Source organism: Desulfosporosinus cupriresistens (assembly GCF_001707885.1).
Lineage (GTDB): Bacteria > Bacillota > Desulfitobacteriia > Desulfitobacteriales > Desulfitobacteriaceae > Desulfosporosinus.
On sequence record NZ_MASS01000032.1, the window covers coordinates 1 to 51,447 of the forward strand.

At 43.7% G+C, this 51,447-nt stretch carries 59 protein-coding genes, 1 tRNA gene and 1 pseudogene; 10 read left to right on the forward strand and 51 right to left on the reverse strand.

The window, feature by feature from the left end; translation table 11 throughout:
• The 7 genes from DSBG_RS13105 to DSBG_RS13135 all read right to left on the reverse strand — a co-directional run.
• Positions 1 to 285, reverse strand: a 285-nt coding sequence (locus DSBG_RS13105; protein ID WP_141694312.1) for a hypothetical protein, incomplete at its 3' end; no start/stop codon positions are given.
• Positions 286 to 867: 582 nt separating this feature from the next.
• Positions 868 to 1,086, reverse strand: a complete 219-nt coding sequence (locus DSBG_RS22510; RefSeq protein WP_141694313.1) for a hypothetical protein — start codon at positions 1,084 to 1,086, stop codon at positions 868 to 870.
• Between the two features lie 11 nt (positions 1,087 to 1,097).
• On the reverse strand, positions 1,098 to 1,322 hold the full coding sequence (locus DSBG_RS13115; RefSeq protein ID WP_068964772.1) for a hypothetical protein: 225 nt from the start codon (positions 1,320 to 1,322) through the stop codon (positions 1,098 to 1,100).
• Between the two features lie 101 nt (positions 1,323 to 1,423).
• Complete coding sequence (locus tag DSBG_RS13120) at positions 1,424 to 1,699, reverse strand: hypothetical protein (RefSeq protein WP_068964773.1); 276 nt, start codon at positions 1,697 to 1,699, stop codon at positions 1,424 to 1,426.
• Positions 1,700 to 1,833: 134 nt separating this feature from the next.
• A complete protein-coding gene (locus tag DSBG_RS13125) occupies positions 1,834 to 2,079 on the reverse strand; it encodes a helix-turn-helix domain-containing protein (RefSeq protein ID WP_068964774.1) in 246 nt (81 codons plus the stop codon).
• Entirely contained in the window at positions 2,067 to 2,390 is a 324-nt protein-coding gene (locus DSBG_RS13130) for a hypothetical protein (RefSeq protein ID WP_068964775.1), read from the reverse strand. Before DSBG_RS13130 ends, DSBG_RS13125 begins: the two co-directional genes overlap by 13 nt.
• A 185-nt stretch (positions 2,391 to 2,575) precedes the next feature.
• Positions 2,576 to 2,782, reverse strand: a complete 207-nt coding sequence (locus tag DSBG_RS13135; protein WP_068964776.1) for a helix-turn-helix transcriptional regulator — start codon at positions 2,780 to 2,782, stop codon at positions 2,576 to 2,578.
• A gap of 71 nt (positions 2,783 to 2,853) precedes the next feature.
• On the opposite strand from DSBG_RS13135, the gene DSBG_RS13140 reads away from it, so the two are divergent.
• The 3 genes from DSBG_RS13140 to DSBG_RS13150 are packed head-to-tail and all read left to right on the forward strand — an operon-like array spanning position 2,854 to position 4,952.
• Positions 2,854 to 3,261 (forward strand): helix-turn-helix domain-containing protein, encoded by a 408-nt coding sequence (locus DSBG_RS13140; protein ID WP_068964777.1) that lies wholly within the window; start codon positions 2,854 to 2,856, stop codon positions 3,259 to 3,261.
• 42 nt (positions 3,262 to 3,303) lie between these two features.
• A complete protein-coding gene (locus DSBG_RS13145; protein WP_068964778.1) occupies positions 3,304 to 3,714 on the forward strand; it encodes an ImmA/IrrE family metallo-endopeptidase in 411 nt (136 codons plus the stop codon).
• A gap of 11 nt (positions 3,715 to 3,725) precedes the next feature.
• Positions 3,726 to 4,952, forward strand: a complete 1,227-nt coding sequence (locus DSBG_RS13150) for a tyrosine-type recombinase/integrase (protein WP_068964779.1) — start codon at positions 3,726 to 3,728, stop codon at positions 4,950 to 4,952.
• A gap of 107 nt (positions 4,953 to 5,059) precedes the next feature.
• On the opposite strand, the gene DSBG_RS13155 is transcribed toward DSBG_RS13150, so the two are convergent.
• The 13 genes from DSBG_RS13155 to DSBG_RS13215 form a co-directional block, all read right to left on the reverse strand.
• Positions 5,060 to 5,136, reverse strand: a tRNA-Pro gene (locus tag DSBG_RS13155).
• A 61-nt stretch (positions 5,137 to 5,197) separates the two neighbouring features.
• Positions 5,198 to 5,674: an ACT domain-containing protein gene (locus DSBG_RS13160; RefSeq protein ID WP_068964780.1), complete on the reverse strand. Its 477-nt coding sequence runs from the start codon at positions 5,672 to 5,674 to the stop codon at positions 5,198 to 5,200.
• A 544-nt stretch (positions 5,675 to 6,218) separates the two neighbouring features.
• Entirely contained in the window at positions 6,219 to 7,703 is a 1,485-nt protein-coding gene (gene spoIVA / locus DSBG_RS13165) for a stage IV sporulation protein A (protein ID WP_068964781.1), read from the reverse strand.
• Between the two features lie 231 nt (positions 7,704 to 7,934).
• The gene (locus tag DSBG_RS13170) at positions 7,935 to 8,948 is read right to left on the reverse strand and encodes an NAD(P)H-dependent glycerol-3-phosphate dehydrogenase (RefSeq protein ID WP_068964782.1); all 1,014 of its coding nucleotides are present in this window, start codon (positions 8,946 to 8,948) and stop codon (positions 7,935 to 7,937) included.
• Positions 8,949 to 9,036: 88 nt separating this feature from the next.
• Positions 9,037 to 9,627: a glycerol-3-phosphate 1-O-acyltransferase PlsY gene (plsY, locus tag DSBG_RS13175; protein WP_068964783.1), complete on the reverse strand. Its 591-nt coding sequence runs from the start codon at positions 9,625 to 9,627 to the stop codon at positions 9,037 to 9,039.
• A 3-nt stretch (positions 9,628 to 9,630) separates the two neighbouring features.
• Positions 9,631 to 10,962: a ribosome biogenesis GTPase Der gene (gene der / locus DSBG_RS13180; protein ID WP_009615354.1), complete on the reverse strand. Its 1,332-nt coding sequence runs from the start codon at positions 10,960 to 10,962 to the stop codon at positions 9,631 to 9,633.
• Positions 10,955 to 12,286 carry a DUF512 domain-containing protein gene (locus tag DSBG_RS13185; protein WP_068964784.1) on the reverse strand — a complete coding sequence of 444 codons (1,332 nt, stop codon included), beginning with the start codon at positions 12,284 to 12,286 and terminating at the stop codon, positions 10,955 to 10,957. The genes der and DSBG_RS13185 overlap by 8 nt, the downstream gene beginning before the upstream one ends.
• Positions 12,287 to 12,373: 87 nt before the next feature.
• Positions 12,374 to 13,003 carry a hypothetical protein gene (locus DSBG_RS13190; RefSeq protein WP_242877615.1) on the reverse strand — a complete coding sequence of 210 codons (630 nt, stop codon included), beginning with the start codon at positions 13,001 to 13,003 and terminating at the stop codon, positions 12,374 to 12,376.
• 56 nt (positions 13,004 to 13,059) lie between these two features.
• Entirely contained in the window at positions 13,060 to 14,214 is a 1,155-nt protein-coding gene (gene ftsW, locus DSBG_RS13195) for a putative lipid II flippase FtsW (RefSeq protein ID WP_068964786.1), read from the reverse strand.
• A gap of 216 nt (positions 14,215 to 14,430) precedes the next feature.
• A complete protein-coding gene (locus DSBG_RS13200; protein ID WP_068964787.1) occupies positions 14,431 to 16,422 on the reverse strand; it encodes a bifunctional 4-hydroxy-3-methylbut-2-enyl diphosphate reductase/30S ribosomal protein S1 in 1,992 nt (663 codons plus the stop codon).
• An 89-nt stretch (positions 16,423 to 16,511) separates the two neighbouring features.
• On the reverse strand, positions 16,512 to 17,108 hold the full coding sequence (locus tag DSBG_RS13205; RefSeq protein WP_068964788.1) for a lysophospholipid acyltransferase family protein: 597 nt from the start codon (positions 17,106 to 17,108) through the stop codon (positions 16,512 to 16,514).
• Positions 17,105 to 17,785, reverse strand: coding sequence for a (d)CMP kinase (gene cmk / locus DSBG_RS13210; RefSeq protein ID WP_068964789.1), 681 nt, complete (start codon positions 17,783 to 17,785; stop codon positions 17,105 to 17,107). Before cmk ends, DSBG_RS13205 begins: the two co-directional genes overlap by 4 nt.
• 16 nt (positions 17,786 to 17,801) lie before the next feature.
• Complete coding sequence (locus DSBG_RS13215; RefSeq protein WP_068964790.1) at positions 17,802 to 18,527, reverse strand: CPBP family intramembrane glutamic endopeptidase; 726 nt, start codon at positions 18,525 to 18,527, stop codon at positions 17,802 to 17,804.
• Positions 18,528 to 18,609: 82 nt separating this feature from the next.
• Between DSBG_RS13215 and DSBG_RS13220 the strand changes: the two genes are divergently transcribed.
• A complete protein-coding gene (locus DSBG_RS13220) occupies positions 18,610 to 18,930 on the forward strand; it encodes a hypothetical protein (protein ID WP_242877616.1) in 321 nt (106 codons plus the stop codon).
• A gap of 94 nt (positions 18,931 to 19,024) precedes the next feature.
• Here the strand turns inward: DSBG_RS13220 and DSBG_RS13225 are convergent, their stop codons facing one another.
• Positions 19,025 to 19,687 (reverse strand): HAD hydrolase-like protein, encoded by a 663-nt coding sequence (locus DSBG_RS13225; RefSeq protein WP_083236858.1) that lies wholly within the window; start codon positions 19,685 to 19,687, stop codon positions 19,025 to 19,027.
• Positions 19,688 to 19,774: 87 nt separating this feature from the next.
• On the opposite strand from DSBG_RS13225, the gene DSBG_RS13230 reads away from it, so the two are divergent.
• A complete protein-coding gene (locus DSBG_RS13230; protein WP_068964792.1) occupies positions 19,775 to 19,984 on the forward strand; it encodes a hypothetical protein in 210 nt (69 codons plus the stop codon).
• Positions 19,985 to 20,166: 182 nt separating this feature from the next.
• Here DSBG_RS13230 and DSBG_RS13235 read toward each other — a convergent pair whose 3' ends face one another.
• Positions 20,167 to 21,144, reverse strand: a complete 978-nt coding sequence (locus DSBG_RS13235; RefSeq protein ID WP_068964793.1) for a zinc dependent phospholipase C family protein — start codon at positions 21,142 to 21,144, stop codon at positions 20,167 to 20,169.
• A 565-nt stretch (positions 21,145 to 21,709) separates the two neighbouring features.
• On the opposite strand from DSBG_RS13235, the gene DSBG_RS13240 reads away from it, so the two are divergent.
• Positions 21,710 to 23,908: an RCC1 domain-containing protein gene (locus DSBG_RS13240; protein ID WP_083236859.1), complete on the forward strand. Its 2,199-nt coding sequence runs from the start codon at positions 21,710 to 21,712 to the stop codon at positions 23,906 to 23,908.
• Between the two features lie 91 nt (positions 23,909 to 23,999).
• On the opposite strand, the gene DSBG_RS13245 is transcribed toward DSBG_RS13240, so the two are convergent.
• From DSBG_RS13245 to DSBG_RS13295, 11 genes are all read right to left on the reverse strand, one after another.
• Entirely contained in the window at positions 24,000 to 24,575 is a 576-nt protein-coding gene (locus DSBG_RS13245) for an HD domain-containing protein (RefSeq protein WP_141694315.1), read from the reverse strand.
• Positions 24,576 to 24,719: 144 nt separating this feature from the next.
• Positions 24,720 to 25,040 (reverse strand): AzlD domain-containing protein, encoded by a 321-nt coding sequence (locus tag DSBG_RS13250; RefSeq protein ID WP_068964795.1) that lies wholly within the window; start codon positions 25,038 to 25,040, stop codon positions 24,720 to 24,722.
• Between the two features lie 13 nt (positions 25,041 to 25,053).
• Positions 25,054 to 25,803 (reverse strand): AzlC family ABC transporter permease, encoded by a 750-nt coding sequence (locus tag DSBG_RS13255; protein ID WP_068964796.1) that lies wholly within the window; start codon positions 25,801 to 25,803, stop codon positions 25,054 to 25,056.
• Complete coding sequence (aroA, locus tag DSBG_RS13260) at positions 25,800 to 27,086, reverse strand: 3-phosphoshikimate 1-carboxyvinyltransferase (protein WP_068964797.1); 1,287 nt, start codon at positions 27,084 to 27,086, stop codon at positions 25,800 to 25,802. The genes DSBG_RS13255 and aroA overlap by 4 nt, the downstream gene beginning before the upstream one ends.
• A 65-nt stretch (positions 27,087 to 27,151) precedes the next feature.
• The gene (locus tag DSBG_RS13265; protein WP_068964798.1) at positions 27,152 to 28,054 is read right to left on the reverse strand and encodes a prephenate dehydrogenase; all 903 of its coding nucleotides are present in this window, start codon (positions 28,052 to 28,054) and stop codon (positions 27,152 to 27,154) included.
• Positions 28,048 to 29,079, reverse strand: coding sequence for a 3-deoxy-7-phosphoheptulonate synthase (aroF, locus tag DSBG_RS13270; protein ID WP_068964799.1), 1,032 nt, complete (start codon positions 29,077 to 29,079; stop codon positions 28,048 to 28,050). Before aroF ends, DSBG_RS13265 begins: the two co-directional genes overlap by 7 nt.
• 495 nt (positions 29,080 to 29,574) lie before the next feature.
• A complete protein-coding gene (gene aroH, locus DSBG_RS13275; RefSeq protein WP_068964800.1) occupies positions 29,575 to 29,943 on the reverse strand; it encodes a chorismate mutase in 369 nt (122 codons plus the stop codon).
• 12 nt (positions 29,944 to 29,955) lie between these two features.
• Positions 29,956 to 30,375, reverse strand: coding sequence for a HutP family protein (locus tag DSBG_RS13280; RefSeq protein ID WP_009615376.1), 420 nt, complete (start codon positions 30,373 to 30,375; stop codon positions 29,956 to 29,958).
• Between the two features lie 393 nt (positions 30,376 to 30,768).
• The gene (locus DSBG_RS13285) at positions 30,769 to 31,233 is read right to left on the reverse strand and encodes a hypothetical protein (RefSeq protein WP_068964801.1); all 465 of its coding nucleotides are present in this window, start codon (positions 31,231 to 31,233) and stop codon (positions 30,769 to 30,771) included.
• 37 nt (positions 31,234 to 31,270) lie between these two features.
• Positions 31,271 to 32,536: a BaiN/RdsA family NAD(P)/FAD-dependent oxidoreductase gene (locus DSBG_RS13290; protein WP_068964802.1), complete on the reverse strand. Its 1,266-nt coding sequence runs from the start codon at positions 32,534 to 32,536 to the stop codon at positions 31,271 to 31,273.
• Positions 32,537 to 32,659: 123 nt separating this feature from the next.
• On the reverse strand, positions 32,660 to 33,016 hold the full coding sequence (locus tag DSBG_RS13295; RefSeq protein ID WP_083236860.1) for a hypothetical protein: 357 nt from the start codon (positions 33,014 to 33,016) through the stop codon (positions 32,660 to 32,662).
• A 162-nt stretch (positions 33,017 to 33,178) separates the two neighbouring features.
• Between DSBG_RS13295 and DSBG_RS22515 the strand changes: the two genes are divergently transcribed.
• From DSBG_RS22515 to DSBG_RS13305, 3 genes are all read left to right on the forward strand, one after another.
• Positions 33,179 to 33,385 (forward strand): hypothetical protein, encoded by a 207-nt coding sequence (locus tag DSBG_RS22515; protein WP_141694314.1) that lies wholly within the window; start codon positions 33,179 to 33,181, stop codon positions 33,383 to 33,385.
• 123 nt (positions 33,386 to 33,508) lie between these two features.
• Positions 33,509 to 33,778: a hypothetical protein gene (locus tag DSBG_RS13300; protein ID WP_068964803.1), complete on the forward strand. Its 270-nt coding sequence runs from the start codon at positions 33,509 to 33,511 to the stop codon at positions 33,776 to 33,778.
• 16 nt (positions 33,779 to 33,794) lie between these two features.
• A complete protein-coding gene (locus DSBG_RS13305; protein ID WP_068964804.1) occupies positions 33,795 to 34,700 on the forward strand; it encodes a phosphatase PAP2 family protein in 906 nt (301 codons plus the stop codon).
• On the opposite strand, the gene DSBG_RS13310 is transcribed toward DSBG_RS13305, so the two are convergent.
• From DSBG_RS13310 to DSBG_RS13335, 6 genes are all read right to left on the reverse strand, one after another.
• Positions 34,644 to 35,699 (reverse strand): 4Fe-4S binding protein, encoded by a 1,056-nt coding sequence (locus DSBG_RS13310; RefSeq protein ID WP_068964805.1) that lies wholly within the window; start codon positions 35,697 to 35,699, stop codon positions 34,644 to 34,646. The two genes, DSBG_RS13305 and DSBG_RS13310, sit on opposite strands and share 57 nt — an antisense overlap.
• Before the next feature lie 118 nt (positions 35,700 to 35,817).
• The gene (locus DSBG_RS13315) at positions 35,818 to 36,537 is read right to left on the reverse strand and encodes a FadR/GntR family transcriptional regulator (RefSeq protein ID WP_068964806.1); all 720 of its coding nucleotides are present in this window, start codon (positions 36,535 to 36,537) and stop codon (positions 35,818 to 35,820) included.
• 206 nt (positions 36,538 to 36,743) lie between these two features.
• Positions 36,744 to 38,030, reverse strand: coding sequence for a (Fe-S)-binding protein (locus DSBG_RS13320; RefSeq protein WP_068964807.1), 1,287 nt, complete (start codon positions 38,028 to 38,030; stop codon positions 36,744 to 36,746).
• Between the two features lie 2 nt (positions 38,031 to 38,032).
• On the reverse strand, positions 38,033 to 39,421 hold the full coding sequence (locus DSBG_RS13325) for an FAD-binding oxidoreductase (RefSeq protein ID WP_068964808.1): 1,389 nt from the start codon (positions 39,419 to 39,421) through the stop codon (positions 38,033 to 38,035).
• A 196-nt stretch (positions 39,422 to 39,617) separates the two neighbouring features.
• Positions 39,618 to 41,300, reverse strand: coding sequence for an L-lactate permease (locus DSBG_RS13330; protein ID WP_068964809.1), 1,683 nt, complete (start codon positions 41,298 to 41,300; stop codon positions 39,618 to 39,620).
• A 348-nt stretch (positions 41,301 to 41,648) separates the two neighbouring features.
• Positions 41,649 to 42,113 carry a hypothetical protein gene (locus DSBG_RS13335; protein WP_068964810.1) on the reverse strand — a complete coding sequence of 155 codons (465 nt, stop codon included), beginning with the start codon at positions 42,111 to 42,113 and terminating at the stop codon, positions 41,649 to 41,651.
• Between the two features lie 179 nt (positions 42,114 to 42,292).
• Between DSBG_RS13335 and DSBG_RS13340 the strand changes: the two genes are divergently transcribed.
• Positions 42,293 to 42,805 carry a hypothetical protein gene (locus DSBG_RS13340; protein ID WP_068964811.1) on the forward strand — a complete coding sequence of 171 codons (513 nt, stop codon included), beginning with the start codon at positions 42,293 to 42,295 and terminating at the stop codon, positions 42,803 to 42,805.
• A gap of 13 nt (positions 42,806 to 42,818) precedes the next feature.
• Here DSBG_RS13340 and DSBG_RS13345 read toward each other — a convergent pair whose 3' ends face one another.
• The 12 genes and pseudogenes from DSBG_RS13345 to DSBG_RS23415 form a co-directional block, all read right to left on the reverse strand.
• Positions 42,819 to 43,604, reverse strand: a complete 786-nt coding sequence (locus DSBG_RS13345) for a pseudouridine synthase (RefSeq protein ID WP_068964812.1) — start codon at positions 43,602 to 43,604, stop codon at positions 42,819 to 42,821.
• A 20-nt stretch (positions 43,605 to 43,624) separates the two neighbouring features.
• On the reverse strand, positions 43,625 to 45,031 hold the full coding sequence (locus tag DSBG_RS13350) for a glycosyltransferase family 39 protein (protein WP_068964813.1): 1,407 nt from the start codon (positions 45,029 to 45,031) through the stop codon (positions 43,625 to 43,627).
• Positions 45,016 to 45,819, reverse strand: a complete 804-nt coding sequence (locus tag DSBG_RS13355; RefSeq protein ID WP_068964814.1) for a glycosyltransferase family 2 protein — start codon at positions 45,817 to 45,819, stop codon at positions 45,016 to 45,018. Before DSBG_RS13355 ends, DSBG_RS13350 begins: the two co-directional genes overlap by 16 nt.
• A gap of 50 nt (positions 45,820 to 45,869) precedes the next feature.
• Positions 45,870 to 46,409, reverse strand: a complete 540-nt coding sequence (locus tag DSBG_RS13360) for a spore maturation protein (protein ID WP_068964815.1) — start codon at positions 46,407 to 46,409, stop codon at positions 45,870 to 45,872.
• Complete coding sequence (locus DSBG_RS13365) at positions 46,406 to 46,987, reverse strand: nucleoside recognition domain-containing protein (RefSeq protein ID WP_068964816.1); 582 nt, start codon at positions 46,985 to 46,987, stop codon at positions 46,406 to 46,408. The genes DSBG_RS13360 and DSBG_RS13365 overlap by 4 nt, the downstream gene beginning before the upstream one ends.
• Before the next feature lie 119 nt (positions 46,988 to 47,106).
• Positions 47,107 to 47,550, reverse strand: a complete 444-nt coding sequence (gene ytfJ / locus DSBG_RS13370) for a GerW family sporulation protein (protein WP_068964817.1) — start codon at positions 47,548 to 47,550, stop codon at positions 47,107 to 47,109.
• Positions 47,551 to 47,554: 4 nt separating this feature from the next.
• Positions 47,555 to 48,199 carry a DUF2953 domain-containing protein gene (locus DSBG_RS13375; protein ID WP_083236861.1) on the reverse strand — a complete coding sequence of 215 codons (645 nt, stop codon included), beginning with the start codon at positions 48,197 to 48,199 and terminating at the stop codon, positions 47,555 to 47,557.
• A 183-nt stretch (positions 48,200 to 48,382) separates the two neighbouring features.
• The gene (locus tag DSBG_RS13380) at positions 48,383 to 48,628 is read right to left on the reverse strand and encodes a hypothetical protein (protein WP_068964819.1); all 246 of its coding nucleotides are present in this window, start codon (positions 48,626 to 48,628) and stop codon (positions 48,383 to 48,385) included.
• Positions 48,629 to 48,936: 308 nt separating this feature from the next.
• Positions 48,937 to 49,467, reverse strand: coding sequence for an SMC-Scp complex subunit ScpB (gene scpB, locus DSBG_RS13385; RefSeq protein WP_068964820.1), 531 nt, complete (start codon positions 49,465 to 49,467; stop codon positions 48,937 to 48,939).
• A gap of 5 nt (positions 49,468 to 49,472) precedes the next feature.
• Entirely contained in the window at positions 49,473 to 50,240 is a 768-nt protein-coding gene (locus DSBG_RS13390) for a segregation and condensation protein A (RefSeq protein WP_068964821.1), read from the reverse strand.
• Positions 50,241 to 51,215 (reverse strand): tryptophan--tRNA ligase, encoded by a 975-nt coding sequence (gene trpS, locus DSBG_RS13395; protein WP_068964822.1) that lies wholly within the window; start codon positions 51,213 to 51,215, stop codon positions 50,241 to 50,243.
• Between the two features lie 49 nt (positions 51,216 to 51,264).
• Positions 51,265 to 51,447, reverse strand: a pseudogene (locus DSBG_RS23415) (site-2 protease family protein); the annotation flags it as partial.

Here is a 51,447-nt window from a genome sequence, read left to right on the forward strand (position 1 = left end):
ATTTCCACTGAGTTCGCAGTGGACTCCCATGTCTTCTCGTTCGGATTCATAGACTTTCATTTGTCCGTGCATATACATGCGGTCATATCCCATGGCTTTGGTTTCGATGGGCACCCATTCTTTGCCGGGGATATTTAGGACGTCGAAGATTTTGGAGCCGTGGGGGAGTGTGAAGGCGAACCAGTCGATGAGTATGCGCTGACCCGTAGATTGTGCCCCCGTGTTACTTGCCGGGGGCACTAGCTCTTGGGTTGGATTTAGTTCGAAGGAGATTTGCTTTTGCATGGGCTTTACCTCCTGTTTTTTGGGGTTGGGTTTGGGTTTAACTTTGGGTCATGGCAACGTTTTGTTGGGTGAGTATGTAGAAACCCTTCCAGGCTCGCCTATTCGGCTCGGTCCTATCGGACTTTCTCCCTGCGGTCGAAACCCTCCAGGCTTTACCCCTAGGTCTTCTGTAAGTGAAATTTGGGGTCTAAGAGGACGTTGCTCGCCGCAAGGGCAGAAGGAAGTCTTTTTTCTGAATTATTCTGATTGAGTTTTAGGGGAAAGACTCCCTTCGGGCTTCAGCATTTGGGTACGTACAGTTTGTCAAGGCATAAAAAATGAAATTACGATGCATGTGTTTTATACTTGACAAACACATACGATCTTTTAGATATCCAGGGGGTTTGTGGCGCGACATTGTTTGTTTGGGCGTAGGAAGGGAACGGCCCAAGGTTCTTTTAGTGCGGTTGACATCTGACATGCAGTCACGGCATTTGCACAGCTTTGAGAAGCCGTCATAGACGACCCAGTCTTCTTCAGTGCAGGAACGTCCGCAAAGTATGCAAAAGGTGTAAGCTGGGGTCTTGATGGTTTCACCACCCTTCAAGAAGATCGTTTTGTATAGATTGGTTTAATCACAAAGCCTTCATGATTGGCGCCGCATTTCTCACATTTGGATACGGGCCGACCATCCATGAGCATTTTTGTTAAGTAGTCTTTGTATAAGTCAAGTTGAGCGTTGTCGGTAGAAATTAGCATCGGAAACGATTGACGGCATTCGGGACAATAGGCCGAGACTTCCCATTGTTGTTTACTTCGCATAGATAACCCCACTACGCCATTAGGACTCGAAAATCTTTATTTTCAACTGAGAGCATTGACCCGCTGATGAGACATTCAATCCAATTCCCGTCTTTGTATTGCAATACTCGAAATGTGCAGCCATTAAGTTCTTCAAAGGCCATGGATATAGATCGTTCTAGGGTTCTTACTAGGCTATAGTTCAGCCATATGTTCTCTACCAATACTTGCAAGCAATAGTCTCTTAAGTAATTCATTGTCTTTTCACTCCTTCTTGTTTAATGAAGACGGGAAAAGCTCCCTGGAATATGTTTGTTTCTAGGAAGCTGATCCAATTACAAGCTTACAAAAATGGATTTTATCGGAATGGTTTGAAGTGCAAAAAGAAATTCTCATTATTGACTGATCTACCCATTTCAGTATATTGAAGGTTTAAGCCATCATAAGTCCTACATGGAATCTCAATTAATTTAAAGGATTTTCTCTTAATAATTTTTTGAACCTTTTGAGGAATACCAAAAGAAACTTCCTTAGAATTTTTTAAAGTAGAATAAGAAACAGGATAAAACTCCAAACACTTTTGTTTACCTTGTGTTTCGTAATACATAATGATCGGAACATCAATAAATCTCATTTCTAATACACTTCCTTTTTCGACATTGCGCTGCCACTAAAAATTATGGAAGTATGTTTTACATTACGATCCACTTCCACTTCCATAATCTCCAATGAAATTTGCTGATCCATTAAGATAAGTCATTCAGTAAATTATTTACCGAGTGCTTTTAATGCTTTGGGGTTCCTATGGGTTTCAGCTTGTCTCTCCATCCATTCTTTGACTTGCTGTTTAGGGAAGACGTATCGATTGCCGAAGGGTACTTTGGGGAAGTCAATTCGTTGAGACAAGGTATAGGCTCGGTTGTGGCCTATGCGTAAGTATTGACAAAGTTCTTTATGGGTGAGGAAGTCAGGCAGTGAATCATAGGGTATCGCATCGGAGGTTATACGGCCCATTGTGATTTAACCCCCTTTGTTAAGCGCTTAAATTCTTGGAAATATCTATCTGAGATTCTCTGAGTGTAGAGTAATTTATTTACGTCTCCAGACTCCCACGCAATGACAACATAGCAAATCGGTTTTCCAGATTCATAAGCAATGTAGCCTAGAAATTCAGTTCTCATCTTTCCTTCAATTTCAAAGCTTTCCGCTTCTAAAATAATTAACTCACGGTCCATACACGATTGATCATAAAATTCATGGTTTATGCTTTCCATAAGTTCAGCAGGAATCATTTGATGAACTTTTTCACTTAGTTTAATAGCCATTATCTACACGTCCTTTCAACTTATTTTTCTCCACTTTTTAATTATCACTATGCACATTGTGATAATTAAATTATCAATAAGGACATTAAAAAAATAACCCTTGGAAATGTTGACGATAATATTTTTATCACATATAATACTAAATAGATAATAATATTATCATCCAAGTACTTTTCACCTCTTTCCTAACTTTGATAAAAATCGGAAAATAAACTTTCGATAGGTTCATTAAAGTACTTTGATATTTTGAACATTAAATCCCTGCCAGGAGCAAATGTTCCATTCTCAATCATTCGGACATAAACCTCAGAGATACCTAAATCCTTAGCAACGTCTTTTTGTTTGCCCTTTTTCTTCCGGCACTCGGAGAAGAAGATGCGTTTTTTTTGCATTCCTCATATCCACCTCCTTACCTCTAATTATATTTGATAATTATATTATCGGAAAGAAAGGACGTTATTTTATGATTGGTGATATTCTTACTGAATTAAGAAATAAAAGAGGACTTACACAAGATCAGATGGCAGATGCTTTAGATGTAAAAAGACCTCGCTATAATTCATGGGAAAACAATATAGCTAAGCCAGATATCGAAATGCTCCAAAAGATTGCCAAATTTCATAACGTTACACCGAACTATATTCTTAATTTTAAACCTAGTAACCCTGCTCCTTCCTGGGCAACAGCAAAAGATAAACGTGATTTTAAAAAAATGCTTGAAGAAGATGATGACCTCATGTTTGACGGTATCCCTATCGAGAGCGAAGACCGCCAGAGAATCAAAGACGTTCTTACCGGACTATTTTGGGATGCGAAACAAATGAACAAACGAAAAAAGAATCCTGACAGCACGAACGACACCAAGAAATAATTCATGGTGCCGTTTTTCTATTAAAGGGGTGCTTTTTAAATTATGGACAAGCTTATAAGCAATTTAATTCGTAAGTATAAAACTAATTGCCCCTTCACTCTTGCTGATCATCTTAATATCCATATCCGTTTTGCTGACCTAGGCGAGCACACCCGTGGCATTTATTATAGTAAACTCAGACGCCGATTTATCGTGATTAACTCCAGGCTAAATTCCCACTGGCAACGTTTCATATGCGCTCACGAGTTGGCACACGACAGGCTTCACAGGGGCCTAAATCGATTTTTCTTAGATGAACATTCGTTTTTAAACACAGATAAATACGAAAGACAAGCTAATCAATTTGCAGTTCAGTTACTTTTATCCTCTACCAATATATATTATGGCGAGACTATTGAACATTTTTTTCTCAGAAATGGCGTACCAACTGAAATGATTGATTATTTCGATTAAAGGAGGTTAAAATGAAAACCAAAGAAAAAGATCAAGAGAAAAAGAAAGGACGAAGGAAGAATCCCTACGGTGAAGGTTCAATTTATCAAATCAATGATGGTAAACTCAAGGGTAAATGGAAAGGGCAACTCATTATAGGTACTAATCCCGAGACAAATAAACCTATTCGGCGTAGTTTTTACGGTAATGGATGGAATGAAGTACGGGATAAGATGAAGTTAGCAAAGGCCGAGCTAGATAAAGGAGTTGACCTTCAGAAACAAGCTAATATCACTTTTGGCGAATGGATAACCACGTGGATGGATAACTACAAAAAGCTTGAACTAGAACTATCCACTTGGGAGAACTACAATCGATCAATCAAAAACCTTATCATGCCAAACTTAGGAACTATTCCACTTAAGAGCTTAAAAACCGATGACATCCAGAAGTTTTATAACCTACTTATCAATGATAAGAAAGCAGCTGCAACCGTACGCAGGAATCACCAGATAATTCGCTCATGCCTGGAAAAGGCAAAAAACACCCATCTATTAAGTTGGAATCCATGCGAAGGGGTTACCTTACCTAAACTGAATGAGAAAGAAGCAAAAGCACTTACTGTTAATGAGATGAACAAATTCATAGAGACATTGAATTCTCCTAAGATCGGCCCAAAATGGAGATCCGCTTTTTTGTTAGCTCTTGGAACAGGACTAAGACAAGGAGAAATATTAGCCTTAAAATGGGAAAATATTAATCTAAGAAATTATTCAGTAACGATAAAGGAAGCAATTTCAAGAACTAATGCAGAGGGATTAATTTTTAAGGCTCCCAAAACAAAAAAATCAAAACGCACATTACCAATCCCTAAAGAGGCCGCTATCGCCCTTCGTTTATGGAGAATTGTCCAGCGAAAAGAAAAGCTAGTGGCTGGAGCAGAGTACCAAGATCAAGGACTTGTGTTCACAACTATAAAAGGCACTATCATTTATCCCCGAAACTTCACTAGACGATTTTATTCCATAAGGACTCAGGCAGGAATATCAAAGGAAATCAATCTTCATGCACTTCGCCACACATACGCCACAAGATTATTAGAGAATGGAGAAAATCTCAAAACTGTTCAAGAATTAATGGGACATGCTGACATATCAACCACTGGCAACACCTATGCCCATGTCATGCCAGAGATAAAAAGACAAGCTGTGTACAATCTAGATGGTTTGTTAAAACGAAAAAAGCCCCTCAAAGCTTGAAGGACTTTTCTAATTGCACTATTTTTCAAATTGCACTACCAACTGCACTACTGGAGTATTTTGACTTCATTTTTCACTATCTAAAAGGCTGAAAGCCTTGATATTACTGGTCGGAGCGACACGATTTGAACGTGCGACCTCTACCACCCCAAGGTAGCGCTCTACCAAGCTGAGCCACGCCCCGACATAATGTCCTCAGATGAAGGACTTTTATAAGATATCATATTCCGTTGGAAAAAGCAACCCTAAGTTTGACCGATTACTTCTATCTTTCTAACACCATGGATTTCCGCAAGTCCAGACAACAGATTTTCGGGAGTATCTGCCATTCCAGCGGTTTCAATGGAAACAGAGACATTGGCAATTCCCTGCAGTGGAATCCCTTGATTAATTGTTAAGACGTTGCCTTTGACAGATGCTATAAAATTCAGAACGTGAGAGAGCACTCCCGCTTTGTTTTCGAGAATGAGGGAAATGGTTATGATCCTCTCCCTACTCGCCTCGTAAAAGGGGAATACGCCGTCCTTATATTTGTAATAGGCACTTCGGCTAAGCCCTACACGTTCCACGGCATCATTGATCGTATAGACATCACCTTTGACAAGTAGTTCTTTCGCCTTAGCGGTCTTCAAAATGGCTTCCGGCAATATATTTTTACTGACAATTAAAAAATCATTTGTCTTGCCAATCACCAAATCGCCCCTATCTATTCCCTCGATCATGCACCTAAATGTTAGACGCATTAATTATAAGCCAATCTGTATGCGTTTGGCAAGAATAGTAATTTGCACGAACATTTGAGAAATGGGCAAGGAGGTCTGACAAGTACAAAAAAGGAACCTTAGGCCTCACATCTGAGAGATTACCTATACGTTCCTTTTAATATTGCAGTTACTTCGACCTTTTCAGTTTCTTAGACGTATCCGCATCCAAAAGTCTCTTCTATTAAGTTAGAATACTAAGGGACTGTTACGGTGGAGGTAAACCCTTCTTCACCGCGATTTGTTCTATCTGGGATTTAGGCTTCGACGCAACTAATCCAAAACGAATTTGTTGGTTTTGGAGCGGCATATTTTCGGAGAATCCTTACGGACGCCTTAGGCAATAGTAATCCTCAGGCGTTTAGTATTCTATGGAGCGTGCGCCTTCGGCGATAGTGTCCACAGGACACTATCGTCATTAAACACTATCGTCACCGAAACTATTCTTACCATCCGAAGCCACGATGTTCAGGTTTATCTGAACGAGTTCAAATAGCAGATTTCATTAGATGATGATGCAGATAAGGCCTCCGCTGCCGTCATTAACAATTCGCTGTAAGGTGTCTTGGAGCTTATGTTGGGCATTTTCCGGCATTCTGTATAGTTTATTTTGGATCCCTTCACGAACTAAATCATGTAAGGATTTTCCGAAGATATTAGATCCCCAGACCTTTTTGGGATCACTTTCAAACTCATCAAGGATATACTTTACTAGTTCCTCAGCTTGTTTTTCTGTTCCAATTAAGGGCGTAATTTCTGTCGTGATATCTGCCCTGATAATATGCAGCGACGGAGCACTGGCTTTGAGCTTAATGCCGTAATGTCCCCCTTGTTTGACAAGTTCTGGCTCTTCGAGGAACATTTCTTCAAGTTGAGGTGTCACAACGCCATAACCGTTAATTCGGACTTCAGCAATAGCCTCTGACAGTTTATCCCATTCCGACTTACCTTTACTATAGTCTAACACTAAACGGAGCAAGGAGTGATCGCCTTCAATTTCTATTCCTGTAAGGTCTTGGAGGACGGTTTTGAAGAGCCCCTCGACAGCGGTCATTTCAACATTCGCTATCCCTGTGCCCAAGTTCATTTCTTTAAGGAGGACATCTTGCACATATTGGCATTCTGTCAAAGCGTCTAAGGCCTGATCGATATCTCTTAAACGCCGTACACCGTCGATTGCTTTGCGCACAGTTTCCTCAAAAGCAGCTCGAATTGGATGAGCAGTGTCGAGCTCCTCAACCCATTTTGGCAGATCAATATTGACCTCAGCAACGGGGAACTCATAAAGTACTTCTTCAAGAATTTGAGTGATATCTTCCTGTTTCATTTCAAGAGCATTCACAGGAATCACTGGTATTTCATACTTTTCCTCAAGAGAACGACATAATTCTAACGTATTTTCCGCGTAAGGCCGAATTGTATTCAAAATAACCACAAACGGTTTTCCCAGTTGACGGAGCTCGGAAATGACCCGCTCCTCTGCCTCTAGATAAGCTTCACGTGGAATATCCGTAATTGATCCATCTGTCGTAACCACAACACCGATCGTGGCATGATCCGTGATGACTTTACGTGTACCCATTTCAGCCGCGTCCTGGAAAGACATAGGTTCATCGCTCCATGATGTTTTCATCATGCGAGGTTCTTCACCATCTTCTGCCTCGTACCCTAAAGCGCCTTCAACACTGTAACCAACACAGTCGACTAAGCGAACATTCATATGAATTGAGTCTTTCACAATGATTTCCACAGATTCTGATGGAATAAACTTGGGTTCTGTCGTCGTGATCATTCTTCCTGTCCCGCTTTGAGGAAGTTCATCCTTAGCCCGCTCCCGCTCAAATGCATCTTGGATGTTTGGCAGGACCAAAAGGTCCATGAAGCGTTTGATAAAGGTGGACTTTCCTGTTCGCACAGGCCCGACGACACCGAGGTAGATATCGCCTCCTGTACGCTCAGCAATATCCCTGAAAATGTCTAGATTTTCCATTAGTAAATTCCCTCCCTTTTGAGTGCTGTCCCAAAATTTGGGGAAGGGCCTCCACCTTCTCTCCCCTTCCACCCCCCCGTAACACGTGGATTCCCGATGACCGGACTAGCACATTAAGCAGTATAAGTATATTGGCGCCTTTGGGTAAATATGACAAATAACAAAAAACGCAGAAAAGGTATTTAAACAACCTCTTCTACGTCTATGAAGCAAAGTCCAAAAATATGTATGTTATTTCAACCAACTCATCTCAACAACTTCTTCAAGTTCATGGGTTTTCCCACGTAACATCAAATCTGCGACTGCTACTTTCGTATCAGCACCTTCAAACAAAACTTTATAGGCTTGTTCGGTGATCGGCATAGGAATTTGTTTTTCTACACTGAGTTGATAGGCTATTCTGGCTGCCCTTACGCCTTCAACCACCATCCCAACGTCTCTAAGCACTGTCTCTAATGGCTTACCCTGTCCAAGAGCAACACCTGCTCGACGATTTCGGCTATGCAAGCTGGTACACGTAACAATAAGGTCTCCGACGCCAGACAGCCCAGCAAAAGTCAATGGATGTCCCCCTAGAGCCACACCTAAACGTGCAATCTCCGCTAATCCTCTAGTCATTAGAGCCGCTTTGGTGTTGTCGCCAAACCCCAACCCTTCTGCAATCCCGGTGCACAAAGCAATGACATTCTTCAAGGCCCCACCGAGTTCGACCCCGATGACATCTGGATTTGTGTACACCCTAAATTTCGGAGTCATCATCAGGTCTTGAACCACTTCTGCGGTTCCAACATCCGAGGCAACTACCACCGTGGTAGGCATATCCCGTCCGACTTCTTCTGCATGACTAGGACCAGACAACACAGCAATCGGATTTTTCGGAAGCTCCTCAGTCAATACCTCTGAGAGGCGAAGATGCGTTCCTTCTTCCATCCCTTTAGCAGTATTGACCACAATGCATCCCGGCCTGAGGTAGGGCTTGATCATACGAGCAGCCTCTCTAACACTATGGGAAGGCACACTAAGAACAACTAGATCAGCCTTTAAAAGCGTAAGATCCGTTGTTGGTAGAAGCCCCGGAGGCAAAACAACGCCCGGCAAATACCGTGCGTTTTCGCGTTGCTTCTTCAAGCGTTCCATCTCATCCGGTTGTCGTCCGATGAGCGAAACCTGATGACCAGCATTTGCTAAAAGCACCGCTAAAGCGCTCCCCCAGCTCCCGGCCCCATAAACCGCTACATTTGCCATACTTTTACTCCCCCTTTACTCGATGTTCGTAGTTCGTGGTTCGAATAGGCATATGACCACATCCTGCAACCTCGAACAACGAACTTCATCATATCTTCTTTTCGCCAAACCGATGCTCTGTTCCTTGTAACACACGTCGAAAATTCGCACGATGAAGAATCAACACGATTGATGCACCGATTAAGCCGAAAGTCTTATAGGCAATCGGCTCCGAAAAAACAAAACCTCCGATAGCAACCGTGAGAGCGCCTACTACAGAACCCATAGAGACATAGCGTGTCGTTACGACTACTAGCAGGAACAGGACAATTGCGATTACCATGATTTTAGGCATTAATACGGTAATAATACCAAAGCCCGCGGCAACCCCTTTGCCGCTCGGCCGAAAGCCAAACAACGGATTCCAGCTGTGACCCGCCATAGCAAGTAATCCTCCAATGATCCCTCCCCAAGGTCCAAAGGCCCAGTAACCAAGCATGGCGGATAATGCACCTTTTAAGGCATCTCCAAGCAATACTAAGATACCAAATTTAGCCCCTAGAAGGCGAAAGGCATTCGTCGTACCCATATTTCCGCTGCCATGCCGACGTACATCAATCCCTTTGAGTCGCCCCGCTAAATAGGCAAAAGGAATGGCACCTAGAAAATACGTCAGGATAAAAATAAGGTAGCGTGGCATGACTTACTCCTTTTCTTCATCTTTTTGTCGAACTACAATTCGAATCGGAGTACCCTCAAAGCCAAAATGCTTGCGCATCTGATTCTCTAAATATCGTTTATAGGAAAAGTGCATTAGTTCTGGATCATTGACAAAGAAAACAAACGTTGGCGGTTTAACTCCCACTTGAGTAATATAACGGACCTTTAAGCGCCGTCCTTTATCGGAAGGGGGTGGATTAAGATGAAGCCATTCTCTGAGTAATGTGTTCAAAGTAGCCGTCGTCACTCGGGTTGAGTTTTGTTCAACCACGAAATCGACAAGTTCTAAGATTTTATTAACTCGTTGACCAGTTTTTGCAGAAATAAACATCGTTGGCGCATACTGCATAAAACTTAATTCCTCACGAATCGTCTTTTCGAAGACGTTAATGGTCTTCTCATCTTTTTCAACGAGATCCCATTTGTTAACAATCAAAATAATTGCTTTGCCCGCCTCGTGGGCATACCCTGCTATCTTCTTATCTTGTTCTGTGACTCCATCTACAGCATCTATAAGCATAAGGATCATGTCAGAGCGATCGACTGCACGAAGAGAACGAACCACACTATATTGCTCCGTAAGTTCATCGATCCGAGCTTTACGACGCATTCCTGCGGTATCAATCAGGATATAATGCTTCCCTTCGTGTTCAAAGGGGGTATCAATTGCATCCCGGGTTGTTCCCGGAATATTACTAACGATGACTCGGTTTTTTCCAAGCATCGTATTGACCAAGGACGATTTTCCCACATTTGGACGTCCTATGACAGAAATACGTATTACATCGGGATCATACTCTTCTTCATTGTTTTCCGGTAAGTTCCAGATAACCATGTCAAGCAAATCCCCAGTATTCATGCCATGAACTGCGGAAATTGGAATCGCTTCCCCTAATCCCAGACTTAAAAAGTCGTAAAGTTGTCCTTCTACTTTTTCAAAATCTTCGACTTTGTTTGCGGCGAGTATTACAGGTTTTCCAGAGCGACGCAACGTGCGGGCTATCAATTCATCATCCGATGTAGGCGATATCTGAGAATCCACGACAAAAATAACGACATCTGCTTCTTCCATGGCGATCTCTGCTTGCCTGCGCATCTGGGAAGCGATTGGCGTCCCTTCATCCTTAAATTCGATTCCCCCGGTATCAATCAAGGCAAATTTCCGTCCAAGCCATTCTGCATCTCGATAAAGACGGTCTCTCGTCACCCCAGGCATATTCTCTACAATAGCGACAAGTCCACCAGTGATACGATTAAACAATGTAGATTTCCCGACATTCGGACGGCCCACAATAGCCACAACAGGTTTACTCAAATATTTCACCTCCCAAAGAATATCCAATCACATGTTCCAAAAATGCGAGGCCATTGTTTTCAACAATACTCGCCTTGCCTTTAATCTCATTCTCTAACCATTGAACGCTCCGGTCATCGAGAAAAAGATCTTCGTCTGCTTTGAGCATCACGCGCGGAATTAGAAACTCCTCCCCACTCAAATCTCCTAATTGAAGAGCAATATCTTGAGCCGTGAGTAATCCCGCAACGGTAACGGATGACCCGAAAAAATCATTTCGTATGGTATGTACCGAGAGCCTCAGTCCATTCACTCGATCCATTAACCGATCCCGCAGCAACTCGAAAAATTGCCGTGCTGATGTTCCAGACATAAGATGGATATGGCGTTCTGGAATTGTTTCCGGCAACTGTTTCCAACCGGATTCGATCTCGGTAATAAATTTTCGTGCCATACCCACACCGTTTTCTAATTGTGGAAAATCATCATAAACAGTGGCTTCAGGAAAATCTCGCCCCGCTAAAATATAAAATTCGTCGGCAAAATAAACAACATGCTGTCCTGTCTGCGCGAAAAATTTCATTTGCCATTGGTTACCTTGATCTAACGTGTGCCTCGCTTCCTCCGCAGTGAACCCACGCAATGGCGTAAGCTTTTCTCGATAGCGGGTTAACCCTACCGGAACAACCGCAATCGATTGAACTGCTGGATAGAGCTCCCCTAATCGCTCGACAGTCTCTACCAACACGTCTCCATCATTATGTTCTGGAACCAAGACCACCTGAGCGTGAACAACAATTCCTGCCTCAACCAAGCGCCGAATCTGCTCAGGTAACTTTCCGGCGTGGGGATTTTTCATCAGACGAGCACGTACTTCTGGGTTCCAAGCATGGACAGAAATATACAACGGACTAAGATGCAAAGAGATTATCCGTGTTAATTCTTCCTCACTCAAATTAGATAGGGTTATAAAACTCCCCTGTGTAATCGATAGGCGATAATCATCATCTTTATCATAAAGTGTTGGCCGCATCCCTTGGGGCATTTGCGCCACAAAACAAAACGTACAATTATTACGACATAGTTTTAGACCCTCAGCGCTGATTGTCTCGACCTCTAAGCCTAAGAATTCTCCAGGATCTTTTTCTATTTCGATCTCCCAAAGTTCGCCATTCACCTTTTCTATAAGCAGCGTAAATTCCTCTTCCGAAATACCCAACTGAAAATCAATGATATCGTTGAGTTCCTCTTCGTTCACCGCCAGAACTCGATCTCCGACTTTGATCTCCATTTCTTCTGCAATACTCCCTGGGTCGACTGCAGCGACCACAAGCCCTTTAGGCAAAATGTTTCATCCTCCTGACATTCCAGCTCAGGGCATATTATCCCAGCTTCAATCGTTTTCAAGTATACTACAAATCGAACATACCTGCTACAGGAGTTCTTGTTCTTCCGATTGTTCATAAGTTGCGACTCCATTCACAAGTAATACATCGGCGGCCTTTTTTTGCATCTCTCTGGCCAGATAATATTGCCAACCTATTCGAAGTGCAGCCCAAACGACTAGTATCCCCACGCCGAAATTCCAAACAAACGCATCCGGAAAATCCGCATGCCTCACAATCCCCTCATTGGTAAAACGCACAAAAACTTGGTTCAAAAGAATACTCCCTGTAAAAGCGGCGGCTGCTCCCCAATAACACTTAGCAGTCAACCAAGCCACTAATACGAGTGCAACCATGAAAAACCAAGATCCATAGGGGATAACTCCAGGATCATTAACAATAAAAAGCGTCTCCATGCTTATAATAAAACTTGTAATAATGAAAGGAAATATTTTCCGCTCAGCGCGTTGCAGTGCCCATACCCAGAAAAACAACATGACCGCCAGACGTGCAAAATGCCAGTGCCAAGGCATTGTCGAAGGGAAGATTACCTCTACTCCTTTTCCTATTAACCAGGCGATGGTCAACAACAGGAAAAATCGCCGAGACGCTCGTTTTTCTACCCAGGTCGCCAGTGCTAAGAAAAGGATAACCCATTCTCCATAGGGAAAAATCAAGCCAAATTCCTCCTTGAAAGATTCTTCTAGCCATATTATTCCCATTTGGATCGAGTTTACACTGTAACTTTTGAGTGGTTCGTTTCAATGTTACTCTTAGCCACTTTTTTGCGATAGCGAGATATGTTTAACAATAAACCAAGTTCCGTCAAGGTTATGACCAGAGAACTCCCACCGTACGAGATTAGCGGCAGGGTAATCCCTGTGACTGGTAACACACCTGTAACGACAGCCAAATTAATAGTTGTCTGAATTGCCAATGTTGATGTCAGTCCAAAGCCTAATAACCTTCCAAAACGATCCGGACATTCCTGAACAACGTAGTAGGCTCGTGCATACAACGCAATAAAAAGAAATACTAAGAAAAGAGTGCCCGCTAAACCAAGCTCTTCTCCAACCATCGCAAAGATCATATCGGTATGATTTTCCGGAAGAAATCCGTATTTTTGCAAGCTTCGTCCCAAACCCACCCCAAACAAGCCACCCGAGCCAAAGGCGATTTCAGCATTTGTAATCTGATATCCTATATCCTTAGCATATTTCCAAGGATCTAACCAGACCATAATCCTCTGCCATTGATAACCATGGATAAAGTAAAAAAGGGGTATGCCAAGGGTTGGGACAGCAGCTACAAACCAGATCGACGAAAGTTCTGTTTGTAACAGCATCACTGCACTCGTGAGTGCTAAAACCATTGCTGTCCCTAAGTCTGGCTGTTTATAAACGAGTCCTAAAATAAGAATTGAAACAGGAATCAGTATACCCAATGGAATACGCCAATCTTTGCCTTGTTTGACTGGGAATCGGTCTAAAATATGAGCATAAAAAAGCACTAAGGCTAATTTAATTATTTCAGAAGGTTGAACTGTAATTCCTGCAATCTTAATCCAACGAGCGGAACCTTGGGTTGCGATCCCTTTATCCGTAAAGATAACGGCGATTAGTAATCCCAGACTAAGCAGCACACCGAAGCCCGCGAACCTCCGCCAAAACACATATGGAACCTTAATAGCTATAAACGCAAAGAGAAAACCCACAAGCATCCATTTCATCTGTTGGAAAACATAGAAATAGGAATTTTGCGTAGCGTTAAACCCACGTACTGCCCCAGCACTCAGTACCATAATTAATCCAAATGCTAATAGGGCCAGTGTTAAGAACAATATAGGGAAATCAATAGGCGCCAATTGTCGTTTAGCCGTCTGGATCACCTTCCTTATTTACCATATATATTGAACTTAAATTAATGCTCGTCGCTCTTAACTTAAGAGCATGCAAGCACATTTGCGTCGATGAACACAAATGTGCTTGCATAACAGACCCCAAAGTACATTCAATCCACCGTTGACCCAAGCCCCCATCCAACCCCAGCCAGAGGAAGTTTTTTGCTGAGAGAGCACTTTAGTGGAATTGCGTCCTGACTCCCACTATTCCTCTCGGTTTTCTGTAGGAGATATTTCTCCCACCACATCACCGATGGTTACCGGTTTGCTTTCAGATTGTGAAGCCAACGCTTGCGCATCGTTTTGCTGAGCTGTGTCTTTGATCACCTCACGAATGCTAAGACTGATCCGTTTCGCCTCTGGCTTACACTCAATGACCTTAACACTAACCTTATCCCCAACTTTTAGAACATCTTCCACTTTATTAACTCGATGATCCGCTAATTGGGAAATATGAACTAACCCATCCACCCCGTCTGAAAGTTGAATGAAAGCACCGAATGTAACAACCCGCACCACGATACCATTAACTAACGAACCTACGGGATACTTTTCGGCCACCTGAGCCCAAGGACTTTCTTGGAGTTGTTTAAGACCTAAGGAAAGCTTGCCTGTTTGTTGATCGAGTTTTAAAACTTTGACCTCTACTTCATCCCCTGTTTTTAAAATCTCCGAGGGATGTTGAACCCGGGTGTGGGCCATGTCTGATACATGAAGTAGTCCATCGATCCCGCCGATATCCACAAATGCACCGAAATCGGCCATCCGCCGGACGACCCCTGTTACCACGTCACCCTCTTTGAGGGTTTCCAGTAAATGCTTGCGCTTTATCGCCTGTTCTTCTGCTAAAATTACTTTTTGGGAAAGAACCACTTTCCGCTTGGAGGGATCAAATTCGATCATACGTAAGCGGAGAGTTTGACCCAAAAACTGGTTTAAGTCTTCAACATAACCCAGTTGGACTTGAGAGGCAGGAACGAAACCACGTATTCCCACATCAACAACCAAACCACCCTTTACAACCTCCACGACTTTTGCTTGAATCTCTTCTTTAGTCTCTGCTAACTTTTTCAGATGTTCCTCTGCCCTCTCTTCATCTGCTTGTCGCTTCGAAAGGACTGTATGCCCAGCTTCATTTTCTACCCGAATAACCACGGCAGAAATTTCGTCTCCGATAGATAGGAGATCCTCTGAGCGTGCTTTCCTCGCCACTGTTAGCTCTTTTAGTGGAATGACCCCCTCCGATTTCCAGCCGATATCAACAAATACCTCGTCATTAGTAATTTTAACGACCTTTCCGGAAACCCGGGTACCTAGATGAAGTTCTTGAAAACTTTTATCCCAACTGGCCATATCCATTTCTTCTTCATTCATTTCAGACATTTTTTGATAAACCTCCTCAATGATCCAATCTGGTGTTGAAGCCCCTGCGGTCAAACCCGCACTCTTAGATTCTTTAAACCAGATGGTTTCTAATTCCTCAGCCGTTTCAATTAGATATGTTTTCGTGCGTTCTGCACAAATGCTCGCCAATTTTCGAGTATTCGCACTATTCCGCCCACCTACAACCACCATAACGTCGACTTCTTCTGCTAACTCACGGGCTGCCTTCTGCCGCTCTGCCGTTGCATTACAGATTGTGTTGTGAACAGTAAGATCTTCTGTATGAAGTTTCAGTTCTTCGACAATTCCCTCAAAATTTTCCGTAAGCTGAGTTGTCTGCGCCAAAACGGCTAAATGAGGGAAAAATGGAAGTTCTTTCGCTTCTTCCACTGTTTGGATGGGTATGGCATCTTCTCCAGCCCAGCCCAGAATTCCCTGTACCTCAGGATGGAGTTTGTCTCCCATAACAATCACTTGTTGTCCCATCTGAGCCGACTCCGCAGCCAGCCGTTGAGCCTTCTGTACAAAAGGGCATGTGGCATCCACAACCTGTAGACCCTTATTTTCAGCCCCCCGATAAACAATGGGGGCTACACCATGGGACCGGATAATCAGAGCTTGTTCTAACCTTACCTCTTCTAAATCATCAACTACACGAATTCCGCGTTCTGCTAAGCGTTTCACAACCTGCTGATTATGAATAAGTGGCCCAAGGGATACTGCCGATGAGGTTTCCACTGTTCGTTCTGCCATATCCAGAGCGCGCTTGACGCCAAAACAAAACCCGGCTTTAGCCGCCCGCTTAACTTTCAAAACCAAGTACCCCCCCATATCGTAATATAAAGTGGATTAATTCTCTACGCTGTTCCTAAATTCCTGCTATTTTGTGGGAGATATATTCATTACTTTGCCTCGGATAATTCCGACATCGCCTGCATAACTTGATTGGCAATCCATTCTCGACGATTTTCCACCCCTACGGGAGCCTTTAACATTTCAGCTGTCAACGGCTTACCAACCACGACTCCAAGCTTTCCCCATCCTTTTGTAAGCAAGTGCCGTGTTCCATGCACCTTTATGGGGACAACAGACGCTTTGCTTTTATCCATCAATAGTACAATTCCTGGCAGGCCTTTTGGGCTTGCCCCTGTCTTTGATCGTGCCCCTTCAGGAAAAAGCCCAAGTACACGGCCCTCTTTTAAGACCCCAAGAGACTGTCTGATGGCGTTAATATCGCCCTGCCCTTGTTTTACTGGGAAGGCACCAAGCTTTAAAAGAATCCGCCCTAAGAAAGGTATCGAAAATAATTCTTCTTTGACCATAAAAAAAACCTGACGTGACAGACTACTTGCTGCGACAATAGGATCCCAAAAATTAACTTGATTAAGTGCTAAAATAACAGGGCCTTCGCTTGGCATATTTTCTACACCTTGCATTTTCCAGCCCATTAACCGGAACTGAAAGCGAAACACTCTTTTTATAAAATCGTATAACGTCATCTTTCGTCCTCCCGTGTTAACGCTACAATTTTAGCTACTATCCTCTCTACACTCAAGCCCGTTGTATCCAGAATGACAGCATCTTGAGCAGGCTGTAACGGAGAAACTTTTCTCCCAATATCCTGACAGTCGCGTTTTTGCATGTCATGAGTCACTTCTTTAAAAGAAACACTTTTCCCTGCATTTAATAGTTCCCCCCACCGACGCCTCGCTCGTTCTTCAAGGGTTGCCGTTAAGTAGATTTTAACGTCAGCATCGGGCAGTACATGGGTACCGATATCACGACCATCCATAACCACCCCCCCTCTTTTTGCCTCCTCGCGTTGCAATTCGACCAAACGTTCCCTGACCTCGGTGTAAGACGCAACAATTGGAACAGCTCGTGAAATTTCCGGACTTCTTATAGCCTGCGTGACATTTTCCCCATCACACCATACAGTTCTTTCCTCCGAGTGATCCAGAACAACCTCTGTGGTTCTAGCGATTTTACTTACGCGTGGCTCATCTTCTATTTGAATTTCATTTTTCAGTGCTTTATAAGCGATTGCCCGATACATAGCACCTGTGTCCACATAGAAAAGATTTAATTTCTTCGCTACGAGCTTAGCAACCGTACTTTTTCCCGCACCAGCTGGCCCATCGATAGCGATTTGTAAAGTGGGTTGTTGTTGATTCACCTTGAAATCCTCCTTTTTAAATCGATAACCCTGCGGCGATCAGTGTAGCAACAATGTTATTTAACGCATGTAGCGCAACAGAAGGATAAAGGGATCTGTACTTGTTATAAAGGTAAACCAGAGCTATTCCTAAGATAAAACGAGGAAAGAATCCATAAGCTTGGAGATGAAGACCAGAAAATATGACAGCACTAATCACAGCTGCGGTCCATTTTCCAAAGTGCGCTTGTAAACCTCCAAAAACTATTCCTCTAAATAATGTTTCTTCCACTAGGGGAGCTAAGACACCAGCTAAGATCAAATTAAGAATCAAAGTATACCAAGTGCTCTGCCCCAGCAACTTGCTATAAACATCCGTGCTTGGAGGGTTTAACCCATACTTTAAAAGAACAAGGGCATAACAAATATTGATGGCCCAAGTTATGGCATATAATACTAGGACCTTTGATAGTATTGTTCTCAAGGACACAGCTTGCCAACCAAAATCTGCCCATTCCCAATGTCGCATTTTTTTCAGCACCCAAATTAGAAATACAAAGGACAGCTGAGTCATAAACGCATTTAAATACATTAAGACACGTTCATGAGGCCACCACTCCATTATCCTGAACGTTCCGTAAGCCAATAGGATGTATATAAAAACAATCCCACCTAAAATCAAGGCAAGATCTACCCAATCTAATTTTCGTTTCTCAAGCAGGGTCTCAACCTGGGCTAAATTTGATTCGGTTTCCTTGTCCATATTAACCTCCGTCTTTCCTCACTTTGACACATATTTCTTTGATTATTTTCCCAGACTAAACCCTAAAGGAAGGAGGATTTCTATGCATCCAGCGAACAACATAACACTCCAAATATATCATCGTTATTTTAAAATTCCCTTAGAACGCTATTTCAATACAGTAGCCGATTTCCTGGATCCCTGGGATGAGCGTGCCTATCAGTTTGTTGTACATCAATACCTAGAAGAAATGAAGGATAGCGGCATCGTAGGAATGGTACGCCAAGAAAAGGACGAGAATTATGTTTATCTGGATGCTGCGGTCCGTTACCCGCTGACCATGGATGGTCGAGTGTCACCTGTAGCCATGGACGGCGAGAAGGGACCGCAGATCATTGACTCGAACAAGGACGTTCGAGGTTAAAACACCGCCCGAAGACACTGTCTTCGCACGTATTAGCCTTCTTGCAGGATGGCAAGGCGCCGTGATGGTCGAGTGTCAGCTGTGAATGAACCAGTTAAACAAGGTCAAATAATAACAATTTCTCTAAATCCCTGACGCTTGGAACAATGAAATCAGGGGAGGCAACGCTTAATTCTTCAATCGTCCCATAACCATATCCAACCGAAATGACATCAATACCGTTAGCTCTAGCGCCTTGGACGTCATAACGGCGATCACCAATCATTACCGTTTTAGACTGTGATCCTGCTGGCACTTTTTTCAGTACTTCCGCAATCAATACATCCTTCTCAACAAATTGACCGTTCAACTCGCTTCCCATGATAACACTAAAGTAAGAATCCAGTGAGAAATGTTGAAGGATTTTTTCAGCAAAGACTTTGGGTTTTGATGTCGCCAACAAATGCTTACAGCCCTTTTCCACTAATTGAGCGAGTAGCTCAGGGATCCCCGGATAAACGGTATTTTCATAGAGACCTATCTCCCGATAACGCTCCCGATAAATAGTGATGGCTCGATTCAGCAGAGTTTCATCTGTCGTTCGCAATAAGGTTCTAAAACTTTCTTTTAACGGCGGACCAATAATCCAATCTAAATCATCAACCTCGCCAAGAGGATAACCCAACCGATTTAGGGCGTATTGAACAGATAGGGTAACCCCTACCTTAGGGTCTGTCAATGTTCCATCTAAATCCCAAAGTAATACATCATAATGCACAATAACGCCTCCAAGCTAATTTCCTTAAATTCTCTGGATGAATTCAACCCGAAAGGGCCATTCTAAAACTAAAGGAGGGATTTGAAAATGTTTTATCGTCAAAGACAACACTACCATGCCCACGGATTGTTCTTTGTTCTTAGTCTCATCGTAGCTTTTATACTGGGTCGAAAATCCGAAAAGTATGGCTATACCATTATATCACGGGGATGCGGATGCTCTAATGAGGATGAGGTTAACGATGATGAGATGGATATGATGGACAATTTCAAAGCGAACAATAACTTTCCACAATAACTTATGATGTTCACGTACTTAACAATAATCCAAACTCCGAGCTTTCCTCGGAGTTTTTTTTGTTTATGCCAAGTCGGAAAATATAGTTTTCTGCCATCTCAAGACCGATGTTCTAACTTCGAACATCCTTGTTCGAGTCATCGGCCCGCCCGTGATTTAGCGCAAGCTAGGTTTTCTTTATATCATACCTGTAAACGGTGTTCAATGGGTTCTAGCCGAAAAAATTTCATTTGCTTTACAGGTACATAGGATAATCCGCTGTCAAGCGACAGTGGCGGAAGATCTCGGAGAACTAGAGGCCATTTTTCCGTTGAGTATGTACCTAATTGTTCAAATAAATTAATAACCTTCTCAACACTCATATCATAGAGTTGATCTAAAGTCATTTCATAGGGTTCACCGGTAACAGGATGTAGCCACTCTAAACTGGCATCGAAAAATGATAAGTTCAGCGGCTGTGGGTAGAACAAAGCTTCCAGCTTTTCTACCGATGGATGCCCCAAACGTCGGTAAAGAGCTAACACCCGCCAAGGGATTGACCAGCTAAAAGCCGTTTGAAGAAAGCGGTGATTACGCCATGCCTTCTCAAAATGCGCAATGATGCTTTTATCTTCATTATAAGCATAATGCCCAATAAACAGTTTAAACGCTTGGCGCCCGGATTCTCCCACCTCACGCCAGAGATGAATCAAGTCTGTTGGATATTCGATTGGATCAATGGTCTCTAACCAAAGATCGATGGCAGTTTCTAATAAACGATGTCGAAACACGGCCTTGCCCCGTTCCAGCGGGTCCTCAGCAAAATAGTTTCCGCTCATATAATAAACCATGGGGTGGAAGGTGCTGTCGGCTACAAAGTGTGTCAACATGCCAAGCACAAAAGCCAGATGGGCATGTTTATTCTTCTGAGTAAGTGCCGTTTCCATTATTTCAATTAGTGGGAGCAGGGTATTCTCCCCATTCACGCCATGGAGTTGATTTGCAACTCGTTCGATACTTGCTTCAGTCGGTTTGGACAAATCATAGAAAGCAATATCATGGGCAACCGCACCAAAATAATATAGAGCAGGATTGTTGGCAATGATTTCCCCAACCATCGCCGGGACTCCCCTTTGCCACGCTTCGCGAGCTATATGCCAGTGTGTTAGTTCCTTCGGCACTGAACCCCTCCTCTCCAACCCCAATAATTCTCCTTAAACTGTCAATTTCCTGCTATGTAGTAGGTCCTAATATAGGACATTACTTTAAGTAAATGCCCAAGACTTTGAATATTCAGCCACACCTTCATATTATTTATACTGACGTGAGATTAGACAGGAGGAATCTGAGCAATGCCATGACGGAGAAAGCATCCTCTAACAGAATAGACCTTTTTGCAGTAAGAACGAATAATTTTTGTATTAAAATCAACTCCGACACTCCCATGTGCAACATTTATGCTATAAATTTTATATTATTTCTAATTCATTATTTTAAAGATATATTTTAAGAAAAAATGTATTTTTTATTTTAATAAACCTAATTCAATACTGCGAACTTTTAAAATTGTTACATGTTGTTATATTCAATTCATTTAATTATATATAACAATTAGGCATAAACAATCTTACCTTCAATTACCTGTTGATATCTAAGAGCATTATTGTTATAGTTCTATTTGTCTTCACAAATTTTTAATATTTAATTTGTATATTGATTATATTGATTAGAGAGGAGTTTTTTGGCTTGAAAACTTTATATTCAGGATTAACAGGACTTCTAGCTTTAATCATGATTATTGCTTCGACAATAGTTCCAGTCCCTCTGTTGGGGGGACCCACACCCGTGTTGGCGTCCATGGATGCTAGACCTGCAGCAGCTTCCTCCCAACTGGCTGCGGGCGCTAACTTTGGCTTAGCGGTCGACGCTCAAGGGAATGTATGGGCCTGGGGCGACAATTCCGAAGGCCAATTAGGACAGGGAGCTGCTGACACCAATCCTGTCGCCACTCCGATTCAAGTCAAAGATCTTACCAATGTCATTTCAGTTTCCGCCGGAGGCGTCCATGCTTTGGCCTTGAAAGCTGACGGGACCGTCTGGGCCTGGGGCAACAATGAGACAGATCAACTTGGCGTTGACCAGGCTTCCCCGATTGCCATTCCCAGACAAGTAGCAGGCCTCCAAAACATTGTGGCTATAGCCGCAGGGTTAGAGTTCAGCCTAGCTCTAAGTTCCGATGGCAAAGTGTGGGCCTGGGGCGCTAATGAGTATAAACAGATTAATTATTTTAGTGACGCAATCAAAATCGCCACGCCACAGATAGTCAATAATCTGTCCGGGGTAGTTAAAATAGCTGCCGGTAGCGCCTGGTGTCTGGCTCTCAAAAACGATGGCACAGTCTGGACTTGGGGGGCCCAAAAAGTTCCTATGGGAATCGACGACCAAGACGGCGAAGTCACAAACATTACTAACTTAACCCAAATTAAAGGGATCTCTGATGTTATCAGTGTTTCAGCTGGTTATAGCCACAGCTTAGCTTTAAAAGGAGACGGAACTATCTGGGGATGGGGCAGTAATGAACTTCTGCAACTGGGCAGCCATGATCAACAATGGTTCGACTCACCAGTTCAAATTTCTCCGCTGAAAAACGTGACGACAGTGAGTGCCGGGGCTTACCTGACGATGGCTCTAACCAATGATGGAACAGTTTGGACCCTAGGAGGCAACATCTACGGACAGCTTGGCAATGGCATAAAAGCTAACAGCCTACCTATTACAGCCTATCCGGTAAAGGCTAGTAATATCACACAAGCCACCAGCATCTCTGCTGGCTATGGCTTTGCCCTAGGACGGGCCCTCGGCAGTGTTTGGGGCTGGGGCGATAATTCTAAAGGCCAATTAGGCGTTGGTATTGTCAACGTGATGGGAGAAGACGGCTATGACGGGACTTATGCACCCATCAGCGGCCAGCTTAGTCTTTATCCAACTTCTGCGCCCTATCTGAACCGAGTATCAGGCAATGATGCCGTCAATACTGCAGCCGAAATTGCTAAAGAAGGCTGGCCGAATGGTTCTTCAACGGTAATCCTAGCTACGGTGATCAATTTCCCTGATGCTCTTGCCGCAGCGACGCTTGCTCATCAATTCGATGCACCGATTCTGCTTACCAACAACAAAATACTCGATCCTGCTATTCAAGCGGAAATAAAGCAGCTTAGTCCGACTAAGATCATTATTGTAGGCGGCAAAGCCGTTGTTTCCGAGACGATTGAAGATTCACTGAAACAGAAGTATAGCGATGTTACCCGCCTAGCTGGTTGGGATCAATATGAAACTGCCGCCAAAATTGCCGATTATTACTACTCTGTCAACCCTGAGGCTCCTAAAAAAGTCGTTATTGCTAATGGTGACAACTTCCCCGATGCACTTTCTATCTCATCCTGGGCAGCTTACAACCATATTCCAATTCTCTTAACTAAGAATAACCAACTGCCTAACTCCACTTCTACTGCACTCCAACAGCATGACATTGCAGATGCTATATTAGTAGGAGGACGAGCGGTAATTAATGATGAAGTGGCCAATGCCATTACCACTGCCGTCTCAACCCATTGGGACTCCAATGATGAAAACAAAAGCCTTGTACGTTACTGGGGAATGGATCAGTATGAGACCAGTGTCGCAGTAGCCAGGGGATTACGCACCGATGTTACTGCCCTTGTAATCGCTACTGGTGAAAACTTCCCCGATGCCCTCGCTGGATCTGCGCTAGCCGCGCGCACTGGCAGCCCCATTATCTTAGTCGACAAGCAATTAACAAAAGCTAGCGTGATGAACTTCTTAGCTGACAACAGTGGTCAGATTCGTAGAATCTACCTTCTAGGCGGAAAAGCGGTCATCCCGGATTCTTCTTCGGCATATATAAGTCGGTATATGGCTGGGTAACATTATCTTTGATGCAAAGAGAGGTGTTGCGAAACTTCAGTTTCGCAACACCTCTCTTCTTTTCTCTTTTAATCATTGAGATCTCACAGACTTAGGAAAGTTCTCCTTTTAATCCAATACTTTCGGCTACATTTTGCATACCTTTGATTGTTTCTCCGATGATATAGTCAAGTTCCATACCCAGCATTTTTGTCCCTTGCTCAATGACTTCCCGGTTTACACCTGCAGCAAAGCTTTTCTGCTTCCACTTCTTTTTGACCGATTTAAGTTCAAGGTCAAGGATGCTCTTGCTTGGTCGTAAGAGAGCCGTAGCCGCAATTAAACCAGTTAGTTCATCGATGGTGTATAAAATCTTCTCCATCCTATGAATAGGTTCAACATTGCAGCATATCCCCCAACCATGACTTTCCACTGCATGGATATAGTCCTCGGGCCAGTTATGTTCTATAAGTATTTCCCTAACCTTTAGGCAGTGTTGTTCAGGATACATTTCGTAGTCAACATCGTGGAGCAACCCGATAATGCCCCACTTTTCCTTTTCGACTTCTCCTAGAATATCGGCAAAATGAAGCATAACGGCTTCGACAGCCAGAGCATGCATGATCAGGCTCTGATTTTTATTGTACTTAGTCAAAAGATCGTAGGCTTCTTCTCTTGTTGGTACCATCTGTTCCACGCTAACTTTCTCCTCATGATTCATTTTTAAAAAAAAAATCCTTAATAACTTTATTGTCAACTTGAAAGGAATTAACTATGTCCTAAGGATTGAACACTCCTCTAAACTTTACGCAACCTTTTATGCCTAATTAGTCTAGTGTAGAAACTTATCCAATCCCCAGAACACACTCATCCCAAACACGATTCCCATAAAAAGATTTGGAACAAATCGAGCAAAAAGAAATGTTAAGAGACCCGCCCATAAATAGGGATTATGGATTACAACGATCGAACCTTCTGGTGTCACTAGCTCCGGAATGACTAAGGCAGCCAGTAAGGCAATCGGAACCAATTCTATAAAATCTCGGATAAAACCATGGACATTTTTTCCCTTGAACAGCAGGAAAGGTAAAACACGTGCGCCATAAGTGACTATAGTCATCAATAGAATTGTCTCCAAAAATTGGATAGGCATAGAACTCTTCTCCCTACTTGTTAAGCTTATCGTTTGACCTTTTGCCGGCAATCGAAAGTGTGTGTCCTCTTTGACGCCACCATGCCCCAGTCCCAGCTGCCAATGCCACACTTAAGATAAGATAAATCTTTCCAGGGATGAGCAACTTAAAGACGACGGCAAGTAGTGCAGCTAGAAGATATGTCATGGCATTTTTTCTGGTTATTGAGGTCGTCGTTAAAATAATAAATAAGGCCAAAAGAGCAAATTGGAAACCTGAAAATTGAATAGGGAGCCATCTCCCAATCAGACCACCAAGAATCGTAAAAACAAACCAGGAAGCGAAAGCGCCCAGGTTAATCCCCAACATAACCTGGCGGCGGTCTTCTTCTCGGACTACCTCCTTGAGAACTTTCGTGTTGAGCACGAAAGTTTCATCAGTGAGCCCGTGGGCCAAGCCTAAAGACCAAGACAAAGTTCTTGTTGGGAAAAAAGGAACAACCGAGACGCTCATCAGCACATGGCGAATATTGACAATGAGTGTGGTTAAGCCAATCATCCAGACGGTAGCTCCTTGATGAAGCATTTCAATCGCGATGAACTGTGACGCACCTGCAAAAACAAAGAAAGACATCAGTCCAGCTTCCCAAAAGGTTAAGCCGAACTGAGTCGCTAGAATTCCAAAGGTCACCGCCACTGGAGCATATCCAATTGCTATTGTTAACGATTGGCGCAAACCATAAGCAAAGCTCTTTCTTATTTCAAGGGATACTGCTTGATTCATAGAGCTACCTTCTCGATCACTGCTAAGAAATTGGGATACGATACATCAGCTGCGGCCATATCTTCCACGCTAATCCCTTCCCTGGATAACATTCCAGCAATAGCCCACGCCATAGCTAACCTATGATCTCCAAGACTACTCGCTTGTCCACCGTGCAAGGAAGGCTGCCCCTGAATGCGTAATCCATCAGGAAGTTCCTCTACCCGGGCTCCCAAAGCGGTTAATCCCTCAGCGACCGTACGGATGCGGTCCGTTTCTTTGACTCGAAGTTCTGCGGCATCCCGAATGACCGTTTCTCCTTCGGCTAGGCTTGCAGCCACAGCCAAAATTGGGATTTCATCAATCAAGCGCGGAATCATGTCTCCTCCGATTTCGATTCCTTTAAGTCGCGCAGGGCGAACACGTAACGTTGCCCTCGGCTCACCACAGACTTCCGAAACATCAATCAGCTCGATATCCGCGCCCATGCCTTTGAGCGCGTCCAATATTCCCGTACGTGTTGGGTTCACACCGACATTCGGTAAGATAATTTCTCCACGTCTAACCAAACTTCCTAAGACGAGGAAAAAAGCCGCCGATGAAATGTCACCTGGAACAGAAACATCTTGACCTGTAAGACTGCCACCACCGTGAACTCTTACCACGGTCTTATGGCTGAGCACTTCAACTCCAAACCCTCTGAGCATACGTTCTGTATGATCTCTAGAAAGAGCCGGCTCCTCAACTTTCGTTTCTCCACTTGCTCTCAGCCCTGCTAGGATTATCGCTGATTTTACTTGTGCCGAGGCTACAGCAGTTCGAAAGGTTTGTCCTTGTAACTGACCACCACTCATCGTCAAGGGGAATTGATTACCGCCAAGACGTCCCATAAATTGAGCGCCCATCCGCTTGAGAGGATCGGTGACCCGCCGCATAGGACGAGATCGAAGAGACTCGTCTCCAGTAAAGGTTACAGAAAAAGGGCTACCAGCCAACACACCCAACATCAGCCGCGAAGTTGTCCCCGAATTACCAGCATCAAGTACATCCGTTGGCTCCTGCCAAGCTTCCATACCTTCGCCACGAATCCAAACCTCCGTCCCTTGTCTCTGCCAAGCGACCCCCAGTTGTTTTAAACACTGAAGCGTACTTAAACAGTCCTGGCCTAATAAGAAATTCGAGACATGAGTTTCTCCATGAGCCATCCCGCCTAAGAGCGCTGCCCGATGGGAAATGGATTTATCACCCGGAACTCGGATTTCTCCTTGCACACTGGAGACCGGCTTTATAAACACGCCTCCCATAGATATTAACCTCCTTAGTTATCAATCATTAATCGATTAGTTGATTCACTGTTTCTACCGTTTACTTAATTGATAAATTTCCGGACCTCATGGGCCTTTCGGAACGCTTCAGCAATATCCTCTCCAGCTCTCTGCTGAATGCATTCCCGCAACTCTTTTATTCTTTTCTCCCAAAGGGTAAGCCCATCAAGAATCGCTGGTGCATTCCTCAGCAGAACTTCCTTCCACATCTCTGGAGAACTGTCTGCAATACGCGTCAGATCTCGGAAACTCCGTCCAGCTAACTCCAGGGCCGATCCCTGCTCCTTGGAAGCATCCTGCGTAGCTAAGGTTAGCGCCACGGCTAATAAATGGGGAATGTGACTAACCATGGCTACTTCTGCATCATGCTCCCTTGCCTCTCGAAACACTACTTTGGCTCCAAACTCTTGAACAATTCCAACCAGCTTTTGAACCACCTGTTGCGGGCAATCGACTTCAGGGGTTAAAACATAGGGATACCCCATAAAAAGTCCGGGATCTGCGACTCCAAACCCGGACTGTTCCGAGCCTGTCATAGGGTGACCACCCACGAAGTGGAAGTCGCAAGAGCCATTTTGAGCATTTATTCGCGATTTATGGCAAATCTCCATCTTTATGCTGCCAACATCGGTAACGATTGACCCCCTAGGAATTCTGCCTACTAATTGGTCATACCCTTTTGCTAAATCCTGAAGTGGAAGAGCTAAGACGACCAAATCAACTTCCAGAAAATGTGGCATTTCCGTCCAACCTGCCTGGATCCATCCCCTACGTACAGCTTCATCGATACTGGCCTCCTCCGGGTCGACGGCAAAAACTTCCCATCCAATCCGATGTAAAGCACCTGCCCAAGACCCGCCGATCAGCCCTAAGCCGAAGATGCAGGCCTTCGGAATACGAAGGCCTGACCATCCCGGCGTTAAAATCACCTCTGGACTATCTAACACGAACTCACTTCCCCCAATCTGCGATCTAGTGCGGAAGTAAGCCTAGCCAAATCATCCATCATACTTCGGAACTTTTCAGGTGTTAAGGACTGTTTTCCGTCAGAGACAGCCTTTTCCGGATGTGGGTGAACTTCAACAATCAAACCATCAGCTCCTGCAGCTAAAGCTGCTTTCGCCATAGGATGTACTAGTTGCCACCGCCCGGTTCCATGACTTGGGTCAATAATGACCGGTAAGTGAGAAAGGGAATGCAGAGCAGGAACCATGCTCAAATCAAGCGTATTTCGCGTATAACTTTCAAAGGTTCGAATGCCCCGTTCACAGAACATTACTTGGTAATTTCCTCCGGCCATAATATATTCTGCTGCCATCATCCATTCCTCTAAGGTTGCAGACGGCCCTCTTTTGAGGAGGACAGGTTTTCCACATTTGGCCACTTCTTTGAGCAGAACAAAGTTTTGCATGTTCCGAGCACCGATTTGGAGAATATCCGCATACTCCGCTACCAAAGAAACGTCCTTGGCGTCAATTACCTCTGTAATCACCATCAGTCCCGTCTCATCGCGAGCTTCAGCCAAATAGCGCAATCCTTCTTCCTCTAATCCTTGAAAAGAATAGGGAGAAGTACGCGGTTTGAAGGCACCACCTCGTAAAAAGGTTGCCCCAGCCGCGCGCACAGCATGAGCAGATTCCAAGATCTGTGCTCTACTTTCCACAGCACAAGGTCCTGCCATAACGTGGACCGTATTACCTCCAATCTCTAGTCCTCCAACACGGATAATAGTATCTTCAGGGTGAAACTCACGACTGACTAATTTATATGGTGCCAAAATAGGCACTACTTTTTCCACCCAAGGTAATGCTTCTAAATCAAGAGCTTCAATCCGCTGGCGATCTCCAATTGCCCCCATGATCGTTTTCTCCACACCTTGGGAGAGATGCACTTTGAAGCCCCCTTCTGTTAACCGTGTGGAAACCTCTTCAATTTGCTCCGCCGTCGAACCCATTTTCAAAACAATAATCATTCTCTCCGACCCCTTTCTACCATACTACATTATTTGTACTAGTTTCTAAAATATACAGCGCTTGAGTCTCATGGGTTTTTCTACCATACTGCATAATTTTGACTACCTTGTCTCAGCTTTTTCTAGGTAAAGACAAGGGGACGATTCTCCAGTCTAACTTGAGACAGGAGAACCGTCCTCTTGTCTCTAAATTACATTTTTAATCCTTCCCTACTTCAGTTTAACGACTTTAATAAAAAAGTTATACAAAAAGACGCCCTGAATAGAGGGCGCCATAACTCTTAATCGCTCCCGTCCTACTATCCTACTTAACTTAGGCAAGTCCTTCTCCACGAAGCACCCACTAAAAATTAAAGGTACCATCCTACATAAGCTTTGCCAAACAAAGCTTTTCAATATATGACTAAGTTAAAATTCTAAATTTAAACCATCTTACCACAGAAAGGGCTATCCTCACAACCCCTTTAACAAGATTAAATCCCACTGTCATCCTTCTTAATTATCAGCATCAATAAGATCTTTGCGTAAAAAAACGGCATTGCGTAAAAAGATATGCCGAATTTCCCTTTGACTTCGCGTAGTATTAACGTGTAATAACACTCTAATGCAGTGTGAGAGTGAACCAGGCACCGGGATTTCTGTCGCACAAAGTAGCGGTACCAGCTGCCAACCTATGCCACGTGCGCTAGACGCAGGAAAATCAGCATTTAGATCAGATGTAACGGTAAAAATGGCACTAACTAGGTCTTCTGTGCAAAGCTGATTTTCTGCTAGCATCATTTGCAAAAGTTCTTGGGTCGCTTCCCGAATTTCCTCGGCATCATTGCGATCTACTGTCGTCGCACCTCTAATTCCTCGTACCATGCTCTACCTCCCTTATTCTTTGGGAGCAACGCGATGTCCTAATCCCACTGCTACCTCATCCAAATGTAATAACCCGATACCAAAAAAGATTGCCACGCTTAAATGATCATCTTGACGAGCGATTCCAATCTTTCCGCCAATATTCAAACCAATGGCTTTGCTCATAATTTGGCTTAAAGCCTCGCGAGTAGCACCAGCTACTGCACCTTCATCCCCATGTGTCTCTTGAATAGCTCCTTCGCGTTTAGCGGCTACTATGGCGCGTTCTACAATCTTGCGGACTGAACTGATGTACTCACCACCGTAGTCTACCGCGGCAGTTTTGATTCCCAGACGTAAATATGACTCTTTTAAATGAGTTTCTTCTTCACGACTCTCTGTCATAGACATCTTTAATGCAGCGAGTGCAATTTTCTTACTCTGTGCCTTCATCATGCTCTTCCTTTCCCTTAAATTTACACTGACCCGCTGGCCAAGGAGTCGAACAGAACGTTCGAGATTAGAGCATCGCCCGAAGACACTGTCTTCGCACGTATTAGCCTTCTTGCAGGATGGCTAGATGCCGTATGGCCAAGTGTCACTAATAAAAAGACACCTTTCAGGTGCCTTCGTTTTTTCAGAAAACCGTCTCACCGTTCTTCAATCCTACAATTATGTTTCGTACAAGCCCTCTTTTAAAAAATTGTGATTTAAAGGTTCGCTTTTTCCGCCCTACCGTACTACCCTCCTTTTCTCACCTACAGGAATAAAATGCATTCCAGTTGGTAAATAAAGAAAAAACTCTAGTTGCTGCAATTATAGTACGCCAACACGTCATTTGCAACACTACGGCCTCACTGTCAAGTTTTGAATATCACCCTGCAATACCACTGTCTGATTCTGACGGGGTTCAAGCAATTGGGAATCTTTTTTTAAGACCTGAACCCTTACTGTCTGAGACACGCCTATCCCGTCCAACTGAATTTGACCGGATTGAACCATTATTTGCTGTTCCCCTTTTGCTAAACTAGCAATAACTTGCCCGTTTTGAATCACAAGAATCGGAGCGGGGGGTGTCGCTTTTAAAGTCACTTGCCAGGTCTTGACCAATTTTGCAAGAGAAGGCAATTCCAATGGTGGTGCTTCGACCTTTGACGCCACCGCCATATAGAATTGAAGCGGATCCCTTACCGCACTTAGCTGCATTACTATAAGTAATACCGATGCCAGAACCATTACCCTGATGATCCGGCGTTCCCCCCGCTGTACTGTGTTCCACATCCATTCTAATACACTCTCTCTACGACGCACGCAAACCACCTCGAAAAGAGTTTATGCAGGAGGTGGATTAATCAGACCACTGAGAGAAAGCGCGATCGCAAGCTGCCCGTCCTGCTCGGTATCCCATTGCAAAAGCAGCCTGCAGGTTATACCCGCCCGTTATCCCATCGACATCAACTACCTCGCCAGCCCAATATAGCCCTTCTACACATTTTGAAGCCATTGTTTTTGGGTTAATTTCCTTAACATCAACACCCCCGGCCGTTACAATCGCAGTTTCTATTGAAAGGGTGTCTGTGATCGTCAGCGGTAATCCTTGCAACAATCCTACCAAGCGTTTTCGTTCTTCACGATTAATTTGATGTACTACTCTTTCCGGGTTGATCCCGCTTAAACGGATCATGACTGGTATTAGGCTTTGCGGTAAAAGGTCATCCAAAGCATTTTTGAACTGCTTATTACTATACTTCTGGAAATCCCGTTGAACTCGGGCGTCCAATTGTTCTTGCGTCAGAGCAGGCTTCAAATTAATTTGCAACTTGACTTGTTGTCCTTCACGAAGCGCATCCCCAGCCTGACGGCTTAACGTTAAAATTATCGGTCCGGATACTCCAAAATGCGTAAACAGCATTTCCCCAAACTCTGTCGTTCTCTTCTTTCCGTTGATCCACAATGAGGCCTCGACATTTCGCAGGGCAAGTCCCTGTAGCTCCTTCACCCATTCTTCGGGAGCTTTGAGGGGGACCAAAGCCGGTCGTGGTGTAATCACACGATGCCCAAGTTTTCGAGCAAACCGAAACCCATCCCCGTTTGACCCAGTCGCTGGGTAAGAGGAACCTCCGGTACATACGATGACAGCAGCTGCCAATAGTGGCTTTTGGCCTGCCACTCGTACCCCCATGACATGTCCATTTTCAACCAAAATTTCTTCCACAGCAATGCCAGATCGTATCTCCACTCCTTTGTCTTTAAGAAAGCTCGCCAAGGCTTCTACCACTTTTTCGGCATCATCAGAGACAGGGAAAACTCGTCCTCCCCGTTCAACTTTTGTCTCGATTCCGTAGCTAGCCAAAAAATCCCGTAAGGCAACGTTATCAAAATCCCTCAAAATGCTATGTAAGAAGCGGCCATTTCCAGGATAGTGGCTCATAAAATCCGAAACATTTTCTTCATTGGTAATATTACAACGTCCTTTGCCTGAGATAGCTATTTTCCTACCCAGGCGTTCTTTCTTCTCAAGTAATAGCACCTTTGCTCCACCTTTGGCAGCCTGTCCAGCAGCCATCATTCCAGCCGCTCCTCCGCCAACTACAATAACCTGATACTCGTTCATTAGTTTATTCCTTTCTCTTAGGTCTATCAGGCAGCCAAAGCTAGCCACGGACACAGTTTGAACCTAAAGCCCTCCAACAAGACCTTGAACTATATATAGTATGAATTTTACGCACGTCATAATTTAACGTTTCTTCAAGTCATAAAAAGACATTCCAAAAGAAGAACCTAAAGATATAGAAAGTACTCTAATAAAATCAATTTTAGATGGTCTAAAAAAATAATCCAAAACTATGATCAAAACACTGGAAGAAGCAAACATACCAATAAACTTTAACAATCTTTTTCTCATTTCTACCCATTTTAATTTTCTTATATTAAGAATGGCAATGAACAAAAAATAAAGAGCTGATAAAGAAACAATACTCAAATAACCTATTACAAATTTAAAAGCAAATTTATCATCAATACTTTCGTGAAGAATAAATATAGTAATTATGGCTCCTAAACTAAATAATATGTATATGATTGCTTTTAGCATTAAAGATTTTTTAATTCTTACCACCTCAATAAATATACTAACATACCACACGCTAAAAGTGAAAGAGTGGTGTAATGGCGCGTATGCACCTGCCCAAGATACTCCCTCACCCCGTCAACCCAAGTCAGATAGTTCTTACCTTTGTGAGCATGCAAATCGCGTTTGCGTCAAGGAACGCAAACAGAATCACGAATCCGGAATGCAAGTCAGAACCGTCCCCAAGCGCTATTCCCCCTCGTCGACCCCAACCAGAGGAAGTTTCTTAGCTTAGAGAGCACTTTAGCGGAATTGCGTCAAGCGAATAGCAATGCAGCGTGTGCGAACACGATAGTCTCCAGTGGAGACTATCGCCGAAGCCGTGATCCCTAAAGGAATACCTACCGGCGTAGGATGCTAAGAAACTTCCTCCCCCTTTGCCCTTGTAACTCATCTGTGCTAATATTGTCAATATATCCCTCAACAGAGTAATTGAATTATAAGGAGGAATGCTTCTTGAGTCTTGACCAGCGCACACTCATTGTGACACAGATTTCCGCTGCAGTGGCGTGTAATGCCCTAGCTGCTCTCCGTCTTGCTGTCTCTGAAGCCATAAAGGTAGGCTTAAGCCCAGAGGAAATCAAGGAAGTTGTAGCCTTAGCCAAAGAAATTCAACAACAGCCCATTTCTCACGTATCCCATTTAACTGATCAACTTCTGCGAGAACCGAAGAAAACGACGCATGAACACAGTGCTCACTGCGGGTGTGGTTGCCACCATGCCTGAGCCTAGGCAATAAAATATGTTAGCCTTCTATCAGGTGATTCAATCCATTCACAACTCATTTCTTGATGTTTTTTTTATTCTACTTAGCTTTTTAGGAAGTGAACCAACCTATATTCTTTTACTTGCGGTTATTTTTTGGAATGTAGATAAACATTTCGGCTTCAGGCTAGCCGTGTTATTCCTGACATCCATGACTTTTAATGGCTTGTTAAAAACCATATTTCACACCCAACGGCCGATTGGCCAACCGGGTGTCCGTTCCATCTATCTGTCGTCTGCTACTGGAAATTCATTTCCCAGCGGTCATAGTCAAGGGGCGGCGACCTTTTACCCCTATGTATGGCAGCGTTGGCGACGACAGAAAGTTTGGCGAGGAATAGGAATTTTTATGATCCTAGGCATTGGCTTTTCGAGACTTTACCTGGGTGTACACTGGCCAGGAGATATCCTAGGTGGGTATTTATTCGGTGCCTTAATTGTCTTTGGGTTTGAACGACTTGATAAGGTCTTGTTCAAACTCTCCATTTCACTATTTTCCAAACTCCTCCTATCCACTGGCTTCCCTCTGCTTTTTTTACTTGTTTACCATACCCGTGAAGGGTGTCAAATGATTGGCTTTGTCATCGGATTCACAAACGGATATTTTTTAGAGGATACTTTCCTGGATTATCAGGAACGCACACGATTTGCTCCATCACTCTTGAAAACATTCGTTGGTCTTACTCTACTTGGACTTTGGGTCTGGCTTTGGCACTCCCTAACCGAACGCTATTTCTGGATCTATCTCCCAGTCCTCATCATAGGCGGGTTATGGACATCCTTTGGAGCCCCTTATCTATTTCGTCGCTGTGGTTGGGAAGGTCCTCTAAAGAAAAAAGGAATTGCGACTATCCGGACAACTGGTCGAACAGACCAGACATAACTCTGAATTATCAAAAATTCTTTTGCCACACCGAGTGCAATACCGTGGGCTTCCTTCGTGTAATAATATCTTTCCGGTCAGAAGACGAAACGACAATTGTTTAGTGCAAAACGACAAAGCCTGTGATCGACAAACTTCCACACATCGACCACAATGAACACATTTCTGAGGTTCCAGAATAAGACGCAGCGATAATATCTTATCCTCTTTATCAGTTTCTTCCATTGGATTCATTTCTTCACGTTTTTGTAACGCGCCCTGTGGGCAAATTGCTGTGCATACCCCACAACTAGTACACGAATCAGCCACAGTTAAAGCCCGAAAGGGGATTTTTCGTTCTGGGGTTTTCTCTAAAGCTTGAATGAGCCACTGACGAGATCGCGGGGTAGAGTATGTCTCATCGGCAGACAAGCTAGGCAGCCATTCCTCTAATTTCTTCCGGCCTCTTTGTCGCCAATCAGTCAGTTCTGAACGTTGGGCAACGAACTTAGGCTCTTCAGCGGCTTTCGTTCTGATTTCATCATCAGCTCGAACTTGAATACGAACAGCTGCATGGTCTGGCCAATCTACATGAACCTGCTTAAAAGTCTGAACACTGGCTGCACAAGCTTGACGGTCTTCACACTCGGCGCAAACACCCGTAATGATCGTTACGGGTGTTTCGTTAGCCAAAAGGATAAGTGTCATCCAAGCATCTCGGTCCAGTATCCCTAAACATGGAATCTCAAATCCACTAGGAATTGCCTGAGGACAATTTAAAATGATTTCTTTGGCCTCTAAGAGATACTCATGGAATTTATCGATCGTCCGATCCACGAAGCCGTCGCTTGGGCACACAGCCATACATACCCCACACTCTGTGCAAAGCTTGGCTTCCAACTGCCGGTATTCTGAGATGGCTTGATGAGGACAACTCTCTACACATAATCGACAAGCGCGGGCATATGGCTTTTTTGTATTTAGACAATTCCCGTTATGGTATACCATTTGACAGCTCATGCTCGTACCCTCACTATCATTTACTTCTTACAGGATTATTCGCTTTTAATCTTCAAATTCCTTTCTAACCTAAAAGAGGCGGGGAACACACACTCAATGTTTGTGTTTCCCGCCTCTTTTATTCAACGTCCGAAAGCATATATTTCGCCAGATAATTCTCAACACCGACTAAGTGTTCCAACATAAGCTTCTGAGCTCTTACCACATCATGATTTTTAATCGCTTCATAAAGAAGATAGTGCTCTTCATATAATTTTTCGGGCGTGCTATGGTCTTCATAAAGCTTGCTGCGACTGGATTGCAAAGTCTTCCGCATAGTGTCTGAGATGGTGTTCATCAAACGAAACAGGATCTTATTATGGGTGGCCCTGGCAATAGCATAATGAAAGTGATGATCCGCTTCTTCACCCAAACGATGATGTTCGAGATCGATTCTCATAATTTCTAAGGCCTCAAACATCTCATTGATCTCATCTTCTTCTGCTCTCTCTGCTGCTAACCCAGCCGCCTGAACCTCCAATATCTTACGAGCCTCATAAAGTTCCAGATCTGTATCTTTTTCAATAAACAACATCCAGGCCAGTGGGGCAACAACTGAATCAATGTTAACAACTCTAATATATGTTCCTTCACCAGAACGAACTTCGATCAGCCCCATCATCTCCAGGGCACTAATCGCTTCTCGAATCGATGCACGACTGACTTGAAAGCGCTCAACTAATTCGCGCTCCGACGGTAAACGGTCACCAGGTTTCAAGTGGCCTTCAGCAACGAGTTGACCTATTTGATCAACAATCTTCTCATAAATCTTCTGGGTCTTAATGGGCTTTAACATCACTTTATGTCACTCCTTCTGAACCCCTGCTCAAGGAAGAACTCTCCATGATCCACTTTCCCATAACCAATAAGGGATTGTGGCAAAATTCAAGCTACTTCTTTAGTGTAACATATCACATAGTTAAAACCTAATATCTTTTTGAAAAAAACATGGAAAATACTTATTTTACTAAGCATCTCCATGTTAAGAAGTGCAAAACACTTTCGTTATTTCTTACCTGCCCGATAAGATTCGGCTAAAATTTGAACGGCGTGTAACACTTCCTCGTCTAAGCCTGCATTTTCAACACCACTTTGCAGCTGCAAGCGGCAAGCCGGACAGCCCGTTGCCACAGTATCCGTGTGAGTTTGGGCAATATCTGCAGTTTTACGGTCGGAAATCAGTACAGAGAGATCTGGGTGTACTAGGCTGAATGATCCTGCCATACCACAACAACGGCCAGGCTCTTTCATTTCAATCAATTCCACACCAGGAATGCTTTTGAGGATTTCACGTGGTTCTTTGTAAATCCCCTGTCCACGGTTTAAGTGGCAAGGATCATGATACGTTACTTTACGCGCTACTCGGCCTAAACCCTCTTTTTTGAAGGGAACTTTGTGAATCAAAAACTCCGAAATATCGTAGGATTTTCCAGCCCATTTATCTGCCAACCCTTTAAATTCCGGATCATTCTCCAGCAACTCTCCAAAGACATGCTTCCAGGCGGTACCACAAGATGAACAAGCGACAACTAACGCATCTGCACCTAACTTCTCAAATGCCCGCAAATTACGTTTAGCCATAACACGAGCTGAGACAACATCTCCATTAACTGAGGCAGGGATACCACAGCATCCTTGACCCTTTGGTATGACAACCTCAATATCTTGTTCGGCAAGCACCTCAACGACTGCTCTTCCCATATCCGTGTAGAAATAGTTGATCATACAGCCCGTGAAGAGAGCTACTCTCATTTTTGGATTTTTAACTTTAATCACTTCGGGAAACTCAGAGCGCAAGGTCTTTCCGGCCAACATTGGGAACACTTTTTCTTTGCCAATCCCGATATCAACGCGCATCCGAGCCATACGACTGTGTTTATTCGGAATTCGCTTTAAGCCTACACCTTGAAAAATACTTCCTGCCTTCATCCCAAAGTCAAACATCCTCTGCATCTTCAAAGCAGTGAAGGCAATCTTTTTGACCGAGTGCACCCCTTGTTTTCTTACAGCCTCTGCTCTCGCTGCAAGGATAATTTTATCAAACCGCACTCCGCAGGGGCAATTCGTATTACAAGCCATACAGGTAGTACAAAGAGAAAAACGATCGGCCATTCCCGCAGTCATCTCTATTTCCCCCGAGAGAATGAACTCCGCTAAACTTATCTTTCCTCTTGCCACACCAACCTCTTGGCGTGTTTCTTTGTAAATAGGACAGACAGCCTGACAGTTTCCACATTTCATACATTTATGGAGTTCTTCGGTAATCGAATCCAGCGAATTATATACGGACACGATTAGTCCCTCCTTACTATCTTCCCAGGGTTCAACACATAGTTTGGATCCAGGGCTTCTTTAATACGCCGCAATGCCGCTACACCGGCTTCTCCGAATTCCATATCAAGAAATTTCATTTTGGCGATTCCGATCCCGTGTTCACCAGAAAGGGTTCCCCCTAAAGAAATAGCCACTTGGAAAATTTCGTCAACTGCTAAGTGGACTCGTTTCATTTCTTCTAAATCTCGTTCATCTGTCAAAATCGTGGGGTGTAAGTTCCCGTCTCCGGCATGCCCAAACGTAGCTATTTGCAGATTATACTTTAAGGCAATCTTACGAATCGCTTTAAGCATGTCTGGTATCTTGCTTCTAGGAACAGTCGCATCTTCAAGTACTGTTGTGGGCCTTTTTTGAGCGAGAGCAGGAAGAGCACTACGACGAGCTAACCACAGCAGATCGCGTTCTTTATCGTCTCTAGCTATTTTTACCTGAGTAGCCCCTTCTTCCTTTAAAATCTTCTCCACCAAAACAGCTTCGCGTTCTACAACTTCTTTATACCCATCGACCTCACATAAGAGGACAGCTTCGGCTTCGAGCGGAAGTCCCGCATGCACAAAGTTCTCTACAGTCTGAATAGTATCCTTATCCATAATCTCTAGCGTAGCCGGAATAATCTTATTGCGAATAATGGCTGCAATGGCGTTACCAGCCTTATCTAGATCATCAAAAACCGCCAAGATACTTTTTCGCGCTTCAGGCGCTGGGATCAATTTGACAATTATTTCAGTAATAATCCCCAAGGTTCCTTCGGCCCCAGTAAAGAGGGCTACTAAATCATACCCAGAGACGTTTTTAACTGTTTTTCCTCCCCAACGGATGATATCCCCATTGGCCAAAACTATTGTCAAACCCATGATATAATGCTTAGTCACACCGTATTTCAGACCACGCAGTCCTCCCGAACATTCGGATACCGAGCCGCCCATCGTCGCGGTCGTAACAGTACCGGGATCCGGAGGATATATTAAACCGTGCTTTCCAGCTTCATCATTCAGCGCCTGGATAATCACACCCGGTTGAACCGTCGCCGTTAAATTGTCCTGATCTAATTCCAGAATGTTATTTAGATTGAGCATTGATAGCACGATGCCACCTTCAGTGGGAATGGTTCCCCCACTGAGATTCGTTCCAGAACCACGAGGATAAATGGGAACTTTATAGCGTACGGCAATTTTTACGATCTCTGCCACCTGTTCGGTAGAAAGGGGCGAAACCACAACATCCGGCTTATGATGTTTCATCGCTGCAGTTGCGTCATAGGCATAGGTCAATAAATCTTCTTGTTCGGTGAGGACATTTTCACGACCGAGCACTCCAACAAGTTCTTGCAACACTTCACTAGCTAACATTTTTTTCCCCCCTAATAAAACATCCGCATTTGTGATCTGACTGTCAGACCGCCTAACCATATATTAATTCAATTTTACTAAAATTTCAATATCTAAATTAAATTCTCTTTGTAAATGAACAAAGAGCAAAGTGGGAAGGGTAAAATGTAACCGCTTCCCACTTTGATTTTGCTCTTAGGAACTACTACAATCTAGTTTAATGAATGAGCGAGGCAATCGTCGGCATTATGCCTGCAATCGTCGGGATCATTCCTTGAAGCACATATGCTTGAAGATACGTCATAGCGCAGATAATCAACAGCAGGAAGAGTGAATGTTTAAGTGTGAAACGGAAGAGGTCAGACTCTTTGCCAACTAAACCAGTTGCTGCTGCAGCCACAGCAATAGATTGTGGCGAAATCATTTTTCCTACAACACCACCGGAGCTATTAGCCGCAATGGTCAGAACAGGATTAACGCCGATTTGCTGAGCGGTAACTTGCTGCAATTGACCAAACAGTGCGTTCGCAGATGTATCAGAACCCGTTAAGAATACGCCGAGCCAACCGAGGACCGGTGCGAAGAATGGGAAAGCATGACCTGTTTGGGCAAACAAAAGACCCAGGGTATAAGAGAGGCCAGAGTAGTTAGCAATGTATGCAAAACCTAACACCGAACCAATGGTAATGATAGGATAGACGAGAGTTTTCACCGTTGACCCAGCTACTTTAGCACCTCTTGCCGGACTAATGCCGAGAATCAACATGGTGATAAGACTTGTAATGAGGATTGCTGTCCCAGCGGCTGCAAAGAAATCCCACTTGTAACCAGCCCCGTAGACTGTTGGTTTGCTGACGATTGGCATGGTTTTCAAAACCAGGCCATCCAGACCAGGCCAGTGAGGGATGTTTACGAACCATTTGAGGTTTTTACCGATAAGATCTTTAAAGGAACTTGTTCCCCAAATACCTACCATCACCGTGAGTACTGCAAATGGAGACCATGCTTTAATAATCTGACTGGTAGTATACGTTTTAAACTCGGCGACCTTTTCACCGCTCTCACTAGGGAAACGCCAGATGTTCTTAGGTTTCCAGACTTTGAGCAAGATAACTGTGGAAATTAGTGAAAACAAGGAAGCAATGATATCCGGGAGTAAAGGTCCGAGGAAATTAGAAGACCACCACTGTGCAACCGCAAAGGAAACACCTGAAACAGCAATAGCAGGAAGTACTTCTTTAGCACCTTTCCAACCAGCCATAAGAATAATCAAATATAAAGGAACGAAGACCGAAAGGAATGGAAGTTGACGTCCTACGGCAGCGGAGATGATGCTAGCATTAACCCCGGTCACTGCACCTGCGGTAATAATCGGAACACCGATCCCACCGAAGGCAACTGGTGCCGTGTTGGCAATTAAACAAAGTCCTGCCGCATAGAGGGGTTCAAAACCCAGACCAATCAGGATCGCGCCAGAAATTGCAACGGGAGTACCAAATCCTGCAGCTCCCTCTAAAAACGCACCAAATGAAAATGCAATGAGCAGAGCTTGAAGACGGCGATCACTAGACAAGGAGGCAATCGAACTTTTAATAATTTCAAACTGGCCAGCTTCGACTGTCAAGTTATACAGAAAAACGGCCGTTACAATAATCCAGGCAATAGGGAATAGTCCATTTAGGATACCGAGAGCACTTGCAGAAAGTGCAGTCCCTAGTGGCATCTTGTAAACAAGCATTACATCAACAATTGTGAATAAGAGCGTGGTACTCCCAGCGATATGACCTTTCATTCGTTTGATAGTTAGTGCCCAAAACAGATAAAAGATAGGAAGGGATACCGCGAGTGCTGTAAGTCCAATACTATTTCCAAGTGCGGCATAGTTTTGTGTCCATGGCATTAATAATTCCACCTTTCCTTAAGTATTTTTATATCTTTACCCTCTCTCCTCGACCTTATTCAGGTCTTTGCATCTCACCCCCCTTTTTGCTTTTCTCAAGCAAAGATGGACAACCAAACCAACTGATAGTATAGCGGTCAGACCACTACACATATATTAATCTAATGTTGCGAAAATTTCAATATGTAAATCGTATTGTGAAAAGAAATACTATATAATAACACTAAATTTGTTATTTTCAGTCGAATATATGTACCTCAGGTAAATAAACAGCGAAGAAGCCCTTCAGAAGGCTTCTTCGCTGTTTATTTTTGTAATCTGTTTTCTGCAACTTATCTAGGCAATTGACTAACGTGAATATTTCTGTTCCAGCAATTTTGTCTCATGCTGAAACGATTGACTTAATCTAAAAAGCAGTCGTTCCATGTCCAAGCGGTGAAGGGAGATATTCTCGGGGCTTAAGAACTCGATTTTACGAAATTCAGGTTTAATCAAGAGGGGAAGCAGATCATCGAGATTTTCAATACGGAGGGTCAATATAATAGGCGCATAGGCAGCCTCATGATTACGTCTCCCATCCTCTTGACTCACCGTATAGACTTCAAGACTCAAATCGACATCTTCAATAAAAATTCCTTGCAGTGGAACATTACGCAACAAGGCAACCTGTTGTTCTCTCATCGTTTCCGCTATTTGTTCTTTACTTTTGCTCCCAAAGAAAAAGCGTCCGCTTCGCGATTCACCCCGATAGTCCAAGCGAATTCGCACACGAATATGTTCCGTTAGGAGCTCATTCCCAATCCGAATTTTCATCTTCCATATCTCCGTTTCTCTATTTTAAAGCTTTTATATCTTTCTATTACATCATAAAAATATTCTCCATCCGTTTGATTTTCTCCTGCAAGTCTTGAATTTAGGGTTGTAATTTGTGGACATACTAAAAAAAATGCCGAAGGTTATACTAACATAATTATTAAAGGAGGATAAACGAAATGAGAAAAACAGCGATCGCAATTTTCAAAGGTCCTCAGCAAACAAAAGAGGCAATCGAGGAAATTCAAGGTGAATCCTTGGCAAATAGCAAGATATCCGTCATGGTTAGAGTTGAATACCTCCATCAAGGCGAATTCCGTGAAGAAATTGCCAATGAATTAGCTTATTACCCCAGTGAAATCAACTTAGACAAATTTAATGCTTGGTTAGTTCAAGCTCCACCGTTCAACGTACCCAACCTAGGTGAAGTGGTTGTCGCCGGCCCTTTGGCAAGTCAACTTATGCACCAACCTCAGGACCGTGGACTTGTTGAGGTGCTTCTCACTTATGGACTTTCTGAAATCCGGGCACGGCATTATGAACATGAAGTGCGTACAGGTCATTGGCTTGTACTGATCCAAACAAGCCACGAAAAAATAAATTCTGTGGCAAACGCCTTACGTGCCTTTGGCGGTAGAGATATTGAAAAATGGAATACTGAAATCGAGCATCCTATTTACCCAATTGGTTAGATTCAAATTTCCTTCATAGCCCTACTTGGGAACGCAATTCCTTCACTTCTTTAACAGTAAGTGCCCGGTAATTCCCTAACTGGAGCGTCTTCTCGAGGGTTAACGGTCCAAAACTAACCCGTTCAAGCTTAACCACTAAATATCCTAGGGCAGCAAACATCCGTCGGATTTGGCGATTTCGACCTTCATGAATTGTCACTTCTAAGATTTCTAACTGCCCTTCCTTAGAATTTACCTTTGTTTCCTTTGCAACACCGCTCAGGCGCTTAACTTTAGCGGGAGCGGTGTTACCATCTTCAAGAAGTACTCCTTTCCGTAACTCTTCGAGCGCATTAATACTAACCGAGCCCTGTACCCAAACCCGGTACGTTTTCTCGACTCCATACGAGGGATGCATTAAGCGATGAGCTAATTCACCATCGTTAGTAAGCACTAATAAGCCCGATGTATCGTAATCCAATCTTCCGACAGGATATACCCGTACCGGAGCATCTTTCATTAAATCAACCACGGTGGGACGCCCTTGCGGATCACTAGCACTGGTAATAACGCTTATTGGTTTATTAAATAAATAATAGTACAACCTCTCGGATCGCTGAACCGGGTGCCCATCCACTTCAATATAGTCTTGAATTCTGACCTTGGTCCCTAATGCTAAAATTTTTTCTCCATTGACTGTCACTCGACCATCTATAATAAGTCGTTCCGCATGTCGACGAGAGGCCACTCCAGCCTGGGCAAGCACTTTTTGTAGACGTTCTCCAGCTCCTTCATCTAGAGCTATGTTCTCACTTTTCATGAATCTCCGGTCCCTTCTCCTCATCGATTAGTTTTAGGGTTATTAAGATCAAAAATGCCCGGCCCAACTTCCGGGTAACTATTCTGAATGTCTTCCCAAAAGAGCTCTTTCTGGGCACTTTGGGGAAGCTGAACAAAGTAATCAGCGGGAAACTTTTGCATTACTTTCGACGGGATGTCCTCGTCCTTTAGAATAGATAGTCGAAAACCAACACGCCGAGCATAATAAAACGTCATCGGCGGTGGATCACTTAAGACGAGAATACTCGAGTCTGGTGTATGGTCTTGAATCCACTTGGCTTGAGTGAGATATTCTCGATTCCACTGATACTTAGGTGTTAAGTAGGTATAAGAACTTCGATTGATCAATATTAAGAGCATAATTACGATCACGGTTCCCGGCAGACTTTTTATCTGGCCGAGTGCATAGCCACTTAGCAAGGCACACAGGGGTAAAATTGGGACTAAGTAGTAATCTAAGGGAATACGAACACAAACTAATCCAATATAAAGGGCAGCAATTCCTCCCCAAATCAGCAGGGCCATGCGCACCGGAGAGCGGGAAAAGATCAGGTGGCACATACCGAGACCTGAAAGAAAGAGAATACTGTCAGTAAACCCTCGCTGAATATTTCTTTCCATCAATTTCCAATTTAGATTGTGTACGTTCTTGGCCACTTGATCCGTCAAAATTCCTGAAACAAACTGACTTGAAGAAGCAACTTGAGAATGTACCCATAAATAATATACCATAGGTGGAATTAGCACAAACATACTATAATGGACAAGCTGAGCTACTCGCTTACGATTTAGTGGCCAAAAGCCAAGCAGGAGGGCAACCGGAAATAACATTAACTGAGGAAGCTTGGCCAAGATTGCCCCGGCCATTAACAAGCCCACTTTCCAAATTCCTCTCTCCTGCTGCGTAATTCTCCATCGCCAGATCATAACTAAGGCCCAAATACTCCAAGCTTGGGCCATCGGTTCAGGCATAACAACTCGTCCATAATAAATTGATAAGGGCATTAAGGCATAGATGGTTGCCGCATAAAGCCCTGCACGGTCGGTGAACATCTTCCGACCTAAATCATAGATTCCAACTACCGTAACCAAAGATAAGATAATCGACCATAGCCGTCCCCAAATATCTGCCCAACCAAACAAAGTCCATGTGCAAGCCAGTAGATAAGGCAAAAAAGGAAACTCCAATTCAACCTTTTGAGGGGTAACTCCATCATAATTAAGCTGGGGCAAGAAAACACTTGGAATATTTGTTAGTCGACCAAGCATATGGGTCGCCATACTCGCCGTGTCAGCTTGTCGCCAGCCTTGATTATCCAACAACGGATTGGTTATTCCCCGCAGACGGACTATCAAGGCCAGAAGTAGAATTAGACACAAGAGTATACGTCTTATTCCTCGACCCATTCCACAGTACTCCACCTTTTGCGTTTTGTCTGATAGATTAGCTGGATATATCCCCAAATTGTAGCCCCTATTCTCATTTTACTGGCACCAACCTTAAGTTCATAATGAAGTTTTAAGGGAACTTCAGTTACGAGCTCTGCTAAAGGAGCAACTTTTAATAACAATTCAACCATTCCTGAAAAATTCTGGCTTTTAATTATATTCGGACCATATATTCGAGTTCCTTCAGCCAAGATGGAGAGCCGATAAGCACGGTACCCGCACGAATAATCTCGCACTCCTGCAATGGGGAGAAAATAATGCATGACTTTCCCTGCTCCCCAAGATAGTACCTTACGCCCTAATGAAAGCCCATGCTGTTCACCGCCTTGAACATAACGCGAAGCAATCACAAGGTCGGCACCTGAACAAATGGCCTCACAAAGCAAAGGAATGCAGTTGGCCGGGTGGGTATTATCCGCATCCATCGTTATGAGCATGTCTGTAACTTCCTGCTCCTTGTAACCGGTATTTTCCGAGAGGTGACCTTGAGTTTGGTTATAATTCAAGACATACTGAAAACCGCTGTTTAAGGCTGCTCCAAGCCCTTGATTTTGATCATGGTTAACTTTGTGGACGTTTTTATGCGTCATAGCATATTTATCGACAACTTCCTGAGTTCGATCTGAGCTTCCATCATTAACGACAACGATCTGATGTGGGATTGGTGCACAATTCTGCGCGATGTCTTCGAGCAAGTTTGGAAGGGCTGCGGCCTCATTATACGCAGGTAGAACTATATATAGCATACTACACAATGCCCCCTTTCGGTTCATCGTTAGTATGCACAAAGTATGAATCAATAAAACGTCTTGGTGACAATCCAAACAGAAACGATTAGACCAATGAGATCGGCTAATAATCCTAATTTTAAAGCGTAACGATATTTTTTGATGCCCACTGAACCAAAATAGACCGTTAGCACGAAGAATGTGGTGTCTGTACTGCCCTGAAGAGTTGAAGCTAATCGTCCAATAAAGGAATCCGGTCCATGTTGATTAATTAGTTGGGTTGCTACCCCTAAGGCTCCCGATCCGCTCAGAGGACGCATGATAGCTAATGGGATAATCGCTGCAAAGTTTGAATCGAAACCTAAAAACCCGAATAGCGGCTGTAACCAATGCGATATTATATCGAGTGCTCCTGAATCTACAAAAACCCTAATAGACACAAGCATTCCAATTAAAAAGGGAAGGATCCGTACACCAGTTTTGAACCCTTCCTCTGCTCCAGCCACAAAGGATTCATAGACAGGGACATTACGCAGGTAGGCGAGCACCGGGATAAGTAATAAGAGTAATGGAATCGCCCAACGAGAAATCTCAGCAATAACTCTCATTTTTTCCTCCTGTGACGAATAAGGTAATCAGCGATGATTGCAACGGACATAGCACATCCTGTCGCAACGATTGTAGTGCCGATAATTTCTGTTGGGTTTGCTGAATTCGCCTTAAGTCGCACTCCTATAATCGTAGCTGGGATAAGGGTAATACAAGATGTGTTTAAAGCAAGAAAGGTAATCATTGCCGGGCTTGCTACATCGGGTGTCGGGTTTTCCTTTTGAAGTTCTTGCATAGCCTTTAATCCGAAAGGTGTTGCGGCATTACCCAGTCCTAATATATTAGCACTCAAATTCATGATGATAGCCCCAAGTGCCGGACTATCTGGCTTAAGTGAAGGAAATAAATGACGAATTGCAGGTCCGAATAAACGGGCAATCCCTTTAACAAAACCAGCCTCCTCCGCCAGGCGCATGAGACCTAACCATAAGCTCATCACACCAATCAGTTCTATGGCAACCTCTACTCCTAGTTCAGCTGCTTTCAGAGCAGATACCGTTACACTTTCGATATGCCCATTGAGCGCAGAGACGATAATTCCAGTCGCCAACATTAAAAGCCAGATGAGATTAACCATTTCCCACCCCCTATTTCAATAGAATGTATGATAAGGACAACTAAAAAAGAACGAGAAATCTCGTTCTTTCTTGGTTATCCAATCCTATTACTATTATTGCGCTCATAGTCATGACCAATCTAGTCGCGGGCAATTATAATGTCATCCGAAACTTTCTTCTTTTTCTGAAACATTCCCGCAATCTTGTCTAACAGATCAGGAACTGTATCGATCAAGCGATCAACTACCACATTACTATCGACAGGAAGAAGTCGAATTGTCCCATTACCTACGACTAAAAAACCAACAGGTTGTACTGATACTCCCGCTCCTGCACCGCCCCCAAAAGGAAGTGATGGTGCTTGTCCTGGTGTGCCGCCTGAATTTCCTTTTTCTTTATCGTCATCTGGTGGTGCAAATTCACTACCACCTGCTGCGAAACCACAAGAAACCCGTGATATTGGAATAATCACGGATCCATCTGGACTTTCTACCGGATCTCCAACAATCGTGTTCACATCCACAATCTGTTGGATGCTCTCCATGGCTGTTTTCATCAAGGATTCAATAGGATGATTCCCCATACAGCTACCCCCTTATACCCCGCTTAAACGTTCGCAGTAGATTTATTCCTACAAAAATAATATGACCGATTCGCAAGTGGAATATGCATTGAATATCGCACAAAAAACCTTCTTTTTTAAATTGCGGAACAACAACCAGAGCTGGACATGGGACTTCGACCGTCACCTGTTGATATAGGCGCGAAAGTGCAAAACCAAACATAGTCCAAAAAGCTCCCGCTGCGATCGCCGTCTGGGATGCATCCTTATAGCCAATTTCTATACGCCAGTTAATGGACCTGCAATGGATTCCTCTGTAAAATTGACTCTTCACTCGATTTAAACGCCGTAACAAACGAGGAACATGTAGCCAAAGTCGAGATAACCAACCTCTTCGTATATAGCGAAAACGCGCTGTTGTCGTGGCTTGTCGTTCACCCCCTTTACTTTTAGCAACTTGTTCGATTTCCAGCTGCGGCCCTTTTTCCCATTCTAATTGAAGGGTTGGAATCTGATATTGAGTATGCCATAGCCCGTGGAAGGCAGACAAATCGATATCAATATGATCTTCCTCTTCGATACGTCGGTATCGAAAATTCACTTCAGCTTTTAATGCTAAGCTAAGTAGTAACAGAATAGCCACTGCGAGCAAGAATGCTAAAACCCGCACCAAAAACCCCTCCGTACTCCACATCTCGTCATATTGACTGTATCTAAATAGGTAAGATACCCTAATTAGAAATGTTCTATACAATATTCCATATTTTTGAACATAACTATATCGCTTTCTTAAATAAGGGAACTATGAAGAAGGACAACTAATATAGCTGCCCTTCCCCATTTACTAACTAAATTATTGACTGACGAAAGTGATTGCGCGTATCGGAATTCGCACAACAGGACGATGACCATCGATCGGAGTACCCACATTTGAAAAAAGTTTTGCATTGGTTAATAGTGCGACGCCATCTTGAAGTCCGCCGAAGCTACCGATCCAGAAACTGGAATCCATACCTATCCGGAGCGTTGCACCGATTGGATAGGTGTCAAAAAGTGCAACGATTCGAGGGACACAAGGTGCTCCAAAGCCGAAGCCCATAAAATAACCCCTTTTCTCCATAATTTGGGCCGCTCAAGCGGCCTAGAAGATTGGCCGACCAAACTGAGATATTAGCAGATCGGAGGTTATTTCACTTTCTAATTCCATAATATGGATTAATCTCTATTATGTTACCCAATTATCAGGAGTCATGTACCCTTAAATGAATAACTATTGCTACACCGTCGCCTAACTTTATATTTGTTGATTAATGCTTCTGTGTTTCAAGAAGCAGTTAGCTATCTCGAAAAAATGCCCAAATCATAGACTTAGATTTGCTCTTAAATAACTATTCAAGCGTCAGAGCACTAGTTTGGCTCATCAAGCGACTCCACTTCAAGGTTAGGCATATCGTCTAAGGAACGCAAGCCGAAATGAAGAAGGAATTGTTCGGTCGTTGCATAAAGAATGGGGCGCCCGGGCCCCTCCTTTCGACCAACATCCTTCACTAATCCTTTTTCGATTAGCGTTGCCAAGGCCCGATCGGATTGGACTCCTCTGATAAAATCGATCTCTCCGCGCGTCACCGGCTGTTTGTAAGCGATGATCGAAAGCACTTCAAGTGCTGCATTGGAAAGGGCCTGCGCCGGCTGCTTATAAAGCATCTCGATATAGCGAGCAACCTCTGGCTTGGTGCCCAATTTATATCCGCCATTGATTTCAAGAAGTGTCAAACCACAGGAATCGCCAGCATATCGAGCCCGAAGTGTACTAAGCAGTTCTTCAATTTCTAACAAATTCAACTCAAGAATCTCACCGAGTAGTTCAAGCGTCAGCGGATTTTTGGCTACAAATAAAAGCGCTTCTAATGCAGCCGTCTCTGGCTCCCGAAACAGCATCTCACCTACTCCTCTTCCGTAAATTCCCAGGCCTTCTTCGTTGGAAATAACATAATATCGCTCAGCATCGCAGGTTGTTCAGCTCGAAGTTTGCCAGACTTCAATAGTTCAAGCAATGCCAGAAAAGAGACAACCATTTCCATGCGCGATCCCAGACGCATTAGCTGAGAAAACCGCATCCCTTTCGGATGAAGAATAACACGCCGCAAAATATCTGCAACCATTACATCAATCGCAATCTCATCAGGCTTAACAAGCCGGATTTCGTCCCCTTTTTCAGCACGTTCAATCACCCTACGAAACGCTTGCCAAAGGTTTTCAAAAGATATTCCTTTGAGTGGGTCCTCCGATTGGGCATCTGCTAGTAAAGCTTCTACGTCGACTTCTCGGTAATATGACCTTCCAGATGAAGTTTCCAATTCCTCTAAAACTTGAGCTGCCTGTTTGTATGCCCTGTAAGCCAGTAAGCGCTCCACTAGTTCCTGCCGCAGGTCTTCTCCCTCCACCTGTTCTTCTTCATTTTTCGCAGGTTTAGGCAAAAGATCCTTTGACTTCATGTAGAGCAGTTGAGCCGCAAGAACAAGAAATTCCGTTGTGACTTCCATGTCCAAAGACTCCATCTGTCTGACGGCTTCCACAAACTGGTCTGCAATCCGCGCAATTGGAATATCATAAATATCCACTTTTTCTTGTTGAATAAGGGTCAATAGTAAGTCAAGTGGACCATGATAGGCAGGAAGTTCTATCTGCGGACCGGTCTTCCCATTCTCCATTTACAGCCCCATGACGCAGCGAACTTCTTTCATTGTCTCAGAGGCTGTTAATCGAGCACGAGCTGCGCCTTCTTCTAGGACTTTCTCCACGCGGCCAGGCTCCTCCCAATAAGCACGCCGTTCCCTAAATGGACTTAATAACTTTTCTAAATTCTCCGCCAAGTGGCGTTTACAAGCGACACAACCGACTTTCCCTGCGCGGCAATTTTCTTCCACTTCGGCAACTTCGGGAGTGTAGATCTGATGAAACTTATCTACAATACAGACCTCAGGGTGCCCTGGGTCATCTTTTCGGAGCCGAGCCGGGTCAGTAATCATTTGTTGGACCCGCGTCTTGATCTCCTCAGGCGAAGCCGTTAGAGAAATGGCATTATGATAACTTTTACTCATTTTACGCCCATCGACTCCCGGTAAGAGAGGTACTTTACCAACAAGATCTTTCGGTTCAGGAAAAACCGTTCCGTAAAGATGATTAAAACGACGGGCCACTTCCCTACATAGCTCGACATGCGGGATCTGATCTTCCCCAACTGGTACAACACTTGCTTTGTAAACTAAAATATCAGCTGCCATTAAAAGAGGGTACCCTAAGAATCCATACGTGCCTAGGTCTTTCCCTTGTTGGCTTAATTGTTGAATTTGATCTTTGTACGTAGGAACACGTTCCAACCAAGACAACGGCGTAAACATTGAAAATAGCAAATGTAGTTCAGAGTGCTCTTTGACCGCAGATTGTAGAAAGACAGCGCTTCTCTCAGGATCAATTCCCACACTGAGCCAATCTAGGGCAATCTCTCGCCGTAGACGAGGAAAGTCTAATCGATCTTCATACCCTGTGGTTAAGGCGTGCAAATCCACGACGGAAAAATAGCAATTATAATCCTCCTGTAAGGCAACCCAGTTCTGAATTACGCTTAGGTGACCGATATGCAACGCCCCTGTCGGACGCATCCCACTAAATATTCTACCTTTCATATCTAACACTCCTTTTTGTTATCGCAGTTTTCGTTTATCATAATGATCATCAACTCAACCACATTGGACCAAGAAAAGGACTTAATACAAGAGTTATGATTGTCTGATAAGTGTAGAGTATCCCGTTGATTGTTGGAAAAAGTACACTTCCAAGAATATCGGTAAAAAGAAGAATTACTAATATAATCATTCCATACTGCTCCAGTAAATGTAGTTGCGGATCAAAGCGTAC

Bases quoted from the DNA above. Each gene is read 5' to 3' on its own strand.
- DSBG_RS22510 (WP_141694313.1), bottom strand. From the start codon at position 1,086: ATGCGAAGTAAACAACAATGGGAAGTCTCGGCCTATTGTCCCGAATGC.
- DSBG_RS13115 (WP_068964772.1), bottom strand. From the start codon at position 1,322: ATGAATTACTTAAGAGACTATTGCTTGCAAGTATTGGTAGAGAACATA.
- DSBG_RS13120 (WP_068964773.1), bottom strand. From the start codon at position 1,699: ATGAGATTTATTGATGTTCCGATCATTATGTATTACGAAACACAAGGT.
- DSBG_RS13125 (WP_068964774.1), bottom strand. From the start codon at position 2,079: ATGGGCCGTATAACCTCCGATGCGATACCCTATGATTCACTGCCTGAC.
- DSBG_RS13130 (WP_068964775.1), bottom strand. From the start codon at position 2,390: ATGGCTATTAAACTAAGTGAAAAAGTTCATCAAATGATTCCTGCTGAA.
- DSBG_RS13135 (WP_068964776.1), bottom strand. From the start codon at position 2,782: ATGCAAAAAAAACGCATCTTCTTCTCCGAGTGCCGGAAGAAAAAGGGC.
- DSBG_RS13140 (WP_068964777.1), top strand. From the start codon at position 2,854: ATGATTGGTGATATTCTTACTGAATTAAGAAATAAAAGAGGACTTACA.
- DSBG_RS13145 (WP_068964778.1), top strand. From the start codon at position 3,304: ATGGACAAGCTTATAAGCAATTTAATTCGTAAGTATAAAACTAATTGC.
- DSBG_RS13150 (WP_068964779.1), top strand. From the start codon at position 3,726: ATGAAAACCAAAGAAAAAGATCAAGAGAAAAAGAAAGGACGAAGGAAG.
- DSBG_RS13160 (WP_068964780.1), bottom strand. From the start codon at position 5,674: ATGATCGAGGGAATAGATAGGGGCGATTTGGTGATTGGCAAGACAAAT.
- spoIVA (WP_068964781.1), bottom strand. From the start codon at position 7,703: ATGGAAAATCTAGACATTTTCAGGGATATTGCTGAGCGTACAGGAGGC.
- DSBG_RS13170 (WP_068964782.1), bottom strand. From the start codon at position 8,948: ATGGCAAATGTAGCGGTTTATGGGGCCGGGAGCTGGGGGAGCGCTTTA.
- plsY (WP_068964783.1), bottom strand. From the start codon at position 9,627: ATGCCACGCTACCTTATTTTTATCCTGACGTATTTTCTAGGTGCCATT.
- DSBG_RS13205 (WP_068964788.1), bottom strand. From the start codon at position 17,108: ATGACGTTATACGATTTTATAAAAAGAGTGTTTCGCTTTCAGTTCCGG.
- DSBG_RS13215 (WP_068964790.1), bottom strand. From the start codon at position 18,527: ATGGACAAGGAAACCGAATCAAATTTAGCCCAGGTTGAGACCCTGCTT.
- DSBG_RS13220 (WP_242877616.1), top strand. From the start codon at position 18,610: ATGCATCCAGCGAACAACATAACACTCCAAATATATCATCGTTATTTT.
- DSBG_RS13230 (WP_068964792.1), top strand. From the start codon at position 19,775: ATGTTTTATCGTCAAAGACAACACTACCATGCCCACGGATTGTTCTTT.
- DSBG_RS13245 (WP_141694315.1), bottom strand. From the start codon at position 24,575: ATGGTACCAACAAGAGAAGAAGCCTACGATCTTTTGACTAAGTACAAT.
- DSBG_RS13250 (WP_068964795.1), bottom strand. From the start codon at position 25,040: ATGCCTATCCAATTTTTGGAGACAATTCTATTGATGACTATAGTCACT.
- DSBG_RS13255 (WP_068964796.1), bottom strand. From the start codon at position 25,803: ATGAATCAAGCAGTATCCCTTGAAATAAGAAAGAGCTTTGCTTATGGT.
- aroA (WP_068964797.1), bottom strand. From the start codon at position 27,086: ATGGGAGGCGTGTTTATAAAGCCGGTCTCCAGTGTGCAAGGAGAAATC.
- aroF (WP_068964799.1), bottom strand. From the start codon at position 29,079: ATGATTATTGTTTTGAAAATGGGTTCGACGGCGGAGCAAATTGAAGAG.
- aroH (WP_068964800.1), bottom strand. From the start codon at position 29,943: ATGGTACGAGGAATTAGAGGTGCGACGACAGTAGATCGCAATGATGCC.
- DSBG_RS13280 (WP_009615376.1), bottom strand. From the start codon at position 30,375: ATGAAGGCACAGAGTAAGAAAATTGCACTCGCTGCATTAAAGATGTCT.
- DSBG_RS13290 (WP_068964802.1), bottom strand. From the start codon at position 32,536: ATGAACGAGTATCAGGTTATTGTAGTTGGCGGAGGAGCGGCTGGAATG.
- DSBG_RS13295 (WP_083236860.1), bottom strand. From the start codon at position 33,016: ATGCTAAAAGCAATCATATACATATTATTTAGTTTAGGAGCCATAATT.
- DSBG_RS13305 (WP_068964804.1), top strand. From the start codon at position 33,795: ATGTTAGCCTTCTATCAGGTGATTCAATCCATTCACAACTCATTTCTT.
- DSBG_RS13310 (WP_068964805.1), bottom strand. From the start codon at position 35,699: ATGAGCTGTCAAATGGTATACCATAACGGGAATTGTCTAAATACAAAA.
- DSBG_RS13325 (WP_068964808.1), bottom strand. From the start codon at position 39,421: ATGTTAGCTAGTGAAGTGTTGCAAGAACTTGTTGGAGTGCTCGGTCGT.
- DSBG_RS13330 (WP_068964809.1), bottom strand. From the start codon at position 41,300: ATGCCATGGACACAAAACTATGCCGCACTTGGAAATAGTATTGGACTT.
- DSBG_RS13335 (WP_068964810.1), bottom strand. From the start codon at position 42,113: ATGAAAATTCGGATTGGGAATGAGCTCCTAACGGAACATATTCGTGTG.
- DSBG_RS13340 (WP_068964811.1), top strand. From the start codon at position 42,293: ATGAGAAAAACAGCGATCGCAATTTTCAAAGGTCCTCAGCAAACAAAA.
- DSBG_RS13345 (WP_068964812.1), bottom strand. From the start codon at position 43,604: ATGAAAAGTGAGAACATAGCTCTAGATGAAGGAGCTGGAGAACGTCTA.
- DSBG_RS13350 (WP_068964813.1), bottom strand. From the start codon at position 45,031: ATGGGTCGAGGAATAAGACGTATACTCTTGTGTCTAATTCTACTTCTG.
- DSBG_RS13355 (WP_068964814.1), bottom strand. From the start codon at position 45,819: ATGCTATATATAGTTCTACCTGCGTATAATGAGGCCGCAGCCCTTCCA.
- DSBG_RS13360 (WP_068964815.1), bottom strand. From the start codon at position 46,409: ATGAGAGTTATTGCTGAGATTTCTCGTTGGGCGATTCCATTACTCTTA.
- DSBG_RS13365 (WP_068964816.1), bottom strand. From the start codon at position 46,987: ATGGTTAATCTCATCTGGCTTTTAATGTTGGCGACTGGAATTATCGTC.
- ytfJ (WP_068964817.1), bottom strand. From the start codon at position 47,550: ATGGGGAATCATCCTATTGAATCCTTGATGAAAACAGCCATGGAGAGC.
- DSBG_RS13380 (WP_068964819.1), bottom strand. From the start codon at position 48,628: ATGGGCTTCGGCTTTGGAGCACCTTGTGTCCCTCGAATCGTTGCACTT.
- scpB (WP_068964820.1), bottom strand. From the start codon at position 49,467: ATGCTGTTTCGGGAGCCAGAGACGGCTGCATTAGAAGCGCTTTTATTT.
- DSBG_RS13390 (WP_068964821.1), bottom strand. From the start codon at position 50,240: ATGGAGAATGGGAAGACCGGTCCGCAGATAGAACTTCCTGCCTATCAT.
- trpS (WP_068964822.1), bottom strand. From the start codon at position 51,215: ATGAAAGGTAGAATATTTAGTGGGATGCGTCCGACAGGGGCGTTGCAT.